The sequence below is a fragment of the Clostridia bacterium genome (assembly GCA_028698525.1).
GTDB lineage: Bacteria > Bacillota > Clostridia > JAQVDB01 > JAQVDB01 > JAQVDB01.
Genome location: JAQVDB010000010.1, coordinates 1 through 42,447 on the forward strand (window position 1 = coordinate 1; position 42,447 = coordinate 42,447).

At 35.8% G+C, this 42,447-nt stretch carries 31 protein-coding genes and 2 pseudogenes; 5 read left to right on the top strand and 28 right to left on the bottom strand.

Features of this window, described 5'->3' with window-relative positions; genetic code table 11:
- Positions 1-266: 266 nt before the first annotated feature.
- From PHP06_02370 to PHP06_02380, 3 genes are all read right to left on the bottom strand, one after another.
- On the bottom strand, positions 267-1,475 hold the full coding sequence (locus PHP06_02370) for an ROK family transcriptional regulator (GenBank protein ID MDD3839400.1): 1,209 nt from the start codon (positions 1,473-1,475) through the stop codon (positions 267-269).
- Between the two features lie 150 nt (positions 1,476-1,625).
- Positions 1,626-2,873: a DegT/DnrJ/EryC1/StrS family aminotransferase gene (locus PHP06_02375; protein ID MDD3839401.1), complete on the bottom strand. Its 1,248-nt coding sequence runs from the start codon at positions 2,871-2,873 to the stop codon at positions 1,626-1,628.
- A 131-nt stretch (positions 2,874-3,004) separates the two neighbouring features.
- The gene (locus PHP06_02380) at positions 3,005-3,961 is read right to left on the bottom strand and encodes an L-lactate dehydrogenase (GenBank protein MDD3839402.1); all 957 of its coding nucleotides are present in this window, start codon (positions 3,959-3,961) and stop codon (positions 3,005-3,007) included.
- Between the two features lie 213 nt (positions 3,962-4,174).
- Between PHP06_02380 and splB the strand changes: the two genes are divergently transcribed.
- Positions 4,175-5,200 (top strand): spore photoproduct lyase, encoded by a 1,026-nt coding sequence (gene splB, locus PHP06_02385; GenBank protein MDD3839403.1) that lies wholly within the window; start codon positions 4,175-4,177, stop codon positions 5,198-5,200.
- 14 nt (positions 5,201-5,214) lie between these two features.
- Here splB and PHP06_02390 read toward each other — a convergent pair whose 3' ends face one another.
- The 6 genes from PHP06_02390 to PHP06_02415 form a co-directional block, all read right to left on the bottom strand.
- Positions 5,215-6,267 carry a rhomboid family intramembrane serine protease gene (locus tag PHP06_02390; GenBank protein ID MDD3839404.1) on the bottom strand — a complete coding sequence of 351 codons (1,053 nt, stop codon included), beginning with the start codon at positions 6,265-6,267 and terminating at the stop codon, positions 5,215-5,217.
- 19 nt (positions 6,268-6,286) lie between these two features.
- Positions 6,287-7,465: an aminotransferase class I/II-fold pyridoxal phosphate-dependent enzyme gene (locus PHP06_02395; GenBank protein ID MDD3839405.1), complete on the bottom strand. Its 1,179-nt coding sequence runs from the start codon at positions 7,463-7,465 to the stop codon at positions 6,287-6,289.
- Positions 7,462-7,941 (bottom strand): Lrp/AsnC family transcriptional regulator, encoded by a 480-nt coding sequence (locus tag PHP06_02400; GenBank protein MDD3839406.1) that lies wholly within the window; start codon positions 7,939-7,941, stop codon positions 7,462-7,464. Before PHP06_02400 ends, PHP06_02395 begins: the two co-directional genes overlap by 4 nt.
- Before the next feature lie 102 nt (positions 7,942-8,043).
- Positions 8,044-8,364 (bottom strand): YbjQ family protein, encoded by a 321-nt coding sequence (locus PHP06_02405; GenBank protein MDD3839407.1) that lies wholly within the window; start codon positions 8,362-8,364, stop codon positions 8,044-8,046.
- Positions 8,345-8,563: a hypothetical protein gene (locus tag PHP06_02410; GenBank protein ID MDD3839408.1), complete on the bottom strand. Its 219-nt coding sequence runs from the start codon at positions 8,561-8,563 to the stop codon at positions 8,345-8,347. Before PHP06_02410 ends, PHP06_02405 begins: the two co-directional genes overlap by 20 nt.
- A gap of 91 nt (positions 8,564-8,654) precedes the next feature.
- Complete coding sequence (locus PHP06_02415) at positions 8,655-9,941, bottom strand: glycoside hydrolase family 18 protein (GenBank protein MDD3839409.1); 1,287 nt, start codon at positions 9,939-9,941, stop codon at positions 8,655-8,657.
- Positions 9,942-10,200: 259 nt separating this feature from the next.
- Between PHP06_02415 and PHP06_02420 the strand changes: the two genes are divergently transcribed.
- Entirely contained in the window at positions 10,201-11,397 is a 1,197-nt protein-coding gene (locus tag PHP06_02420; GenBank protein MDD3839410.1) for a cation:proton antiporter, read from the top strand.
- Between the two features lie 13 nt (positions 11,398-11,410).
- On the opposite strand, the gene PHP06_02425 is transcribed toward PHP06_02420, so the two are convergent.
- The 3 genes from PHP06_02425 to PHP06_02435 are packed head-to-tail and all read right to left on the bottom strand — an operon-like array spanning position 11,411 to position 13,015.
- Entirely contained in the window at positions 11,411-12,142 is a 732-nt protein-coding gene (locus PHP06_02425) for a PRC-barrel domain-containing protein (GenBank protein ID MDD3839411.1), read from the bottom strand.
- Between the two features lie 38 nt (positions 12,143-12,180).
- A complete protein-coding gene (locus tag PHP06_02430) occupies positions 12,181-12,579 on the bottom strand; it encodes a secondary thiamine-phosphate synthase enzyme YjbQ (protein ID MDD3839412.1) in 399 nt (132 codons plus the stop codon).
- A 16-nt stretch (positions 12,580-12,595) separates the two neighbouring features.
- Positions 12,596-13,015 carry a DNA-binding protein gene (locus tag PHP06_02435; GenBank protein MDD3839413.1) on the bottom strand — a complete coding sequence of 140 codons (420 nt, stop codon included), beginning with the start codon at positions 13,013-13,015 and terminating at the stop codon, positions 12,596-12,598.
- 319 nt (positions 13,016-13,334) lie between these two features.
- Here PHP06_02435 and PHP06_02440 point away from each other — a divergent pair, with 319 nt between their 5' ends.
- Positions 13,335-16,160 carry a transglutaminase-like domain-containing protein gene (locus tag PHP06_02440; GenBank protein ID MDD3839414.1) on the top strand — a complete coding sequence of 942 codons (2,826 nt, stop codon included), beginning with the start codon at positions 13,335-13,337 and terminating at the stop codon, positions 16,158-16,160.
- Positions 16,161-16,182: 22 nt separating this feature from the next.
- Here the strand turns inward: PHP06_02440 and PHP06_02445 are convergent, their stop codons facing one another.
- The 11 genes from PHP06_02445 to PHP06_02495 all read right to left on the bottom strand — a co-directional run bounded on the left by PHP06_02445 (position 16,183) and on the right by PHP06_02495 (position 28,825).
- Complete coding sequence (locus PHP06_02445) at positions 16,183-17,901, bottom strand: phospho-sugar mutase (protein MDD3839415.1); 1,719 nt, start codon at positions 17,899-17,901, stop codon at positions 16,183-16,185.
- A 15-nt stretch (positions 17,902-17,916) separates the two neighbouring features.
- Entirely contained in the window at positions 17,917-18,369 is a 453-nt protein-coding gene (locus PHP06_02450; GenBank protein ID MDD3839416.1) for a PspC domain-containing protein, read from the bottom strand.
- An 81-nt stretch (positions 18,370-18,450) separates the two neighbouring features.
- Positions 18,451-19,074, bottom strand: a complete 624-nt coding sequence (locus PHP06_02455) for a glycosyltransferase family 2 protein (protein ID MDD3839417.1) — start codon at positions 19,072-19,074, stop codon at positions 18,451-18,453.
- A gap of 103 nt (positions 19,075-19,177) precedes the next feature.
- Positions 19,178-19,579, bottom strand: coding sequence for an NUDIX domain-containing protein (locus PHP06_02460; protein ID MDD3839418.1), 402 nt, complete (start codon positions 19,577-19,579; stop codon positions 19,178-19,180).
- A gap of 309 nt (positions 19,580-19,888) precedes the next feature.
- Positions 19,889-20,743: an AAC(3) family N-acetyltransferase gene (locus PHP06_02465; protein ID MDD3839419.1), complete on the bottom strand. Its 855-nt coding sequence runs from the start codon at positions 20,741-20,743 to the stop codon at positions 19,889-19,891.
- 305 nt (positions 20,744-21,048) lie between these two features.
- Entirely contained in the window at positions 21,049-22,398 is a 1,350-nt protein-coding gene (locus PHP06_02470) for a peptidoglycan DD-metalloendopeptidase family protein (GenBank protein ID MDD3839420.1), read from the bottom strand.
- A gap of 226 nt (positions 22,399-22,624) precedes the next feature.
- Complete coding sequence (locus tag PHP06_02475) at positions 22,625-23,602, bottom strand: asparaginase (GenBank protein MDD3839421.1); 978 nt, start codon at positions 23,600-23,602, stop codon at positions 22,625-22,627.
- 179 nt (positions 23,603-23,781) lie between these two features.
- Positions 23,782-24,558 (bottom strand): creatininase family protein, encoded by a 777-nt coding sequence (locus PHP06_02480; protein ID MDD3839422.1) that lies wholly within the window; start codon positions 24,556-24,558, stop codon positions 23,782-23,784.
- 187 nt (positions 24,559-24,745) lie between these two features.
- Positions 24,746-26,158 (bottom strand): cytosine permease, encoded by a 1,413-nt coding sequence (locus PHP06_02485; protein ID MDD3839423.1) that lies wholly within the window; start codon positions 26,156-26,158, stop codon positions 24,746-24,748.
- Between the two features lie 560 nt (positions 26,159-26,718).
- Positions 26,719-27,903 carry an NAD-dependent malic enzyme gene (locus PHP06_02490; protein ID MDD3839424.1) on the bottom strand — a complete coding sequence of 395 codons (1,185 nt, stop codon included), beginning with the start codon at positions 27,901-27,903 and terminating at the stop codon, positions 26,719-26,721.
- 142 nt (positions 27,904-28,045) lie between these two features.
- On the bottom strand, positions 28,046-28,825 hold the full coding sequence (locus PHP06_02495) for an SDR family oxidoreductase (GenBank protein MDD3839425.1): 780 nt from the start codon (positions 28,823-28,825) through the stop codon (positions 28,046-28,048).
- 220 nt (positions 28,826-29,045) lie between these two features.
- Between PHP06_02495 and PHP06_02500 the strand changes: the two genes are divergently transcribed.
- On the top strand, positions 29,046-29,924 hold the full coding sequence (locus PHP06_02500; GenBank protein ID MDD3839426.1) for an AraC family transcriptional regulator: 879 nt from the start codon (positions 29,046-29,048) through the stop codon (positions 29,922-29,924).
- Here PHP06_02500 and PHP06_02505 read toward each other — a convergent pair.
- From PHP06_02505 to PHP06_02520, 4 genes and pseudogenes are all read right to left on the bottom strand, one after another.
- A pseudogene (locus tag PHP06_02505) lies at positions 29,916-31,971 on the bottom strand (thioredoxin domain-containing protein). The gene PHP06_02500 and the pseudogene PHP06_02505 sit on opposite strands and share 9 nt — an antisense overlap.
- 140 nt (positions 31,972-32,111) lie before the next feature.
- Entirely contained in the window at positions 32,112-35,099 is a 2,988-nt protein-coding gene (locus PHP06_02510) for a type I restriction endonuclease (protein MDD3839427.1), read from the bottom strand.
- A gap of 26 nt (positions 35,100-35,125) precedes the next feature.
- Complete coding sequence (locus tag PHP06_02515) at positions 35,126-36,448, bottom strand: restriction endonuclease subunit S (protein MDD3839428.1); 1,323 nt, start codon at positions 36,446-36,448, stop codon at positions 35,126-35,128.
- Complete coding sequence (locus tag PHP06_02520) at positions 36,445-38,463, bottom strand: class I SAM-dependent DNA methyltransferase (protein MDD3839429.1); 2,019 nt, start codon at positions 38,461-38,463, stop codon at positions 36,445-36,447. Before PHP06_02520 ends, PHP06_02515 begins: the two co-directional genes overlap by 4 nt.
- Before the next feature lie 227 nt (positions 38,464-38,690).
- Between PHP06_02520 and PHP06_02525 the strand changes: the two are divergent.
- Positions 38,691-39,245, top strand: a pseudogene (locus PHP06_02525) (DUF2268 domain-containing putative Zn-dependent protease).
- 303 nt (positions 39,246-39,548) lie between these two features.
- Here PHP06_02525 and PHP06_02530 read toward each other — a convergent pair.
- Positions 39,549-42,447 (bottom strand): EAL domain-containing protein (locus tag PHP06_02530; GenBank protein ID MDD3839430.1); only part of this gene is annotated, 2,899 nt, incomplete at its 5' end.

A 42,447-nucleotide genomic window follows, 5' to 3' on the forward strand; every position in this document is an offset into this window, starting at 1 on the left:
GATACAATAGACTGTGCTCATGATTCTTCTCCGTTTCTGTTTATTATAGTGATTAACATTATAACAGAGAAGCTCTCATGAGCATTATTTATTTAATTGTGTTTCATTTAATTTTACAACTCGCCTCTATTTTATTAACATCTTGTATTTACACCTTTTTTAGAGTATTTATTTTATTTATTTTAATTAGATTTGCTATAAAGTTATTTATAGAAAGGGAAAATAATAGCCCTGTATCATAAAATATATTTATAAGCAATAAACACTCATAACATAAAAATACTTTCATCTATTAATTTATTAAGATCAAAAAAATTATCTAATGTCAACATCATGGCACCTTTTAGAGCTCCGTCTTCTCCATAAGTAGACTTAATGATTTTAGCACTTCTAGCTGACTGGTTAATTGTTCTGATGTGAATTGTTCTTTTAGCCTCGTTGATAATTTCATCTGATATATTGGCCCCACCACCACCAATAATAATTAAACTAGGATTAAAAAGTGTTATGAGCTCTGATAATCCAACCCCAAGATACCTTCCTGCTTCTATTATTATGCTAAAGGCTAGTTTATCCCCTTCACTTACGGCTCTTGAAACTATTTCCGGAGTTATTGCATCGAAATCATCTTTTATGTACTGTGACATAACAGAACTTATTCCGTTTTCAAGGGAACCTTTTACTCTCCTTATTATTGATGGAACTGCTACATATTGTTCAAGACAACCTTTATTGCCACACCCACATTGGTATCCATTTTCTTCTACGATTATATGCCCTAATTCTCCAGCTAGTCCATTGACACCTCTAAAGAGCTTCCAATCAATAATAATTCCCAAACCAATACCTATTCCTATGCCTACAAATATTAGATTTCTTTTTCTCCCCACCGTTTCCTTGCTTTCCGCTAAAGCATGTAATCTAGAGCTATCATCTACAAATACCGGTACACTAAATTCCTTTTCAAGTATATCCTTAAAACACACATTGTCCCAGCCAGGCAAGTTAGCTATAGTTAGACATACGCCATTATTATAATCTACTATACCTGAAACCCCCACACCTATTCCTATAAGGGCTTTTCCATTTGGCAAATAACTATTCAAAACATTCTCAACCATTGAAATTATTTTAGCCATGCCTTCCTTGCTTTTCCCTAAGCTTTTAGATTCTATTTTCTCTTTATGAATAATGTTGCCTTCCATATCCCCTAGGGAAATCCTAAAATATTTTTGTCCAAAATCAATTGCTATAATATAACCATAATTTTTTTTGATCTTTAATAAGATAGCTTTTCTTCCACCTGTAGATTCCTGTGTTCCTACTTCCTCAATTAAATTTTCATGTAATAACTGAGAGACATAATTGGTAACAGCTGTCATACTTATATCTAACTTTTCAGCAATACTCGTTCTAGAAATAGGACCATATATCCGTATTAGATTAACGATTTTAGTTTTTAATAATAAATTCAAGAATTTCACCCCATATTTTATCATGAAACAAGCTACTATCTCCTGATTATTTAAAAGTAAGTTTTAGCTTTAAGACCAGCTTTATTTTCACCATAATAATAACTATTTTTTATTGTTTTTCCCCAATATTAGTCTAACATATCTAATTCTTTACTTCAGTACGTTTTTTATTGCTTTTTTTACTTTGTTTGCGACTTTTTTAATTTCTTCATCAGAAGATAAAATATTAATACCAAAAGGTGCTCCCAGTCCTTTATCCACCACTCCTACACTTATATTGACTGAACGTTCTAAAATATCATCAGTTTTAGGAAGCATATGAGGTTTATATTCTATATCTTTTCCATAAACTTCACAGGTAAAAGGACAATTAAATTCTGTAGGCACTTTCTTGTTCAGTATTTGTTCCATATTATTATATACATGCCACCCTGAATGAGATATTGTTTGGGTACCTATTTGACTTGCAAATAAATCAGCTTTTTCTTTGTCTTTAAATATGAGGGTTAACAAAGTTGCACATTCACCGTTCTTATCATTTATTTGCCTAAATTTGACCCCTCGTTCTTTTTCTACAACCTCAGAAATGAAATCTTTTAATTTCTTTTTCTTATCCCTTAACTCATATATAATTCTGTCCAATTTCCTCACTTGGGCTAGCGCTACAGCTCCTGTTAACTCATTCATCCTAAAATCCAACCCTATTATACTTCTATTGCCCACTTCTGATCCCATCCTGTTTGGCTTGTGTCCTTGATCATGAAAACCAAATGCCTTTTCATACAAATCTACGTCATTTGTAATTACAGCTCCTCCATCACCTGATGTTATAGTTTTGAAAACATTTAGAGAAAATGCACCTATATCTCCAATACTACCTACCTTCCTGCCTTTATAGCTTGCGCCTGCAGCCTGACAACAATCTTCAATAACAAAAAGATTATACTTATTAGCTATTTTCATTATTTTATCCATATCGCATGGATTACCCAGCATATGGACAGGCATAATCGCTTTGGTTTTTTCTGTAATCTTTTTTTCAATATCTTCAGGATCTATAGTTAGCGATTCGTCTATCTCAGCCAAAACCGGAATTGCTCTAGCATAGACAATAGTTGACATTGATGCAATGAATGTATATCCTGGCACAATCACTTCATCTCCCGGTCCTATCCCTAAGGCAGATAAACAAGTTAGCAACGCATTAGTACCGCTACTTACAGCAACACAATGACTAGCTTCCAAATAATTTGCAAATTCCTTTTCAAAAGTGAATACCTTATGCTTAAAATTAGGATCATCTTCCGATCCATATCTAAACAAATAACCACTTTTCATTACATCTAATACTTGTTCCATCTCCTCTTGCCCGATCAAATACGAGCCCGGTCCTGCCATATAATCCCCCCAAGATACATTATTTTTTTATTGCACTAATTGTATCATATGAGTGTAGTTTTTTCAATATATATTTCATTTTGTTTATTAAGTATGTGGGTTATTTATGAATTACATCGCTGTTATGTTTTTTATTTTATTATGTCTAAATCGTCTAATACCTGTCTCATCTTTTGGGCTGATTCTTGAAAAAGCTTTATTTCCCTTTCTGCAAGGGAGAGCTCTAAAACTTGTTTAACCCCTTTCCTATTAACGATAGTAGGTAAGCTCAAACATACATCTTCTACACCGTAATATCCTTTCATAAGGGAGGAAACTGTCAATATTGAATTTTCGTTTCTCAATATACTCTGGACTATTCTCCTGACCGCCAGGGCAACTGCATAATATGTAGCACCTTTTTTTTCTATTATCTTATAGGCTGAATCCCGGACCTCTTCAAACAAACGGTATTTCTGATTGCGATCGCATACATTTTTGCATATAGGACAATAATTTTCTATTCCTATACCTGCAATATTTGCAAGGCTCCAAGCCGCCACTTCAGAGTCTCCATGCTCTCCTATTATATATGCATGAACGTTCCTTACATCCACACCACAATTTTCTCCCAATAGATATCTAAATCTTGAGCTGTCCAGCACTGTACCAGAACCTATAACTCTGTTGGAAGGCAATCCGGATATTTTGAAAGTCACATATGTCAGTATATCTACTGGGTTTGTCACCACTAAAAGTACTGCCTGCTTATTGTACTTCATTATTTGGGGTACTATTTCTTTGAATATGTGGACATTTTTTCTTGCAAGATCTATCCTAGTTTCTCCCGGCTTTTGGTTTGCTCCCGCTGCTATGATTATTATATCTGCATGTTGGCAGTCAGAATAATCACCTACCTTAATATCACAGGGTGCTACAAAGGATATACCATGGTTTAAATCCATCACCTCTCCTTCTGCTCTATCTTTATCTATATCGATGAGTACAATCTCGGAAGCCACCCCGTCTTCCATTATTGCAAAAGCACTTGTGGCACCCACCAATCCGGTACCTATTATTACGACTTTATTCCGTACCTTATTATTCATATTTACCCTCCTACTATTATTTGGCTTTTGATGAATTTTTAAATATCATTTCAATATATTTACTACAAATTTACTTCTCCTATCATTTTTGCCATTTCCATATTTTTAATACCCTTGCATTAAGTCAGTAAACATCTATTAGAATATTTACATCTCACAAACAAATAATATAAATATTGCATAAATATAAACCACTTTAAAGGAGGAAATATATTGTATTTATTCATTCCCGAAACGGTATATTTTGAACCTGAGGCCTTAGATTATCCCCTTGGAGCAAAACTATATGAGTATTTTTTTAAAAAAGACATACCTATTTATAAGACAACTTCCCATAACAGGGTAACAGGTATCAAGGGGGATTCAGAAGTAGAAAAGTATTTGCATTCTAAGCGTACACTTGTGGTAGGAGTTAAAAAAACCATGAAACTAGAACCATGCAGACCTTCAGCAGACTACAGCTTTTCCCTGACCACCGGTTGTCCTGCCCATTGTGAGTATTGCTACTTGCAGACTACAATGGGTAAAAGACCTTATATCCGAATTTATGTAAATCTAGATCAAATATTGGGGACAATACAAAAATACATTCAAAAAAATTTTCCCCAAAAAACCACTTTTGAAGCAGCAAGTTCATCAGATCCTATTGCAGTAGAACATTTTACCGGTTCAATTGCAAAAACAATAGAATTCTTTGCAAATCAGCAGCAGGGCAGATTGAGGATAGTAACTAAGTTTGACAATATAGACTCCCTCACAAAAATAAATCATCAGGGCCATACCAGATTTAGGTTCAGTATAAATTCAAATTATGTTATAAAAAACTTTGAACATAGTACACCCAGTATTGAACAGAGGATACAAGCAGCCAAGAAGATAGCCCAAGCTGAATACCCCTTGGGCTTTATAATAGCTCCTATCATGATATACGACGGATGGGAACAAGAATATACGAATATGTTTAATCAATTGAAACATAATATAGATTTTTATTCTAAAGATAATTTAACTTTTGAACTGATTCAACATAGATATACGCAAAGCGCAAAAAGAATAATACTAGAAAGGTTCCCAAAAACAAAGCTGGAGATGGATGACCAATCCAGGTCAAAAAAATGGGGTAAATACGGAAAATATAAATATGTCTATCCTGCTGACAAATCAGATGACATAAAACAATATATAAGCATATTGATAAAAGAAAGATTCCCAAACAGCATTATAGAATATTTTACCTAAATAAAACTTCCATCCTACTCTAATCTTTCCAGTATTTGTCGAGCCTCGCTCAATTCAGGATTGTATTTTAATGCATTTTCAAAGGATTGTTTAGCCTTTTGTACATCGCCTTCATCGATATAAATCCACCCTAATGTATAATATGCAGGTGCATATTGCTGATCTATTTGAATTATTTCCAATAATTCTGTTTTTGCGGTTTTAGGATTGCCTTGGGCATAATAAGTAACTCCCAGTACATATTTAGCCCTTAAGTTTTGTGGGTCATCCTTCAAAATGCTTTTAGCATATTTTTCTGCTTGCTCTAAATCTCCTGCCTCATAATTTTCAACTGCTTGCTCAAGAGCAATATGATAGGAATTTTGGTTTAACCCGAACATAAAGGTTCCCCATAAAATAATAAATGTAACTAAAATAAAAACTACCTTCTTTAAGTTTATACCTTTTTCATCTTTTAAACCAACAGCTGCTGCTGCAAAAAATCCAGCTAACAACCCGCCAATATGCCCAAAATTATCAATTCCGCTAGTAGTAAAACCGATAAAAAGGTTTATGCCTATTATTAAGTATAAATTTATCCCAAATATCCTTCTGAAAACCTCTTTTTTATTAATGCCAAAATAAATAAGGGCACCCATCAATCCAAATATGGCTCCAGATGCACCTGCTGACATATTTTCGGTGAAAGCAAAACTTAAAAGGCTGCCTCCTATACCTGCTATCATGTATATAAAAACAAATTTTCCACTTCCAAAAAGCAGCTCAACTATCGGCCCAATATTATATAATGCATAACAATTGAAAACTAGATGCATTATCCCTACATGCAAAAAAATGGGAGTGATAAGGCGCCAATACTCACCTGTAGATATGAGTTGATTAACTTTTGCTCCAAATTTTATCAACACTTCAGTGTTAGTAGAGCCCCCTGAAAGTGTCATCAAAATCCATATAATAATATTTGTCCATATAAAAAAATATGTAACCTTAGGCTTTGGAAAACGGGACGCCTTATTCTCTGATACTACTTGGCCCTCATATACAGTATTATCATCATTGTATTCCACTTTTAATGCTCCCTAGAATTTATTTTTTTCGGGTAACAAATTTTCCTATCCTCTTTAACGCTTCCCTTATATTTTCAATAGAATATGCGTAAGAACATCTGATAAAACCTTCGCCACTTTGACCAAAGGCAGTACCTGGTACAACAGCTACTTTTTCTTCCCTCAACAACTGTTCACAGAATTCCTCACTGCTCAAGCCTGTGCTAGCTATACATGGAAAAACGTAAAATGCTCCTCGGGGTTCAAAGCAGGTCAGTCCCATTTCATTGAAAGATTTAACCATAAGTCTCCTTCTTCTATTATATTTTTTACGCATTTCTTCTACATCTTTTTGTCCATCACTAGCCCCTTGTCTGAGAGCCTCTTTAGCAGCAATCTGTGCCATTATTGGTGCACACAATGCTGTATATTGATGGATTTTTACCATAGCAGATATTATTTGCTCAGGCCCTGCAGCATAACCCAACCTCCATCCGGTCATAGCAAAGGCTTTTGAAAACCCATTTATTAATATTGTTCTTTCTTTCATACCAGGAATAGATGAAAAACATGCGTGTTCTCCATTATAAGTAAGTTCTGCATATATTTCATCTGACACCACTATTATATCGGTACCTTCCAACACCTGGGCAATGGCCTCTAAATCCTTTCTATTCATTATTGCACCGGTAGGATTATTGGGATAGGGAAGAATGATAGCTTTTGTCTTTTCGGTAATACAAGACTTCAATTGTTCAGGTGTAACCTTGAACTCATCCTCTACCTTGGTGATTATAGGCACAACCTTTCCTCCTGCCATCACTACAGATGGCATATATGAAACATAGGACGGTTCAGGGATCAGTACCTCATCACCATCATTCAGTATGGCACGCATAGCTAAATCTATAGCTTCACTTGCTCCTACCGTCACTATTATTTCCTTTTCACTGCCATATTCTACCCCAAATCTATCCTTAAGATACTTTAAAATTTCATTCAATAATTCAGGCATTCCTCTATTGGAAGTATAGTGGGTATATCCTCTTTCCAGAGAATAAATACATGCTTCCCTTATATGCCAGGGTGTAATAAAATCAGGTTCACCAACGCCCAACGATATGGCATCCTCCATCTCATTTGCCAAATCAAAGAATTTTCTTATCCCTGAAGGGGGAATACTATTCACCTTTTTAGATATCAGTCCGCTATAATTCATGGAGCAATCACCAACCTACGATCTTTTTCCTTATCCTCAAATATCACACCATCATCTTTATACTTTTTCAGTATAAAATGGGTTGCAGTACTTACTACTGAGTCCAGTACAGACAGTTGCTCGGCAACAAAATAGGCCACTTCCTTCATGGTCTTTCCTTCTACAACAACTGCTAGGTCATATGCACCAGACATCAAGTATAAAGATTTCACTTGTGGAAACCTGTATATCCTCTCTGCTATAGCATCAAACCCTTCCCCCCTCTGCGGGGTAACTCTTACCTCTATCAATGCGGTAACTAAATCCTTTTCAGTTTTTTCCCAGTTTATGATGGTATTATATTTAACTATTACATTTTGTTCTTCCATACTTTTGATAAAACTTTTCACTTCTTCTACATCCATATTTACCATTTTTGCGATCTCCTCAGGGGAAATCCTATTGTTCTCTTCCAATATCTCCAATATCTCTTCCATTGCCATATACCTCCTGCGCTGCATTAGCAAATGTATTATTTTTATAATTTTACCATCAATGAAAATGCTAGTCAAACAAAAAAGCCGGATTCCCCGGCATTTTTACTCTTGTTCTATTTTAACAGCTGTCCCGTATGCTAACAACTCTGCAGCCCCTGACATGACATTTGAGGTGGAAAATCTTATATTTATTATCGCATCGGCTCCCAGCTCTTCTGCCTCTTTAACCATCCTCTGAATAGCTATTCTCCTTGAATCCTCTAACATTTCAGTGTATTCTTTTATCTCCCCACCTACAATAGTTCTAAGTCCGGCAACTATATCCTTCCCTATATGCTTTGCTCTTATAACACTTCCCTTAACCATACCGCAAGTTTGTGTGATTTTTTTACCGGCAATCCAATCAGTATTTACTAATATCATCGTCATCATCCTTTCTCCCATCTTTAATTCTCTCGGTGATCAACGCTGCTATCACAATAAAAAAACCTAATATAAGTGTGGATAAACCTAACTTTATCGCCAATGGCATCCCATCAGCCGCTATTATAAATTGATATACCCCATAGAAGATAAAAATGAGAATACTGATAATTATCAATATACTTCCTATTTTTTTCATATGCACCACCTTCTTGTAATATGTTCTATAACTATAATAACATAGTTAAGATCAAAAAGTTTCGAAAAAAAATCTCCTTGTCAAGGAGATTTTATCTAAGTTTTTTGATTTTAAACATGGCATCTAATACTTCCCAATTTTGTGGGAACGACTGTCCTAGTACCCAATAACTTACCCCTCTCAGGCCGTATTGATTCACTAGCCTAAACTTAGCCATAACGCTTCTTGCATCTTCAAACCACACAACATGTTGTATACCGGAAGTATCGGTATAATAAAAATAAGGTGATTGAGCAGTGGTATCATAATTTATATAAACCCCATATTTAGCTGCAATCTGTAGAGCTTCTTGAGGACTTACCCTCCTAGCCCATCCCCCACCCGGAGTGTAGGGCAACGGCCAATCATATCCATATAAAGGCATGCCCATCATAATCTTTTGAGGCGGAATAACAGATACTGCATAATTTATCACCTTTCTTACCTCATCTATAGGAGCTACAGCCATTGGTGGTCCACCCGACCAACCCCATTCATAAGTCATTATTATCACAAAATCCACAATATTGCCATGGGCTTGATAATCATGTGCCCCATGCCATGCACCTACTTTTATATCATATGGTTTAGGTGCCAATGCTGTGGAAACGATGTAACCTTCCCTATGCAGCCTTTGAGTAACTTTTCTCAAAAAATCATTATAAAGCTGACGGTCCTCTGGAGGGATCCTCTCAAAATCTATGTTCAAACCATAATAATTTTTATTTTTTATTACATTTATTACATTGACTATAAAATTATTTATCGCATTATTATCCGTTAGAAGATCATGTACCAAGTCCGCATCAAAATTTCCATTCCTAAAATTAGTCACAACCAGCAAAGGGGCAATATTATGTCTAGCCGATTGTTCCAATATCGTCTCATCCTTCAAGGCTATAAGGCTGCCATCCCGGTTTACCCTATAGCTAAAAGGGCTTATATATGTGAGATATTGTCCCACATCATCTACTATTCTCTTATCCAATTCAACACTTATAGGCTCTATATAGCCATTGACTTCTATCTCTCCAAAGGCATCCCCTGCTCCCGGAATCAATATTTTCATCCCGGGATAAATAAGGTCTGGATTGGATATATTATTCAACGCAACTATGCTGCTTACAGTTACATTGAATTTCCTGCTTATTGACCACAGGGTATCTCCTGGTTGAACGGTATATATTTGCCCTTGGGTCGGTATTACAAGCGCCTGCCCAGGAATCAAATATGGTATATCCTGCAGTAGGTTGGCTTCCACTATCACATCGATAGCCACACCATATCTGTTTGAAATGGACCATAAGGAATCCCCTGGTTGCACTACATATATTTCCAAGTAAATTACCCGCCTTTCTCGAACCAAATTACCCTAATTTACTGCATTCTGAAAACGCCTGATTTTTTCAAAATTAGTTTAGGGTCAAATACTAAAATTTATTTTAAGATTTTTCTCTTGGTAACAATATATTCATATAAGCAGGAATTTGATATTGATTTTCCATAAAAACAATTCTATATGCTCATTTGATTTTATTTGTTTATATAATATAATAACAGATAGTCGAAAATTAATATGGTTGAGGGGTTAATATAGAATGAAATTAATAATTATAATTGCTATACTTCTTATGGCAGGTTTTGTAGGAGGAAGAGTAGCCTCTAAATTTAAACTGCCTTCAGTTACCGGCTATATTATAATAGGTGTAATAATAGGTCCTTCAGTGCTAAACATTGTATCTGCTGAATTTAGTCAACATCTAACCATAATAAACGAAATCGCTTTAGCCTTAATCGCTTTCAGTATAGGAAGTGAATTTAACATTAAGCATCTTGAGACTCTAGGTAAAAAAGTGTTTATCATCACATTGCTTCAAAGTTTAGGTGCAGTGATCTTGGTTGATTTTCTGCTGCTTGTGGTGCTAAAAGTCCCGGTACATTTAGGTTTAACGCTGGGGGCTATAGCAGCTGCTACTGCACCTGCAGCCACTATTATGGTGGTACGGGAATACAAAGCAAAGGGCCCTATGACCGATACTTTGCTTCCTGTAGTTGCTCTAGATGATGCTGTATGTATAATGATATTCGGTCTATCTACTGCAATCTCAAAAATGTTGATAGGAAATACAGGCGATATAAACTTTCTTATGGTTATGGTAGAACCGATAATAGAGATACTTGGTTCCTTAGTGATCGGTTTTTTAATCGGACTTTTGATAAGCTGGATGTCTAAAAAAATAATAAAGGGCCCTGATGAAATGCTGGTGACGGTTTTCGCTTTGATCTTATCAGCCAGTGGAATTGCAGACATGCTCAATATATCTCCTCTTCTCACATGCATGATGGTAGGAGCTACGGTAGCAAACGTGTTGAAAAGCAATAAAAAAGTCTATTCTGATGTGGACAAGATCACACCTATTATATATGTAGCATTTTTTACTCTTGCAGGAACAGATCTCAATCTTGGCCTTATAACAAACGTAGGCCTTATAGGGATTGTATATATATTATCCAGATCTGCCGGGAAAATAATAGGGACTGCAATAGGAGGACGGGTTTCAGGCGCTTCTCCGGCTGTATATAAATATCTAGGCATATGCCTTTTCCCACAGGCAGGAGTCGCTATAGGTCTCACAGTCATTGCAGAGAACATGTTCCCTGATATAGCCTCAGAGCTATCTACAATAGTGCTTTCTGCAGTGATGATATATGAATTGATCGGCCCTGTATTGACAAAGATGGCACTGATTAAAGCAGGCGAAATTGAAACAAGCAAAAAGCCGCAACGGGCTTGAATCCCGGCGGCTTTTATTCTTCTATGCTCATAGTAAGCTCAATGAATCTACCAGCCTTTTTAGTCTTATCGATTATATCACCGGTAATAGAAGTCCCGGCCTTTGCTATAATGTTTCCATCGTCATCCAATATATCTCTATTCAACTTTTTGCCTGTAAAATATTCTATCTGCCTCATTTCAAAAAGTTTTGAAGCATCCTGTGCTATATTTTCCGGTTCTTTATCATCAGCTGTTATAGGCTCTATCTTCTGCGTTTCTATTTCTTTTTGAGATTCTATCTCATCCTTAACTATTACTACCTTTTTGCCGTATGTAACTATATCCTCCGATGAAATAGTCAGCATTCCATCTGTACTATGCTTTTCTGCTGTACACCCTGTTATCCTACCATCAGCATTATCTATAAAATATTCATTCACTTTACCTATAAATCGGCCCTTTTCAGTATATACTTTTGAGCCAACAACAGATACTTGTTTTTTTACTAATTCCACCGCCTCATCAGAATTCTCTAGCTTTTGTATTGAATCTTTGCTCAAGGTTGTTACTGCATCTTTGCCTATGCCCTGGATATCTGTAAAAGGCAATATTTTAGCACCAAAATACCATTCATCATCCTGAAGTACCAGGTATTTTACATTACCCTCATTCGAGTCAACAAGCAGCTCCCTGATAGTCCCCCGTTCTTCCCCTTCTTGTATACATATAACAGATAAACCTATTATCTCTGAAATTTTTTTCATCTTCTATCCAACACTCCATCTTCAAATTATGATATCGCTTAACCTTCAATTATCTTAACAATCACTTTTCTTGTCCTAGGTCCGTCAAATTCACATAAGTACACAGCCTGCCAAGTACCCAATGCTAATCTTCCATCCTTAATTAAAATCGTTTGACAAAATCCCATAAGACTGGACTTTATATGTGCAGCAGAATTGCCTTCAATATGTCTGTATCCATCCTCCATAGGTATCACTTTATTTATCTCCATCAAAAAATCAGATACAACATCAGGATCGGCATTTTCATTTATGGTGATGCCAGCAGTAGTATGAGGTACAAAGCAATAACAGGCTCCACTCTTAATGCCACTTTCCCTTACAATCTGATCCACTTTACCCGTTATATCGATAAACTCTGAAATGCTGTTGGTGCTAACTTCAATGACATTAAACATACATCTATCACCCGCCTTAAAACTTAAAAAGATTCAAGCCGATATTTTCATCAAACTCTCTACCCACTTCTCCTTCCAGTACATCCACTATCAACTCACCTGTTCCACTTATATATGCTGAATTGAGATGTCCCCCAAATGCATTATAATCTTCATCACATATTGTTATATGTAAGTGTAGATATACCTCATCGTTCATCCTAGAAATATTCCCTGATAAATTGGTTATCTCGTGATCACCGTTGAGCTGTTTAGACATATATTTTTTAGTTTCTGTATGGAAAAGACCTACTGTGATTTTATCTGCAGCACCTATACCGCTTACTCTTCCAAGCTTTATATCGTTTTCCGTACACAGTTTTTTTATAGATTCTACTATTTCTTCTCCTCGATCCAATCTAACTACTATCTTATTACCAAATTTTTTGTATTCCATATAAAACACCTCCACCTATTATTATACTTAAAAATGAAAAAAATAACAGGATACAACTGCATCCTGTTAACTAAAAAATAAAACTATGTCGAATCCTGTTACCATCCAAAAACGCTGAACTGTAATATTAACCCTAAAACAGTTCTGTAGATATTAGACACCTTTAATCTCAAAAAGGTTCCATCTTTTTCATTTTTATTGTTTTTATGTTTATACCATAATATCTATTTAATAAAATTTATGTTATATTAATGTTAGAAGATGTATGAACCTCATGTAGCAACTTAAAAATACCATTAAACATCAGGAGTTGAATATAATGCTTTCGCGGCTTAAACTTATATATATACCACTAATCTGCATCATCATACTTTTATCTTGCTGCTCCTATAATCCATACACATCTGTATCCATTACCAATAGCCAACTTGAACAATATCGTCAGATGATATACCATAAGGATTTTATCAAACCAGAGGTTTTGAACACTAGAAACGTCAAAGGACAAATAAGAGTATATATAAAAAACAATTCCGATGAGACAATTGAATTTTCAGAGATATATTTAGTTGATCCACGTTCCGTCCAAACCTGGTATAGCAAAACTGATGCTGAAATAAAGTGCTCTTATCTAAAAAATCAAGAAATACAAACAGAATTGGATATCACAAATAATATAGACTGTATTGAATACTGTTCTATTCAGCCGGGTGGCGTTGAAATAATAACATATCCTTGGAATATTACTACACATGAAATACTGTTCGATCTAGATGAGAATAAAATAACCTCTTACGATCAATCCAGTCTTGTATATAGATACTATACAAGAAAAGAAAAAAATATTCAAACTTCTAATTCAAGGATACAGATTATCGCAAAACAGGTGATAGGAAATGCTGATAATTCTTTAGAAAAGGCGAAAAGCATTTATCACTTTATAAAGCAAAATATAGAATTTAGGGAATCTGATAAGGATAGAGATGCAGTATACACGCTGAACGCCAAACATGGCAATTCCACATCAATCTCCCATCTGTTCGCAGCCATGACAAGGTATGCCGGAATACCTTGCAGGATTATCACCGGCTTTGCACCTCATGAAGATGGTGGCTTTACAACACAAAGATGGAATGAAATATACTTTAACGAGTATGGTTGGGTACCTGTAGACGTAGCATGTTCAATAAAGAATAATAGGGACTATTTTGGCTACATGGATGCTTTCCATGTAGCAGCATGTTATGGAGGGTATTCATATGAATCTCATGATTTGGACGTGTCTTTTGAGTTAAATTATGACACTCCTTATAATACTATAAAATCTGAGCAACACCTCGCTCAACCTCAGTTATCCAACAAGCGAAAAACAACCGGCATGCTACAAAGAACTATATATTTTAATGATAGCCAAAAACGAGATAAATCAACGGTATATCTACCTTTTGTAGAATACAATGCTGACTCAAAACAGCATACCAATTTGTTGGGCACAAACAAAGAGTTTAAAAAATTCAAAGGCGATGTATCTATGCTCGGAGGGAATAGCATAAAAATGGATCCATGCACCCTTCTCAAAATATATTCCTTTGATTTGCAGAATAATACTGATAACATCACCATTGCAGACCAATTGGAGTTTATCACCTATGACCTGACTTTTGATCTAAATGCTGATAATGTGAAAAATTATAATAAAAACAGTGACTTATATATTTTTTACACTAGAGAAGAACCTCTTATACAAAAAAACCACGATAAAATTATAGAAACAGTTCAAGAAATTATAAAGGACCAGCAAAACCCTATAATAAAATCCAAACTTATATTTGATTATATGATTGAAAACATAGATATCCATCCAAACAGTTCTGCAGAAGATGGGGCTGTTGAAACCCTAAATATCAAGCAAGGAAATCAGCTTGATATATCATTGCTTTTTTGTGCTTTAAACAGAGCAGCCGGAATACCTGCTCGTATTATAACAGGTCTGATACCCACTAATGGCAAATTTGTATATCATAACTGGAATGAAATTTACTTCGAAAATTATGGATGGGTTCCTGCAGATGTATATATAAGCAAATTATATAGGGATGAATTTTTCGGAAATATAGATAACAAACATATATCCTTGTATTACGGATATAATGATGTGTTGAGTAAGGATGATATATCAATAGACATAAATTTTATACATACTCCTTCACAAAAAAAGATAACCTCAGAATATAATCAGATGAAAGATAAATATATTCAACCAGAAATTTTAAATACAAAAAAAATAAATGCAATACATACATTATATATAGATAACGTTTCAGGCCTGCCATTAAAAAATGTAGAGATTTTCAATCCTTCATTAGAAAGCAGCGATTCATCATACAGCAAAATAACAAGAAAGCAAAAATATCATGAATATGAACTGTTTGAAGGAGATACAGAACTGTTTTGTTATGACAAAATGATTTTTGACCCGTGTACTAAAATAGAAAAATTGAAGTATGAAAAAATAGATGAAAACTTCAAAAAGCAGATAGTAGAAAAACTGGATATTCAATTGAGAGAAATAAAGTTCTGTCTGGACAAAGATATCGTCACAGATTATGATAAAAGTTCAGAAATATACAGAGTCTATACACAGCCCGGAAACCTAATAGAATGCAACCATCCTAAAATAATAGAACTAGCTGATAGCATAAAAGGCGAACTTAAAAATCCACTGTCCATATGTAAAAAAATATATCAATATATCGTGGACAACATGGAGTATAAAACAATGTATCAGGAAAAGGGCGCCCTTTACGCCTTAAATACTAAACAAGGTGATTGCACAGAATACTCTACCTTATTTGTAGCCCTAGCCCGTGCGGCAGGTATACCGGCTAGAGAGGTATACGGACAAACACTTGAACCGGACGGTAAGCTAGGCGGGGGACATGCTTGGGCAGAAGTATATTTCAACGAATATGGTTGGTTGCCAGTTGATCCTACTTGGGGACAGGGACTGAATAAAGACTACTTCGGTTATATGGATGACCGCCATATAATTTTCTCCCACCAGAGTTATCTTCAGCCTTATTCTCACCAGGGCCAGATGGAAAATTCCCTCTCAATCAATTTTGAAATAGAGCTTGTAGAATAAAAACAGGCTCTTTTTTTAGAGCCTATTTTATATATTTCATAATTGATTTTTTCAATCCTAAAATCTTATCCCGGGCTTGATTTGCATCCTCACCCTTTACCGAAAAATAAATCTTCACCTTGGGCTCCGTGCCGGAAGGCCTTATGCACACCCAAGAATAATCCTGCAATGCAAAATAAAGAACGTTTGAAACAGGGAGTGTTATGTCATATCGCTTTTCTTCAATTAAATCATACTTTATGCCTACAAGATAATCCCTGATCTCTTTAACCTTTACTCCATTTAATTCTTTTGGCGCATCTTTTCTCAATCCGTCCATTATCTTGTCCAGTTTCTCTTGTCCTTCTATGCCTTTAAGCTCTACCGACTCAAGTTCTTCCATATAGTAACCATATTTTTGATATATGCTTTTCAGCGCCTGGTATACAGTCATACCTAAACTTTTATAATATGCAGTCATCTCCGCCGCCAGCATTGATGCTACCACCCCGTCTTTATCACGGGCATGTGTACCTGCAAGATAACCATAGCTCTCCTCATAGCCGAATATAAATTTCTTTTCTCCAGTCTGTTCAAACTGATTTATCTTTTCACCTATAAATTTAAAGCCGGTTAGAGTATCAATAGTCTCTACACCGTAAGAACTAGCTATCTCCCTACCCAGTTCGCTGGTAACTATAGTCTTGATAACTACACCATTATTCGGAAGGCAGCCTTTTAATTTCATAGATGAAAGTATATAATCTATCAATAGAGCTCCAGTCTGATTGCCGTTCAATAGCTTATAATCCCCGGATTTATCCAGCACCGCCATGCCCATCCTATCACAATCAGGATCAGTGGCTAAAATAATATCCGCTTGTTTCTGCTTGGCGATAGGGATAGCCAATCTAAAAGCATCGGGCTCCTCCGGATTGGGATATTTCACTGTGGAAAAGTTATGATCAGGCTGTTGCTGTTCAGGAACAATATACACATTATCAAACCCTATTTCTTTCAATGCCCTCATTACCAGCTTTCTGCCGGTGCCATGCAGAGGGGTATATACAATCTTTGTTCGATGACCTGTTTTGTTGTGGTTGAGCCTAATCTTTTTTATCCTTTCTATATATCTGTCATCTATTTCACTGCCTATATAATTAAAAAGCCCTTTCTCTTTAGCTTGCTCTTCTTGGATCATATTTACTTTTTCGAAATTATCAATTTTAGCAATCTCATCTATAACCTGGTTTGCCATAGTAGGCACAAGCTGACCGCCATCCTCCCAGTATACTTTATATCCGTTATATTGTGGAGGGTTATGGCTTGCGGTTATAACTATACCGGCAACAGCATTCAGCTCCCTGACCGCAAAAGATAGTTCAGGCACAGGGCTGATATCCTCAAATATATAAGACTTTATATCATTCCCATTGAGCACAAGAGCGGCTTGAATAGCAAATTCCCTAGATTTATACCTTGAATCATAGGCGATAACCACTCCTCTTTTACAATTTTGCCTGCCGGTTTTTTTTATGTAATTTGCAAATCCCTGGGTTGCTTTCCTCACTATATAATCATTGATTCTGTTGGTGCCAGCACCTATTATTCCCCGCATACCCCCGGTCCCAAATTCAAGGTCTTTATAAAATCTTTCCTTTATCTCCTCCGGGTCATCTTCAATCTCTTCTAGTTCTTTTTTCACTGCTTCATCAAAATAATCATCTTTTAACCAGTAATTATATTTTTGCATATAATCCATATATATCCCTCCTGCCTACCGTCTGTTGCTTAAACTCCTATATAAAATGATACCACCTATAATTATTAGCGCAACAGGCAATATATATTCTCTAAACGGAGCAAAATTATATTTGCCCATCAGTCTCCACCCTAGCCTAAGTTGTTCTTTTAACAAAGCTATTATACCTATAATAACAAGAATAATTCCAAATATATATTGATTATTATTTTTAGTCCCAACTCCATTGCCTGTATCTGCAGCTCCGTTTTGGTCATCTTCTACCACTACTTCAATTACATCATCCTGTTTATGGTCAGGCATGATTATAGCCAATATTATGTAAACAGCTATCAATACCCCTAAATCCAACAACACTACGGCTAATATAAGTGCTATCCTCAATAAGTCAGGATTTATTTTAAAATATTCTGCAATTCCGCCCACCACTCCAAACAACCATTTATTATTGCTCTTTTTTAACACCATATATCATCTCCTTCTCAAACCCATGCTTAAAAATAAGCAATCATCAACTTTTGAACCGAAAATACTAGCATCAATATGTACCTATATAGCGCTTTTTGCTATCTCCCAATACATCTTCAGCCTTGCAGCAAAACCTTTTTTAAATCCTAGTTTTTCCTCTTTCATAACATGGGTAACATCTTCCATGACAACTTCTTTTATCACCAAATTATTTTTATTCGCATACCTAGTGAGCGCAACTTCCACCCCAAACCTTGAAATCTCTAAATTAGAAAGTTCTTGTATCAGCTCTTTTTTCATAGCCCTCTGACCTGATAGAAAAGGTGCAATTTTTTGAGCAAAATCAGTTGCTCTTCTTCCCTTGCTGAAGATCCCTATAGTCATCTGAGCCCGTTCATTCAATATTGGAGTGAGCAGGCTATCTATATGGTGCGCTTTTAGACCTATCAAATCCGCATCTAAAAACAAGAGCACATCAGAACTGCATTTTTCCACCCCAACCAGCATAGCCCCTCCTTTTCCCCTGTTGTCCGCTAATTCTACCACTATAGCTCCTTCCCGCTTTGAAACATCTACAGTATTATCTATAGAACCGTCACTTACCACGATTATTTCATCTATCAACTTAGAGGCCTTCAATGCTTGGATCACATTTTTTATTCTGTTCCCTTCATTATATGCCGGAATAATAGCCGCTATCTTCATAATAACGTCCCTCCTCATTCGCTTTCAATATTCGCCCTGATTAAAACATAACTGACTTTCTATATTATTATAACGCATAAAATTTTAAAAACCCTTCACAACTTCAATAAATTTGTTCTAAAACATCCTTCAACCATTCAGGTAATTCATTGTATTGTTCTGAACCTACCTTGATCCATTTATAACCTTTATGCTCATCGCTAATCATAATTTTCCCGCTTCTATATTTACACAAAAAGATTATTGATATCAGGTGGATATCGGAATAAAAATAATCCAACACTTTGATAGCTTTTACAACATCCACACAAATGCCTGTCTCTTCTTTTATCTCTCTGTTCAGTCCCTGTTGCACAGTTTCATTTTCTTTTAGCATTCCACCAGGCAGATCTTCTGGGGTAGCATCTTTTATCTCAGTATTCCTCATCTCCTGATCCGATCTTATGAGCACCAAAAATCTATTTTGTTTGAATATCAATCCCTTAACAGCTATTCTGAAATTCATCTTTAAAACCTTCTCCTATTATAACCCTATAAAATCCAGCATTACAATACCAATAAGCTACTATTATATATTATCCGAAATATAAAAAATACACAACTCGGTTTTACATTATTGGACCCATATAAAGTAAGGAATTAAAATATAGTCAATCCAACTATGGAAATCTCTGGAGATAGACAAGAAAGTGGTAAAATAGAGGATTGTATAATAGGATGGAATTTGATACAAATATAGATAAACAATAATTGCTAAAATACCACTAAAAGCTATCGGTTATATAACCAATAGCTTTTTAATTTGATCAACTTTTTATTTTGTATTTTTTATAAATTCTCTCCTTCTATTACAGCTTTCACAACCTGATCCGCTATCACATAACAAAAATTCCGGGTCTTGCCTGAGCATTTTAACTGCTACATCTATTACCTCTACTGCATTCATCAACATGCTATCGGCATTGCCCACCCTGCCATGTACTATGAGTTTTTGTTTTTCAAATTCTGAATTCAATTTGATAAATTGTCTGCTACAACCTGACATTTTTTCAACAATAGGTACACTATATATCTTACCGTTGTTGTCCTCTAGCAGATATTCCCTACCCCACTCATCATGCAAAGGTACTTCTAGATATGGCAACCCTGCTAATGTTTCAGCGATATATATCATCGAATTGCTTGTTTGATCCAGTCCTATCAATAATACCTTTCCACCCTGCATTGCAAGCTTATGGAGAGGAGTACCTTTTTCAAATTCATAGGTATCTGATCCATGATCTTGTACAAAGTTTTTTGCATCCTTTCCCCATGCAGCCACTGAATGAGTGGGATGTTTGCTCCTATACACCCCTTCTCTGCGCCAAAAAGTATCCGAAATTTTGCCTGTATCAGCAGGGGATTTCAAATTATTGAATGGAACACTTTTCCCTTGCTCCACCCTGCCTACGTAGCTAAATGTAAATGTGGGCATAACAATAAGGCCTTGCTCTCCAACAATGTCTATTAGAGCATCTATTAAAACATCTGCACCTCCGTCAACATCACCAATCGATTTAAGGGAGCTATGCACAAAAAGCTTATCTTCCTTTTCAATTCCTAAATTTAATAAATCCTGGTAAATCCTATTTCTTGTGATCTTCTCATCATTTTCTATAATAATAATCACCTCATCCTCACCTAATACTTCACTAACTAGGTATATTATACTATAATTAAATAAAATAAAAGTATATTTGCGTTTTGCCGCCTACTATATATAAACTCAGTTGTTATTTAACAATTAATCATACATCTATAATATACCACATAACGAAACAGAACTTAGCCTTTTTCTTAATATCTATGAATACAAAATCAAACTTATACTTAAATACATTCTATGAGGAGAATAAATATGCATAAAAAAAATGCACCTCCAAATCTCAGTTTTAGTATTTAACATTTGGGGTGCACTTAATAATATATAACTTTTTATCTTACATAACCCATTGGATTTATCGGCCTTCCGCCTCTCCTAACTTCAAAATGCAGGTGGGGTCCTGTGGATCTTCCTGTACTCCCTGTAGAGCCTATCCTCTGCCCAGCGCTCACCTGTTGCCCGCTCCCGACGTTAAATGAACTCAAATGAGCATAATATGTAACAAGGCCATTTGAATGCTGTATCTTTATCAATTTCCCATATCCACCTGACCAACCAGTAAAAATTACTCTTCCGCCCATTGCAGCACAAACACTTGAACCATACGGTCCAGCGATGTCAACTCCTGTATGGCTTCCCCCCCTAGAACCATAAGAAGAAGAAATATATCCGCAGGCAGGACTGGATATATTGCCATAACTTCTTGATCTACCTGAACGATTGCTAACAGCACGTCTCCTTATTACAGGTTTTTCCTTATTACCCTTTAAAATTATTTTATTTACCGGCTCTTTCAATATTTTTTCAGAGATTTCTTCCTCTTTATACTTCTCTCCGTTTTTATAATATACCTTATATGTTATTTCCTTGGTACCGTTTTCGCCTTCCTGCTCAACTTTCTGCTCACCTTTGTACATTTTATCGGTTTCTTTTGTTTCAGTCTCATAAGGTATGCTCTTTTCTTTCGTTTGATCGCTGGTATATAAAATATTCAACCTATAAGCAGACCCTTTTAATTTTATTTCTTGTCCCAACTTTAAATCTTCTGTTAAACCAGAATTTAATTTTTCGATTTCTTCCACATCTATATCATATTCATTGCTTATATCCCAAAGGGTATCCCCTTCTTTGACTATATGTGTTTTTTCTGACTGAAAGGGGGTTAAAAAATAGTCTTTTATTTGATCCCACGAAGAAAACTCTGTTTCATGGTAGAAATTTTTTCGGTAATCTATTTGGTTGTCTACCTGATATTTATCAGCTTTAATTTCCAATTTCCCTTTAAATTCTTCTATTACTTTGTCCATTACATCTTTATCTTCTACTTTTAGACCTGTATCCTTACCGTCCAATACTATCTGATAACCTTCAATTTTACACTTGAGGTTGTCAGTTATATCATCTACATCCTCACATGTATTCAAATCTTTAGAGTTAACCCTTACTTCTACTTCTTCTATGTCAATTCTGCTCTCAAGTTTGATATCTACATCATACCTGCTGTTTAAATCACTTTGCAGCTTGTTCGCATATTCTTTAGCCTCATCCTCTTCTTGGTACAAAGCAACATTCTTACCATCCACAACCACCTGATAAGCCTGTACACTCCTGTAAGTAAAACCTATAAAAATAGCTGAAAACACCATAATAATAATTAACCCGTAGATGATCTTGTTTTTCATTTACTTACCCCTCTTCTCTTCTACCACAATATTTTAATAAAATGTTAACAAAATGTTAAGCATTTGTCAACACTCGTAATAATTAAAAAATCAGCTGTATCCATTGAATATTGATGCGTACAGCTGATTTAATATATTTTTTCGGTTATATATAATTTTGTTATTGTAATAGTTTTGTAATATTTTTTACGGATTTTTTAACTTTTTTGTGGTGTTTTTTTGTTGCTTAATGAAAATATTCCCGTATCTCATTTAAATCATCAGTCAAACCTAAAACCAGCATAAGTTTTATTAAGGCCTTTTGTCCACTTAACTGTCCGGCGGATATAGCTCCTAATTCTCTCAATTGTTTGCCCCCACCTTGATATCCATATATATCTAATACCCTACCGGTCAAACATCTGGAAGCAATTACTACTGGAATCTTTCGGTTTAATGCATATTGCACACCTTCAACCATCATTGGAGGAATATTTCCTCTACCAAAGGCTTCTATTATTATACCTTTGGTTCCTCTATCTACATAATATCTCAGCAGATCGGAATCCATGCCTATTGAACATTTGATCAAAACTACGTTGCTTTCTAGCTTTGAAGCAGAAATAATATTTCTTTTATCCAACTTTCTTTGAAAAACAACTTTATTCCCATCCACTATACCTAAAGGTCCGCAATTCACTGAAACAAAAGAGTTCAATCTAAAAGTATCTATTTTAGTAGCTTCCCTAGCTGCATGAATAGTATTATTCATTATTATCATAACACCCTGACCTACGGCCTCGGGGGAAATCACCGTATATATGGCTGCCAACAAATTGCTCGGACCATCACAACCTATTTCCGAGCTGCTTTTCATAGCTCCTGTAACAGCTACCGGCTTTGTGCTATTTACTGTCAAATCTAAAAAATATGCTGTTTCTTCTAATGTATCTGTCCCATGGGTAATCACAACTCCCCTTATATCATTCCGTTTCAGCGTTTTTTCTATAAGTTTTTTTAGTTCCACCATGATTGAAATGGTTACGTGAGGTCCCGGTATATTGGCAAAATCTATCGTTTCTATTTCAATCTGGTTTTCCAACTCATCGATGGCTGAAAAGATTTGTTCGTTTGAGGTAGAGGGTACAACAGCTCCTATCCTTTCATCGAAGGCCATTGAAATAGTGCCTCCGGTAAAAATAACGGCAACTTTTGATAATTTCATCTTTCACCTCCGTTTAAAGCTCTTTAAAGATTCAATTTGATACCATTTAGCGCTGTCATATTTGCAAATACATCTATACGGGAGCATATAATACCCTCCGTGCTCCGCAATCTGCCGCACTATATTATATAAATACGAATGTATAGTGCGGCACCTTAATTTGCGTTAACTAAGCAAGCTCATTGTTTTTTCAAATCATAGCTCCAATCATTTTCTTCCATCTGCTTTATCAGATCTACTACAAAATCCGCAACAATATTCAACATTTTTTCTCCTTTTTCCATGGTCGCCTTTGTTGAATCGCCGGTTGCACCTGTTTCGGTTATTTCTTTGATATCCCAAATTATCGTTGAGAATTCTCCGAATTTTATAGTATCCTGAGGAATTTGACTCTTTGCGTCCTCTAGATTGACTAAATCCGGCCTAACTGCCATTGTTATAGATGTCTCACCTTCGCCTCCATGCCCTAAACCGTTCCAGACTTCAAAATCATCCTTCATTTTACTTCCGGTTATCTCCCACCAAGCAGGAATTAAAATTAATACAGCATCATTATGCCTGTTTTTGACGTTTCGGGCAGCTATCTCAAGGGCAGGAATATTTCCATCATGTCCATTTAAAATAATGATATTCTTAATTCCACTATTTATTAAGCTTTCAAAAATATCTTCTGCTATTGCGATTGTTGTCTCATATTTAAGAGTAATTGACAACGGAAATCTATTATAATGTATAGAAGTTCCAAAAGGTACCCCTGGAACGACAATAGTCTTATCTAATCTTTCAGCTGCCCTTTTTGCTATTTCAGTGGGCACAAACAAATCAGGTCCAAGACACATATGCCAACCATGGCTTTCACAACTACCGAATATCGTGATAGCACTGTCTATCTGGTTATTTTCAAGCATATCCTTTAGTTCTTTTGCATTAAACTCATTTAAAAACACTTTTTTCATTGATAGCATCTCCTTTAAATGAAATATATCACAAATAATTAATATCAAATCTGAAAATAACAACATGGGTGTATATGATACCTCTAGGTACCATATACACCTTTAGCAAATTAAAATTTTTATTTCAAAAGTTCGTTAGCTAAAGCTAAACAGTTTAATTGATCGGTTTTATATGGCGAAAATCTCTTTAATTTTGGCTGGCGCCTAAATCGGAATCAATTTTTATATCATTGGTAAATCTATAGATAATTAGATAAAGTATTATTGAAATAATCATTGCAAACAATCCGGATGGCAAACCATACGGAAGGGGAAGCCAGTATTGGAAAACTAATCCTAAAACTCCTCCAATCAAGAATGAAATAATACCTGTAACTCTATACGGAGGCTGTTTATTATAATCTTCTATAACATAGTTTTGCTTTTTGATAAAATAATAATCTGCTAATAACGGACCTACCATGGGTGGAGCTGCTGCTCCTAAAACATTGATAAATGAAGCAAAAAATATTTGATAAAATGCCAGAGAACCTAATAAAGTACCAACTATTCCTGCTATAAGTACCAGTTTCCGTCTTTCGACTAATTTCCCTGATGCCGCTAATACAGGTCCTGTATAAAGAGAATTACAGTACAATTCCGCATTGTTAGTAGTCCATAGGGATGCTGTCCAGGCAAATACTCCAATAATCGCCAGAATAAGGCTCTTACCCAGCATCCACTCAACATAGTTGAACTGACCAACTGAGATAGAACCAACATATCCAACCATATTTAAGAGGGGATTAGTAAATATGAAACATGCTGCTGCCCCCCATAATACTGCACTTATGTTTTTGTTAAACCTGAATAGGTCTACTCCCATCACCGCTCCTGCAATCCAGCTTCCTACCACAACCGTTATAGCGTTACCCAATCCAAGACCACTCACCTTATTTGCTTCTGTAATAAATGCGCTAAAACCTCCGCCTTCCTTCAGCATTCCGGCTCCAACCAGTATAGCTATAACCAGAATTATTGGTGCCACAGGTATTGCAATTGCTTCAATAGCTTTTATCCCATAATATGCTGTTAAAGTAAAGATCAAACCAAAAACAGCACATGAAAGAAATACTTCTAAAGTAACTGGCGGAACACCCTCATAGCCTAATGCACCCGGGTCAAACACTATCACACCCGATGGATTGCCTATGAAAGAACCCCATATCTGTCCCACCATACCTGTAATACTTGCAAACCATCCTAAAGTCAAAAGAGCCATAACTACCATAGGAATGCTTGCTCCCTTTTCACCGTAAGAAAATCTGCTCACTAATGCCAGACTCATCCCCGTTCTCTGAGCCATTATGCCTAATAACGATGTTATTATAAACAAAGAGCCCATGCCTATAATAATAGCCAATAATGCAGTTTTTGGGGGAACCCCTGGCTGTCCGCCGAAACCGGCCAAAACACCACCTACAAACAACCCTGTTACAACATAACCAAATCCTACCCAAACAAGGATTTGCTTCCACGTCGGTCTCCTTTCTGACATAGGAACTGGTGAAAGCATGCGTTCATCATCTTGCCACTTTTTATCCTGCTCTAATTTGGACATATAAACCCTCCTTACACATAAATTTTTGAAAATACATCAAATGTCAAAAATCCATTTTTATATAAATATCCCCCCTCCCGACAAATTAATTAGTACGTCAAAAACAGAGTAAAAAATATTTTTAAGTCGAGGAAATCTGCCTTTATTATAGCTTTCAAGATTGAATTTTATGAAAAATCTACAACCTATTATTGATTTTAATGAATTTTGCGAAAAGTCTACAACCTATTGTCGGTTTTTAAAAACTAAAAATTATTTATAGATAATAATTTGGAAAGGATAATTAATATACTATCTAGAATAGGTTTTTTAGAATGAAGTATATGTTAATTCTTTTATAATCTGTCTGTTTAATTAAATCTCATCTATACTTAAACTTATATTCTGTATTGGATAAAAATATACGGAGTTCCATTTTAATAGTTCTACATCCAATTGTAAAATCATTCTTAAAACTGTAAATATTTCTTGCGTTTATCATAGGAATTATTTAACCTGCGGCATAAAGTATAAAACCATGACTTATAGTATATCAAATACAAAAAAAGACCGTCTGATTATCAGACAGTCTTATTCACTCTAGCTACCCCAGACTTTATAGCTGCTTTACTTACAGCTTTAGCTACAGCTTTTCCTACTCTGCTGTCAAACGGTTTAGGTAGTATATAATCTTCGTTGAGTTCCTCATCGGATATGAGAGAAGCAATTGCCTCTGCCGCCGCAATTTTCATCTCATCATTTATATCCCTCGCCCTCACATCTAAGGCACCTCTAAATATACCCGGAAAAGCAAGCACGTTATTTATCTGATTTGGGAAATCCGATCTGCCTGTCCCTATAACCCTTGCGCCGGCTTTTTTAGCCTGATCAGGATATATTTCGGGTACAGGATTGGCCATTGCAAATATACACGCGTCCTTGTTCATAGTCTTCACCATTTCAGGTGTAACTACATTTGGGGCTGATACTCCTATAAATACATCTGTATCCTTTATTACATCCTCCAAATTACCTTTTTTCCTGTTGTTATTGGTCATCTGTGCTATTTCCTGTTTTGTCGCATTCAATCCATCTCTTCCCTCATATATAGCCCCTCTTCTATCACATAAAACCACGTCTTTAAGTCCCATGCTCATCAAAAGCTTTGCTATAGCTACACCCGCCGCACCTGCTCCATTGATCACTGCCGAAATTTCTTGCATTTGTTTACCCACTATTTTTAAAGCGTTCATCATCGCAGCAAGAGTTATGACGGCTGTACCGTGTTGGTCATCATGGAAAACTGGTATATCCAACTCTTGCTTAAGCCTTTTTTCTATTTCAAAACATCTAGGTGCAGATATATCTTCTAAATTTATACCACCAAAAGTAGGTGCTATCAACTTAACAGTATTCACTATATCGTCAACATCCTTCGAGCCTACACATATAGGAAAAGCATCAACATCAGCAAATGTCTTAAACAATACGGCCTTTCCTTCCATAACGGGCATACCTGCCTCTGCCCCTATGTCTCCTAGCCCCAGTACAGCAGAACCATCAGTAACGACGGCAACCAAGTTCCATTTCCTGGTATACTCATATACTTTTTCACATTCTTTGCTTATCTTTCTACAGGGTTCTGCAACACCAGGAGTGTAAGCAAGAGATAAATCCTCCATAGTCTCTACTTTTACTCTGCTGGTTACCTCAATTTTACCTCTCCATTCATCATGTAACTTAAGGGATTCCTTCTGATAATCCATAATTTCACTCCTTAATAAATTGGTATAGTATACTAGATATTATACTATTTATATCCAGATAACCAAAAGTAAAATTATTGAAAGATTTGATTTTATTATTTACATGGATAGCTAACATTCAAACTAGATTTATTTATGTTTTTTACCAACAACTCCAGCCTCCATCTAACATGATATTTTCACCTGTTATATATTGTGAAGCATCTGATACCAAAAATACAACTGCTCCCTTAATGTCATCATCATTTGCCATTCTACCTAAAGGCGTCCTCTCATTGTATCTCTCTACAAATACAGGATTCTGGTTAGTATAATATCCTCCTGGGCTTATGGCATTCACCCTTATATTGTATTTACCATAATAATTTGCCATCCACTTGGTCAGCCCTAGCATCCCCCATTTGTGATATGTGTAATCAACAGGACTGCTCATATCAGTACCTTTGTATACAGGAAAATGCGGTCCTGCAACCCCTTGAATTGAGGATATGTTCAATATATTCCCAAAACCCTGTTTCACCATCTGCTTTACAAATATCTGGTTTATCAAAAATAATCCTGTGGCGTTTATATCCTGTACCCTCTCCCAATCTTCCTTGGTCATCTTTTCAAGATCATCTCCGCCCCTCGTAACAGCATTATTCACAAGTATATCTACCTTGCCATGCTTTTTTACAATACCATCCAACAAACTTTGTATAGAGTTCTGGTCACCAAGGTCCAATTTCATGCCTTCAGCCTTATATCCCTGCTCATTAAGTTCTTGTGCATACTCTTCACATTTTTGAACATTCCTAGAAGCTATGATAATAGATGCACCTGCCTCACATAATGCTAAAGAAATATTTTTACCATATAACCCATATCCTCCTGTTACTACAGCAACTTTTCCGTCCAACTTAAACATATCCAAAGTTTTCATCTGCAAATCATCTCCTTATATATTTTGGGAATAGAAAATTAACCCTAGCTGATAATGAATAACCGCCATTATAATATTTCTAATTTTAATTGAATTTATAGCGGACTATATGAACCCATACTTATATAAGTGTATACTGTAAAGCAAATATTTTGTATAATTAAACTAACCTTGTTTTTACGCATCATGCTCAAAAATAACAATAAAGGAGAATGATTTTATGAACGACTCTTCTATTCAAGATATAAATATAAAAACCACAATTGGAAACCTTGTATTTGATATTATGCTTGACTCAGGTTTTTTCAACCAAGACAATGACTGGTCTGCGGATATTCACAATCATGGCCATTACGAAGTACACTATATTATAAACGGAAAAGGAAAAGTATTTATAAGCGACAGACATTTTGAACTTATGCCAAAGACATTCTACTTGATAAGACCAAATATATATCATAAGCAAATAGAATATCCATCTGACCCTATATATAAATACTGTTTCAGATTTAATTATAAAATAGTTAAAAATAAACAAATGGAGGACAATTTTAACCAAGCAAATAACATATTAACTGTATTAAATAATCCTAGATACTGCTGTAGCTCCAATTCACAGAGCATTTTGAAGGATATTTTAGATATACACAATGAACTTTATTCTAAACCCCTAGGCTATTATACAAAGGTGCAGGCACTCTTTGTACAATTGATAATCAATATGCTGCGCTCTTTTGACTCTGAACACTCGGAAAATAGCGGCCACCCCATAAAAGTACCTGATGAAAAGAGAACCCAGATAATAGATAACTTTTTCTCCCATAACTATTCAAAAAATATAAAACTCTCAAATCTGGCCTCTCTGCTGAATATAAGCGAAAGTCAGTTGAACAGATTCTTAAAAAAAACATATGGATTGACTTTCAAACAAAAATTGATCGCATCGCGTATCGAGGCGGCTAAGTATCTACTTGAAAACACCGATATGACAGTTGAAGGCATAAGCGAAAGAATTGGATACAGAGAGCCTGCCAACTTTTGTACTATTTTTAAGAAAAAGACTGGGGCCAGCCCATCAGGATATAGAAAATCAATTTAATATTTTTTCTAATTCTTCCGGGCTGGTAACAGGGGCACGACAACTAAAGTCTTTGCATACATATACTGCCGGTATTGTCCCTATAGTTTTTTTACCCTCTATATATTCCACTGTCTTCTCAAGAACACGTCCGTCATCACTTTTTTGGTCGTATAGATGCACTGCTATGTTGGGTATGAAAATTTTATTTACCACATCCTTTAATTGTTTTACCCTTTCTTGCTCTCTATTCCCCGATATAACCACCTGGGCTGCAGGAGTTTTGTACATGAGTAAAGCAGTTAAAAAGTAGGTGTAACTTGCAGGATTGCTATCCACGATTGATGCAAAAGCATCTATCTGTTTCTGTGCCAAATCAGATATATCCTGTCTCCCTGTAAGGTTAGCTAACTTGACAAAATTAGCCGCAGCAACAGAGTTGCCGGACGGAACAGCGCCATCATATATCTCTTTAGGCCTTGCAATCAACTTTTCACTATCCTTTCCATAGATAAATAAGCCTCCCTGATCTGCATCCCAAAAGTACTCAATCATGTGGTCATTAAATCCTATCGCCTTTTTTAAATAATATGGATTAAAAGTAGTTTGATATAATTCGATCAAAGCCCATATGAGATATGCATAGTCATCGGTATATGCAGGAAAAGATGATTGGCCTTCCCGATACCGGGCGAGCAATCTTCCATCATCTCTTACCAACTTATCTAGAATGAACTCAACGGCACTTTGAGCATATTGTACATACCTTTCATCATCTAAAATCCTAGCCCCCATGGCAAATGCAGCAATTGCAAGTGCATTCCATCCAGTCAATATCTTGTCATCTCTGAATGGTCGCTCTCGCTCTTCTCTATATTCAAATACCTTATTTCTCAACATATCTATATCCTTAGGGTGGATTTCTCTTTTAACGTTATCATCTAGCAGATTGAGTATGTTATTACCTTCAAAATTACCCTGATTCGTAATATTGTAATATCTGCAAAAAAGCTCCCCATCTTCTTCACCCAAGATATCCAGTATCTCGTCTCTAGTAAACAGATAAAACTTTCCCTCCACACCTTCCGAATCAGCATCCTCCGCCGAATAAAAAGCACCTTCAGGTGATAACAGATCCCTGGTCATATATGTGAATATCTTATCGGCTGTATCTGCATATATTCTCTTTCGAGTTGCCTGATAAGCTTCAAGATATGCAATGGCCAGCAGAGAATTATCATAGAGCATCTTTTCAAAATGTGGAACAATCCATCTTCTATCTGTAGAATATCTAGAAAATCCAAATCCTATATGGTCGAATATCCCACCTTTATACATACTCTCCAATGTCTTCTCCACCATATTCAAAGCATCTTTCGTCCCTTTGATTTTCCAGTATCTCAAAAGAAAATATAAATTGTGGGGAGAAGGGAACTTAGGCGCTATCCCGAATCCACCATATTCGTAATCAAAATTATTCTTAAGCTGCATATAGGCATCTTCAAAGATTTCTTCCGAAACAGGGCCGTCCCTAAAAGATCCATCAAAATGAGCCTCCAACCCTTTTAATATTCTATCCCCCGACTGGATAATATCCTGTCGCTTACTTTTCCATAAATCAGCTATTTTCTCTAATACTTCTATCAATGAATCCTTTGGGAAGTATGTGCCTGCAAAAAAAGGCTTTTGTTCAGGCGTCATGACTATAGTGAGGGGCCATCCTCCTTGTCCTGTAATGGCCTGACAAAATGTCATGTATATATTATCAATATCAGGACGCTCCTCCCTATCCACCTTTATACTTACAAAATTTTGATTTAAAACCTCTGCTACCTCTTCCTCCTCAAAACTCTCCCGCTCCATTACATGGCACCAATGACAAGTCGGCATATAACAGCAGTTACGAATACCCAATAGAAAGAAAAACAGGCTTATCTTCCTGTTTTGCCTTATCAAAGGCTTCCTGTCCCCAAGGATACCATTCCACGGGATTGTAAACATGTTGCAAAAGATATGGGGATTTTTCAGCAATCAATCTATTGGGTATTCGCTTTTTATTCGCTGTCATAGCATCACCTCCTTTAATAATAAAACTTTCTTTCATATTTAATGTACCCAAATTTCGCAAATTTTAAAGGCTACCGTTAAATTTCGATAGCCTTTTATGGGTTAATTGATTCTTTATGCCCTTTTTCCCTCAAGTATCTACTAAACCCTGCTATTTAACTTCTCATAAGTCTCAACCAGCATATACTCCATAAGGGCATTCTTGAACTGCTCATCATCTAAAACACGGGTAAAAAATGCCTGGTTCTGGTCCATCCTATCGATGACTTTATTGATAAATACTTTTTCAAAAGCAAATCTAAAATCATCAATGGTATTTGTCCTAGCCTTTTGTACCAGATCCTCATCTGCGGCAAAATCCTCTTTAATCTGCTCTACCGATAACTGGTCGGCTTTTGTAAAGTCAGTTCCAAACCGCTTGTTAAGCCGCTCAATAATGGTGGAAAGATATTCTTCCTGTTCTTCCTTTACTCCCGTTCCTGCAAATTTCACAGATGTGACTGGTACATTTTCATCATCAAGAGTTAAGGAGATGCTGCCTTCAAATGTCTTTTTAGTAGTATAGTATTCCAAAGCGATTTCATCTGCCAGATGAACAGTGGAGCCTTTTTCTTTGGGCAGTTTTTTAAGCAAATATGTTAAGTATACATATAACTTGTGGAGTTCAACATCTTCAAAAGGCGTGATCTGCAGGATGAAGGAATAAAGCCTTATGTATTTGGTTGCTTGACTGCTAAAATCCTGCTTATCTTGCTCATCCAGCTTCTTAAACCTTTCTACGGCTGTATCTATTAAATGATTTAATATAGCCCTGTCTTTTGGAGGTTTTTTGTCCTTTGGTTTGAAGTATATACCATTAAACCTGTCCAATTCCTCTTTTAAATACACACCATATACATGCAGCCCTGTTTCAATATCATAAAGCAGGTTAGGTTCCGTCACTTCTTCCACAATGGTTGCCTGATAATAAGGTTTGAAGGCTTCCTGAATATCTTCTGCCCTATTTACAAAATCAAGGACAAAGGTATCATCTTTTCCAGAACAGGTTCTGTTAAGCCTTGATAAAGTCTGCACCGCCTTGACGCCGGATAACTTTTTATCTACATACATAGTATGTAAAAGGGGCTGGTCAAAGCCTGTCTGGTACTTTTCCGCAACTAAAAGCACCTGATATTCATCAGTAGCAAAACGGTCTGGAAGTTCTGATTCTTTAAATTTGTTTATGCCGCTTTCAGTATACTCTATCCCGTCATCCTTTACCGTTCCCGAAAAGGCTACCAGTGTTTTCATATCCCTGTAGCCTTTCTTTTTGATATATTCATCAAAAGCGTGTTTATAACGTACAGCATGAAGCCTGGAACTGGTTACAACCATTGCCTTGGCCCTTCCTCCTATTTTATGCCTGGTTACGCTCCTGAAGTGTTCCACCATGATTTCAGTCTTTTGGGCAATGTTATGGGGATGAAGGCTAACATATCTTGTAAGTGCTTTTGTGGCCTTAGCCTTGTCAAAAGCAGGGTCATCTTCTATTTTCTTTGCCAGTTTAAAATAGGTTTCATAAGTTACATAGTTTTGAAGTACATCTAGTATAAATCCTTCTTCAATTGCCTGCCTCATAGAGTATAAATGAAAAGGATGGGGCAGTTCATCTTCATCTACAGTCCCAAACATCTCAAGGGTCTTTGCTTTAGGTGTAGCCGTAAAGGCAAAAAAACTGATATTAGGCTGTTTTCCCCTTTTCTTTATTGTCTTTAATATCTCTTCATCCGGGTCGTATTCTTTGCCTTCCAGCTCTTCATCCAGTCTTGCTGCTTCTTCTAGGCTGTTTGCTGACAGCACTTCCCTCAAAGATGCCATATTCTCCCCTGCACTGCTGGAATGGGCTTCATCTATAACAACAGCATATTTTCGGCTTTCTAACTCTCCCGCCTTTTCGATGATAAAGGGAAACTTCTGCAAAGTGGAAATAATTATCCTCATTCCGCTTTTCAAGGCATCAGCCAATTGACTGGAATCTTTATCTATTTTTTGGACAACTCCATGTTTATGCTCCAACTGGTAAATACTGTCCTGCAACTGTCTATCCAAAACCCGCCTGTCGGTAATCACAATAACCGAATCAAATACAGGGTTGTCTTGATGATCATGAAGGTTAGCGAGCCTGTGGGCAAGCCATGATATAGAATAGGTTTTTCCCGATCCTGCGCTGTGCTGTACAAGATAGTTTGTTCCTACTCCCTTCTCCTTCGCATCGGCTTCCAGTTTCCTTACTGCATCCAGTTGGTGATACCTTGGAAATATAACGGTTTCCAAGGTTACGGTATTTCCATCTATATCCTTCTTTTCTTGGGTCTCTATAAATACAAATCTTTTTAATATATCCATCAAACTATCTTTTTGAAGTATCTCCTCCCAAAGATAAGCAGTTTTAAACCCATCAGGATTGTCGGGATTTCCACCTCCTCCATCACACCCTTTATTAAAGGGCAAGAAGAAAGTCTTATTTCTTGAAAGCCTTGTTGTCATATAGACTTCTTGAGTATCAACTGCAAAAAATACAATGGCTCTTTTCTTAAACTGGAACAACAGTTCATTAGGGCTTCTGTCTTTCTTATACTGCATGATTGCATCTTCATAGGTTTGACCGGTGAAAGGATTTTTAAGTTCCAGTACAACAACGGGAAGGCCATTGACACAGATCAGCATGTCAATGCTGTTTTCGTTTTTGGTGCTGTATCGTACCTGCCTAGTAACAGATATACGATTCTTTTTGTAAAGTTTCACTACTTCATCGTTTAATTTGCTGGCAGGCTGAAAGTAGGCAAGGTCCAGGTATACTCCATAGTCTTTAATCCCATGCCTTAAAACATCAATCATCCCACGGTTGTTAAGCTCTCTATTTAACCGGCTTAACACTTTAAACCGATACTGGTCCTTATAAATTTCTCTTAGCCTTTCCATTTTCTTGGGCTGGGTATCCTCTAAAAAGTCAAAAAGGATTTTGGTATCAAGGGCAAATTCTTTGTTATAGTGGTCAGGGTTACCCCTCACGTATCCAGACTTTAAAAGATACTCCTCAACATATTCCTCAAAGCCCTTTTCTAAAAGTTCTTCTGGAGTTTTAGCCATTTAAATTCACCCCTTATATTTTTAAATTACTCTACTGCATAGTCCCTTACATCAATTTTACCTGTTACTGCTTCAGAGATAAGGGATTGGCGGTATTCTTTGAGTTTTTGGATTTGTAGTCTGATTTTTGATATTAAACCATCTATTTCAGCAGTTTTAACATTTATAAAATCTATTATTGATTTTTGTTCATCTAATGGTGGAATAGGTAATTCTAATTTTTTTAATGTATCCGTATAAATAACATCTATAGTAGTAGCATTACTTTCTAACTTAATTTTGTTTGTCACTATATTTGTACTATTAAATATTATATTCACATACTCATTGCAAACCCTATCTGGATTTAATGTAATTTTTATTAAACAAGGATGTAATATTCCTCTATCTGCATTTTTAGGCATAATAGCAGTTTTTCCTACAGTTCCTCTTGTAGTTACCAATATATCGCCTGCAAATACTTCAAACGCTCTTAATTCTTCATACTTATAATTTTCTATATAATAATCTCCAGAATTAAAATCATTATCTAAAACTGTTCTTTGATTATATACCTTAACATCCCCACTAATCATATCATCATTTTTTAATTGACTTCCGAAAGGACCTGCTTTTATAGAATATTTTTTAGGGCTTAATAAATATTTCATCTTGACAATATCCCAATGTTCTGGTATCTCCCCTATCCACTCAATACCTGAATTCTTCAGCCTAACATTCGGATTAAGTCCTTTGGTAACGGTTTCAGTTATAATCGCCTGCCGCTTTTCCTGCAGCAGTTCAATCAATTTTTCCTTATCAGCAATCAAATCATCTATTTCACTAGTTTTATGGTCAAGAAAATTGGCAATGGCGATTTGTTCCTTTTTGGGAGGCAAAATTGATAGTAAATTACTAACATCTGTAACTGTAACTGCTTCGAATGTACTACCTTTAGATTTAATAAAAAGTTCTTCTAGGCTAACATTCATGCTATACCATAAATACCTTACTTGAACTTTATTTGCCGTAACTGCACAGAGTCCTCTTCCTATGCCATATACTCTATCAGATATATTCATTGCTCCAACAGGAGCCCTTACAGAAAGAAGTATATCATTGATTTTTGAAAATTTATTAGCAGTATTACAATACATTTTAGGTATTGGATGCAAACTAGTAAATTCTGCATTTCCTTGTAAAAATGGCAATCCTATTTCATCAAGACTACATTTTTCTGATTTAGGAGATTGACCCATTGTAATGTTAGATATATGCTTTAATTTTTTAACCTCCCAATGCTCTGGTATCTCCCCTATCCACTCAATACCTGAATCCTTATACCTTTCATACCTCTTATACTTACTCATTCACCCATCACCTTCTTCAACTTCTCTGAAATGCTCTTTTCCAGTTCCACAATCTCTTTCATAATCTCTTGAGAAGGTCTTAGGGGCTGGTATTTATAAAAATGTCTTGTGAAAGGTATTTCATATCCAATTTTAGTCTTGCTTTTGTCTATCCAAGCATCTAGCACATGGGGTTTTACTTCCCGCTCAAAGTATTCATGTATATCTTCTTTTAAAGGTACATTTTCAGTATCCCTCAAGTCCGGGTCTGGCTCTGGGTTTCCCTTGCTGTTTACACAAATATCTGCTGTTTCATCTTTTTCGGACAAGGCAGATAATACAACCTTTAAAAGTGTTCTATTCAGTTTAATATCGCTGTCTTTAAAAGCCTTCTTTAACGCTTTTGTAAATGCATCCCTGTTTTTATATGTGATAGTAGAATCCATTGTCTTTAAGGTATCTATTATTTCTTTCTGAATTTTCTTGCCTTCCTCTATTTCTTGAAGCCCTGATTCACCTTTTTTCTTTGACTTTGCTAGATTATTAAAGGCTCTTTCATTATATAAATTATTAATTCTTTCTTCAGTTACTTGCAAATTAAGCCTTAAAGGTCTCTCTACTACAATCTTCTGATATCCGAAATCTTGGTTATCAAAAATCTTGCAGTATTCATTTTCTCTAAACTCACCGTATATTCTAGTGATCTCTTTTATCTGCTCTTCGCTGATTTCATTTCTCTTGTTTCCAAGGCTTTTCCTCATTTTCTGATAAAAATCCACTGCGTTGACCAACTGTATTTTTCCCGTCCTTACAGGTCCCTTCATAGGGTCACTGTTCTTACGGTTGGTTACTATCCAAATATAGGTAGAAATACCTGTGTTGTAGAATAACTGGTCAGGCAGTGCAATAATACCTTCCAGCATGTCATTTTCAATTATCCAGCGTCTGATTTCCGATTCCCCTGAACCTGCATCCCCAGTAAATAACGGTGAGCCGTTGAAGATGATAGCGATACGGCTGCCCTTTTCATCCTGCCTCATTTTAGACATTAGATGCTGTAAGAATAAAAGTGAACCATCGGATATTCTAGGAAGTCCTGCACCGAACCTCCCCTCATGACCTTCTTTCTCATATTCTTCACGAATAAATTTCTGTGCTTTTTTCCATTCCACACCAAAAGGGGGATTAGTAAGCATATATCGGAAAGTTTCGCTTTTATGTCCATCTTCCGTGAAACTATCTCCCAGAATAATATTATCTGCATTATGTCCTTTTATAAGCATATCGGATTTACAGATGCTAAAGGATTGGGGATTTATCTCCTGCCCAAATAATTCTACCTGTATCCCGGGGTTTAATTCTTTCATATAATGTTCTGTAACCGAAAGCATACCACCTGTACCAGCGCAGCAGTCATACACAGTTGTGACAAGCCCTGGCTGGGTTAATTCCTCATTATCCTCGTTCAGGAGAATATTTACCATTAATCTTATAACCTCACGAGGAGTATAATGATCACCTGCTTCCCCATGTTCAGAAAATCGTCTAATGAGTTCCTCAAATATGTATCCCATTTCGGTATTGCTTACTACATCAGGATGCAAATCTATCTTGTTAAACTCTGATATCACTAAGTAAAGCAGGTTGTTATCATTGAGTTTTGTAATCTGCTTGTCGAAATCAAAGTGTTCTATGATTTCTCTAGCATTTTTGGAAAAACCGTTAATATAATTTCTTAAATTGCTTGCTATATTATCGGGGTCAGCCAATAATTTTTCAAAATCATATTTGCTGGTATTATTGAATTCCTGTTTTGAAATTCTATTTAAAACAGGGTCTACATTTTGAAGTCCCGACTTCTTTAAAGTTTCATACTTTTCCAATACTTCCTGCTTGGTGGCTGCAAGGACACAGTCAAACCTTCTGAGTACAGCCATAGGCAGTATTACATCACCGTACTGTTCTTTTTTATATGGTCCTCTTAAAAGTTCCGCTATGCTCCATATAAAGTTAACTTTATCCTGAAAATTAGTCAAGCTTATCACTCCAGTGTGTTTTTTCTATCATCAGTATGTATACACAAAATTATATCACTTATGTTTAATATTCTATATTTTTTCAGGTTTTCCTTTTCAATTTGCTTCTTACAAAATTGTTTTGCTGTAGTATGTCTCTTATGGCATTTATTTGATAGCAATAGTTTTGTTTGGTTGCATCAAACATACTTAAAGATGATACTATAGCCGTCTGCATTTTTTTTCGGATAAATGTATCAGATACTCAAGCTGGAATACAAGCATTGGAAAACTTAAAAGAAATTCAGGCTCTTCAAACAGCGCATAGCACCTTGAATCATTGTATTGATTTTATTGAAAAAAATAATATAAATATTAATGCTGATGAATTGAGATTTGGTATGTATATAGCTGACCCGAAGAAACTCGAATTATAAAAAGGTTATTGTGGTTTTGGAGGAATTCCAGGGTTTATTCAAGTAGCTATTTACCCAAACTCCTATAATATTCTAAGGATTCCCGCTGTAATTGCACATGAATTCCATCATAATATCCGTTTCTCATATTTTGATTGGGATCATGGAGACGTAACCGTTGGTAATTACTAAATTATAGAGGGTTTAGCTGAGTCATTTGCAAAGGAACAAGGCTATCAACCTGTTGGCTTATCAGCATTTGCAGGTTATGCAGTAGGTTACCAAGCAGTACAGTCTTTCATGGAAACCAATGATGTGGGGATAGAGGAAGCTATCTTTCTAGACACAGATGAAATATTAAGCAATTGTGGACTGTTTTCTAAATAACCTGTTTATACTGATGAAGGAGAGTGAATATGATTATAGGTTCTTAGTTGAGACTACATTGCCACCTCCTTCTTGTTGCCTAAAATGTGGTACGGTTGCTAATCTATATAAGCATGGTAAAGATGTTTAAAACAAGTCAGTAATTGACATATTGCCAAAACGTAATAAAGTTATTGTTATCAGTTATCTTTCAAAGCTCCGAGACATTGATAAAGTTGAACTTGTAGCAATGAATAAAGAGTGATGTTAACACAATGATACCACGCGCCAAAATCGTAATTGATAAATTCCATACTGATTTATTCAATTGTTTTTTTCATAAATCTCTCTTGCTATTTTAGGTGATATTTGTTGCGGTATCATACTTGGCTTGCCTAAATAAAATCCCTGTACATAATCCACTCCAAATTCAATCAATGTATGCATTTCAGCCTTAGTCTCTATACCTTCAGCGATAGTTTTGATATGCCTATTCTTTGCGTATGACAAAAGATTTTTAAAAAGCTCTTGCCTATTCGAATCACTATCAATATCTCGGATAATTGTCATATCAATTTTTACAAAAGAAGGAGAAAAAACAAGAAGTGCAATTTCACTATTGTATCCTGAACCAAAATCATCCAATGCCAACTGGCTATTCCAACGCACAACATTATGCTGTTTTTTCTTTGTAACCTGCTCATTTTCAGTAATCTCAACTACTATCCGATGTAAATCAGATTTATACCGGTTTTCAAAAAGTTGTAAATCTTCGTCTGATAATATATAGTTGGGAATCGAGTTAATAAATATTTTAGCGTCACCAAAAGCCTTTCTTTGCTCTTCAAATGCTTCCATAGCCTTAAACCACACAATACGTTCAATATCGTATAGCTTTGATTGAGAATGGGCCAATTTAATAATATCTATAGGAAACTTTAGTGTATCTATCTGAGGTCGCATAAGTGCTTCATATGCAAATACGCTCCCGTTTTTTGCATCTACAATAGGCTGAAACACAAACTCCACCAATTCTTCATCAATAAAACGGTTGAGTTTTTCCTTGTCATGTAAAAGAAAAGAATTTTTATTATAACTTTCTCTATTGAATTCACCAATCTTCCCCTTCACATTGTTTTTAATCTGATACATAGCAAAATCGGAATATTTAATAAGCTCATCATAACTTTCTGAATCATCAGGATACCAGGCCATGCCTACCGAAGCCCTGATACGAAAGACAGCGCCATCAGGCATACACATAGTAGTGTTATAGAGTTTCTCTTGCATTATCTCCACTATCTCCCTTATTTCCTGCTTGCTTTGATATCCATAAATAAATGCGTAAAACTCATCCCCTGACATTCTGGCGACAATACTATTATAAACTTTCAGCTCGCTCAAAGTTTTAGCTGCAGCCTTAATATACTGATCACCATAATCATGTCCATAGGTGTCGTTAATATATTTTAGATTATCCAGATCCCACATGACAGATGCGGCAATTTTGATGTCTCCCTCGTGCAGCTTTTTTGTTACTTGCATTTGAAATGCCCGACGATTAATGAGACCTGTAAGCAAGTCATGGTCTCGCTCATACTCTATTTTGCGCTTATCCTTAATTTCCCTAGTTGCATCTTCCAAAATTCCCAATATCTTATCGCTATCTTGCTGTATTTTTAACCGTATCCATGTAATCGAGCCATCCTCTCTTTGATAACGATATATATCTTCTAAATCATGTTCAGGATGCTTTTTAATGTTTTTTAATATATTATGAAAATATTCTGAAGAAATATAGCTGGATTCCCTGTCATCTGTTTCAATCCCTACAATATTAAAAAATGCAGATGTACAAAAAACTTTATCTTCACTTAAATCATGCTCAAAAGCACCTATAGGTATGTTCACCATCCCAATAATCCGAGACAGTCTAGATGCGGAATCCGCTACTTTACTACTCATCGCCTCAATAGCTAAGGCTAGATCATCTATCTCTGTAATATTAGTTTTTTCTAGCACAATAGCTTCTTCAGGGTTGCTGGCTCCTAACTCCCTTACCAATGAAGTGATTGGCTTGACAAACCACATGCCGGCAAAAATTACTCCTATTATTCCTACAACAAGGGTTACAAAAAGTGCTATCATGACAAATAATTTTATATTTTTTGTAGGTTTTAACAAGCTATTCTCATCCACAACACCTGCCAATACCCAATTATCATTTTCAAAGGGGGTATTGGTATTATATAGTTTCAAACGATGAATACAGCCGTATATAGTTTCACTTGTTCGATCTGTTTGTAACTTATAGATATTAGCATATCTTGGATCTTGTTTAAAAACTATTTGAGATTCATCCCCCACAAACTTTTTAAACATAGGACCACTGGAGAGCACATTTTCAAACGCCATATCTTCTTCATCCCATATACCTAAAAGGTATACCCCTTGTTTATTACCTACTATTTCATCAAAATAAAGCATCTTACGTAAATAATCTAAAGTCAAGTCAATCCCAATAACCCCATAGGGATTCCCCTTCTCATCGATGAGTGGAACGGAATATGTAATAACTTCCACATCATACTCATCCAATTTGAAAGGTCTGCTCCAATATCCTAAGTCGCTAATGGCAGCATCTGGATGTTCCTTAGCAGCCCACATAGTTTTATAGTAGAAATCAAAATTATCGTCCTCCTCTGATAATATAAATTGAGGCATCCAACTTCTCCCTAAACAAATACCAGCTTTTCTCGCCACTGCTGAAGGCCCTATCTCCATAATAAGATCAGAATTATCGTTAGGATTAAATAGAGGGTCTAAATCTCTAATATATATCCCCGGACACTGTTCCCCATTTTCCCCGTTTAACACAATAAAAGCACCGGTAACCATGCGTTGCCTGATCACAAATATAGCGTCCTCAACTACCCTCTCTAAAAACTCATATGCTAAATCCTGCTCTTGTTGGAACTTGGAGTTATTTATATCTTTTTCTTGCAAAAATGAGTTAATTTTCCCTTGAATATCATGTTCAAATTTTGCAAGATTTGACCACCTTTGAATAGCCTCATTCTGCAAATAGTTTTTTCGACCAGTCACACGTTGATTTAATATTTCAAATGAATTGTTGTTAAGCTCCTCTATTGTGCCTCCATATAAAATAACACCTGCAAACACCAACGCCTGGACAAATAAAACTGCAAGCATAACAAATAAC

What these genes read in the sequence shown, in the direction of transcription:
- PHP06_02445 (MDD3839415.1), bottom strand. Translation starts at nt 17,901, where the DNA reads ATGGATTATATGCAAAAATATAATTACTGGTTAAAAGATGATTATTTT.
- PHP06_02500 (MDD3839426.1), top strand. Translation starts at nt 29,046, where the DNA reads ATGAACGACTCTTCTATTCAAGATATAAATATAAAAACCACAATTGGA.
- PHP06_02405 (MDD3839407.1), bottom strand. Translation starts at nt 8,364, where the DNA reads ATGATATTAGTAAATACTGATTGGATTGCCGGTAAAAAAATCACACAA.
- PHP06_02490 (MDD3839424.1), bottom strand. Translation starts at nt 27,903, where the DNA reads ATGGATTATCAGAAGGAATCCCTTAAGTTACATGATGAATGGAGAGGT.
- PHP06_02420 (MDD3839410.1), top strand. Translation starts at nt 10,201, where the DNA reads ATGAAATTAATAATTATAATTGCTATACTTCTTATGGCAGGTTTTGTA.
- PHP06_02450 (MDD3839416.1), bottom strand. Translation starts at nt 18,369, where the DNA reads ATGGTGTTAAAAAAGAGCAATAATAAATGGTTGTTTGGAGTGGTGGGC.
- PHP06_02475 (MDD3839421.1), bottom strand. Translation starts at nt 23,602, where the DNA reads ATGAAATTATCAAAAGTTGCCGTTATTTTTACCGGAGGCACTATTTCA.
- PHP06_02460 (MDD3839418.1), bottom strand. Translation starts at nt 19,579, where the DNA reads ATGAATTTCAGAATAGCTGTTAAGGGATTGATATTCAAACAAAATAGA.
- PHP06_02430 (MDD3839412.1), bottom strand. Translation starts at nt 12,579, where the DNA reads ATGTTTAATGTCATTGAAGTTAGCACCAACAGCATTTCAGAGTTTATC.
- PHP06_02495 (MDD3839425.1), bottom strand. Translation starts at nt 28,825, where the DNA reads ATGAAAACTTTGGATATGTTTAAGTTGGACGGAAAAGTTGCTGTAGTA.
- PHP06_02410 (MDD3839408.1), bottom strand. Translation starts at nt 8,563, where the DNA reads ATGAAAAAAATAGGAAGTATATTGATAATTATCAGTATTCTCATTTTT.
- PHP06_02435 (MDD3839413.1), bottom strand. Translation starts at nt 13,015, where the DNA reads ATGGAATACAAAAAATTTGGTAATAAGATAGTAGTTAGATTGGATCGA.
- PHP06_02510 (MDD3839427.1), bottom strand. Translation starts at nt 35,099, where the DNA reads ATGGCTAAAACTCCAGAAGAACTTTTAGAAAAGGGCTTTGAGGAATAT.
- PHP06_02485 (MDD3839423.1), bottom strand. Translation starts at nt 26,158, where the DNA reads ATGTCCAAATTAGAGCAGGATAAAAAGTGGCAAGATGATGAACGCATG.
- PHP06_02440 (MDD3839414.1), top strand. Translation starts at nt 13,335, where the DNA reads ATGCTTTCGCGGCTTAAACTTATATATATACCACTAATCTGCATCATC.
- PHP06_02455 (MDD3839417.1), bottom strand. Translation starts at nt 19,074, where the DNA reads ATGAAGATAGCGGCTATTATTCCGGCATATAATGAAGGGAACAGAATA.
- PHP06_02395 (MDD3839405.1), bottom strand. Translation starts at nt 7,465, where the DNA reads ATGAATTATAGCGGACTGATATCTAAAAAGGTGAATAGTATTCCCCCT.
- PHP06_02470 (MDD3839420.1), bottom strand. Translation starts at nt 22,398, where the DNA reads ATGAAAAACAAGATCATCTACGGGTTAATTATTATTATGGTGTTTTCA.
- PHP06_02400 (MDD3839406.1), bottom strand. Translation starts at nt 7,941, where the DNA reads ATGGAAGAGATATTGGAGATATTGGAAGAGAACAATAGGATTTCCCCT.
- PHP06_02380 (MDD3839402.1), bottom strand. Translation starts at nt 3,961, where the DNA reads ATGAATAATAAGGTACGGAATAAAGTCGTAATAATAGGTACCGGATTG.
- PHP06_02425 (MDD3839411.1), bottom strand. Translation starts at nt 12,142, where the DNA reads ATGAAAAAAATTTCAGAGATAATAGGTTTATCTGTTATATGTATACAA.
- PHP06_02375 (MDD3839401.1), bottom strand. Translation starts at nt 2,873, where the DNA reads ATGGCAGGACCGGGCTCGTATTTGATCGGGCAAGAGGAGATGGAACAA.
- PHP06_02515 (MDD3839428.1), bottom strand. Translation starts at nt 36,448, where the DNA reads ATGAGTAAGTATAAGAGGTATGAAAGGTATAAGGATTCAGGTATTGAG.
- PHP06_02480 (MDD3839422.1), bottom strand. Translation starts at nt 24,558, where the DNA reads ATGAAAAAAGTGTTTTTAAATGAGTTTAATGCAAAAGAACTAAAGGAT.